The sequence below is a fragment of the Variovorax sp. E3 genome (assembly GCF_016082275.1).
Lineage (GTDB): Bacteria > Pseudomonadota > Gammaproteobacteria > Burkholderiales > Burkholderiaceae_C > Variovorax.
This window is the reverse complement of sequence record NZ_MOWM01000022.1, coordinates 1-56196: the sequence shown is the minus strand read 5'-3', so window position 1 is coordinate 56196 and position 56196 is coordinate 1. Positions and strand designations below refer to the sequence as shown.

The 56196-nt window shown below is 60.5% G+C and carries 56 protein-coding genes and 4 pseudogenes (1 of these 60 only partly in view); 18 read left to right on the top strand and 42 right to left on the bottom strand.

The window, feature by feature from the left end; all coding sequences use genetic code 11:
- On the bottom strand, window positions 1-19 hold the start of the coding sequence (locus BMG07_RS10955) for a tripartite tricarboxylate transporter substrate binding protein (protein ID WP_198084593.1). Its footprint begins 971 nt before the window's first position; the window shows 19 of its 990 coding nt (coding positions 1-19); it begins with the start codon at window positions 17-19; its stop codon lies off the left edge, out of view.
- 23 nt (window positions 20-42) lie between these two features.
- On the bottom strand, window positions 43-1041 hold the full coding sequence (locus tag BMG07_RS10950) for a tripartite tricarboxylate transporter substrate binding protein (protein WP_198084592.1): 999 nt from the start codon (window positions 1039-1041) through the stop codon (window positions 43-45).
- A 130-nt stretch (window positions 1042-1171) separates the two neighbouring features.
- On the opposite strand from BMG07_RS10950, the gene BMG07_RS10945 reads away from it, so the two are divergent.
- Window positions 1172-2071, top strand: a complete 900-nt coding sequence (locus BMG07_RS10945; RefSeq protein WP_198084591.1) for a LysR family transcriptional regulator — start codon at window positions 1172-1174, stop codon at window positions 2069-2071.
- 187 nt (window positions 2072-2258) lie between these two features.
- Here the strand turns inward: BMG07_RS10945 and BMG07_RS10940 are convergent, their stop codons facing one another.
- The 4 genes from BMG07_RS10940 to BMG07_RS10925 form a co-directional block, all read right to left on the bottom strand.
- Window positions 2259-3221 (bottom strand): tripartite tricarboxylate transporter substrate binding protein, encoded by a 963-nt coding sequence (locus tag BMG07_RS10940; protein WP_198084590.1) that lies wholly within the window; start codon window positions 3219-3221, stop codon window positions 2259-2261.
- Between the two features lie 50 nt (window positions 3222-3271).
- Window positions 3272-4264 (bottom strand): tripartite tricarboxylate transporter substrate binding protein, encoded by a 993-nt coding sequence (locus tag BMG07_RS10935; RefSeq protein ID WP_198084589.1) that lies wholly within the window; start codon window positions 4262-4264, stop codon window positions 3272-3274.
- 113 nt (window positions 4265-4377) lie between these two features.
- On the bottom strand, window positions 4378-4623 hold the full coding sequence (locus BMG07_RS10930) for a hypothetical protein (protein WP_198084588.1): 246 nt from the start codon (window positions 4621-4623) through the stop codon (window positions 4378-4380).
- A gap of 369 nt (window positions 4624-4992) precedes the next feature.
- On the bottom strand, window positions 4993-5847 hold the full coding sequence (locus BMG07_RS10925; protein ID WP_307866931.1) for an alcohol dehydrogenase catalytic domain-containing protein: 855 nt from the start codon (window positions 5845-5847) through the stop codon (window positions 4993-4995).
- Between the two features lie 417 nt (window positions 5848-6264).
- On the opposite strand from BMG07_RS10925, the gene BMG07_RS10920 reads away from it, so the two are divergent.
- Window positions 6265-7029 (top strand): SDR family NAD(P)-dependent oxidoreductase, encoded by a 765-nt coding sequence (locus BMG07_RS10920; protein ID WP_198084586.1) that lies wholly within the window; start codon window positions 6265-6267, stop codon window positions 7027-7029.
- 322 nt (window positions 7030-7351) lie between these two features.
- A complete protein-coding gene (locus tag BMG07_RS44790) occupies window positions 7352-7852 on the top strand; it encodes a nuclear transport factor 2 family protein (RefSeq protein WP_374221257.1) in 501 nt (166 codons plus the stop codon).
- 103 nt (window positions 7853-7955) lie between these two features.
- Here the strand turns inward: BMG07_RS44790 and BMG07_RS10910 are convergent, their stop codons facing one another.
- Window positions 7956-8642, bottom strand: coding sequence for an SDR family NAD(P)-dependent oxidoreductase (locus BMG07_RS10910; RefSeq protein ID WP_198084584.1), 687 nt, complete (start codon window positions 8640-8642; stop codon window positions 7956-7958).
- 772 nt (window positions 8643-9414) lie between these two features.
- Here BMG07_RS10910 and BMG07_RS10905 point away from each other — a divergent pair.
- Together BMG07_RS10905 and BMG07_RS44785 are read left to right on the top strand one after the other, a co-directional pair.
- Entirely contained in the window at window positions 9415-10296 is an 882-nt protein-coding gene (locus tag BMG07_RS10905; protein ID WP_198084583.1) for an IclR family transcriptional regulator, read from the top strand.
- 176 nt (window positions 10297-10472) lie between these two features.
- The gene (locus BMG07_RS44785; RefSeq protein ID WP_198084582.1) at window positions 10473-11279 is read left to right on the top strand and encodes a helix-turn-helix domain-containing protein; all 807 of its coding nucleotides are present in this window, start codon (window positions 10473-10475) and stop codon (window positions 11277-11279) included.
- 128 nt (window positions 11280-11407) lie between these two features.
- On the opposite strand, the gene BMG07_RS10895 is transcribed toward BMG07_RS44785, so the two are convergent.
- The 9 genes and pseudogenes from BMG07_RS10895 to BMG07_RS41905 form a co-directional block, all read right to left on the bottom strand.
- Window positions 11408-12337: a PaaI family thioesterase gene (locus BMG07_RS10895; RefSeq protein ID WP_198084581.1), complete on the bottom strand. Its 930-nt coding sequence runs from the start codon at window positions 12335-12337 to the stop codon at window positions 11408-11410.
- Between the two features lie 118 nt (window positions 12338-12455).
- Window positions 12456-12902 (bottom strand): SDR family NAD(P)-dependent oxidoreductase, encoded by a 447-nt coding sequence (locus BMG07_RS10890; RefSeq protein WP_269758848.1) that lies wholly within the window; start codon window positions 12900-12902, stop codon window positions 12456-12458.
- A gap of 187 nt (window positions 12903-13089) precedes the next feature.
- Window positions 13090-13929 (bottom strand): oxidoreductase, encoded by an 840-nt coding sequence (locus BMG07_RS10885; RefSeq protein WP_198084580.1) that lies wholly within the window; start codon window positions 13927-13929, stop codon window positions 13090-13092.
- Window positions 13930-14081: 152 nt separating this feature from the next.
- Entirely contained in the window at window positions 14082-14696 is a 615-nt protein-coding gene (locus tag BMG07_RS10880; protein ID WP_198084579.1) for an START domain-containing protein, read from the bottom strand.
- A gap of 147 nt (window positions 14697-14843) precedes the next feature.
- Window positions 14844-15560 (bottom strand): patatin-like phospholipase family protein, encoded by a 717-nt coding sequence (locus BMG07_RS10875; RefSeq protein WP_269758843.1) that lies wholly within the window; start codon window positions 15558-15560, stop codon window positions 14844-14846.
- 243 nt (window positions 15561-15803) lie between these two features.
- Window positions 15804-16475, bottom strand: a complete 672-nt coding sequence (locus BMG07_RS10870) for an NAD(P)H-binding protein (RefSeq protein WP_198084577.1) — start codon at window positions 16473-16475, stop codon at window positions 15804-15806.
- An 11-nt stretch (window positions 16476-16486) separates the two neighbouring features.
- Entirely contained in the window at window positions 16487-17497 is a 1011-nt protein-coding gene (locus BMG07_RS10865; protein WP_198084576.1) for an AraC family transcriptional regulator, read from the bottom strand.
- Window positions 17498-17652: 155 nt separating this feature from the next.
- Window positions 17653-18296 (bottom strand): annotated as a pseudogene (locus tag BMG07_RS10860) (DUF3363 domain-containing protein); the annotation flags it as partial.
- Window positions 18296-18858, bottom strand: a pseudogene (locus tag BMG07_RS41905) (IS3 family transposase); the annotation flags it as partial. The pseudogenes BMG07_RS10860 and BMG07_RS41905, both read right to left, overlap by 1 nt.
- A gap of 322 nt (window positions 18859-19180) precedes the next feature.
- On the opposite strand from BMG07_RS41905, the gene BMG07_RS10845 reads away from it, so the two are divergent.
- The 6 genes from BMG07_RS10845 to BMG07_RS10820 all read left to right on the top strand — a co-directional run bounded on the left by BMG07_RS10845 (window position 19181) and on the right by BMG07_RS10820 (window position 27454).
- The gene (locus tag BMG07_RS10845; protein WP_198084573.1) at window positions 19181-20191 is read left to right on the top strand and encodes a tripartite tricarboxylate transporter substrate binding protein; all 1011 of its coding nucleotides are present in this window, start codon (window positions 19181-19183) and stop codon (window positions 20189-20191) included.
- A 38-nt stretch (window positions 20192-20229) separates the two neighbouring features.
- Entirely contained in the window at window positions 20230-21717 is a 1488-nt protein-coding gene (locus tag BMG07_RS10840) for an aldehyde dehydrogenase (protein ID WP_198084572.1), read from the top strand.
- A 54-nt stretch (window positions 21718-21771) separates the two neighbouring features.
- Window positions 21772-23370 (top strand): GMC family oxidoreductase, encoded by a 1599-nt coding sequence (locus tag BMG07_RS10835; RefSeq protein ID WP_198084571.1) that lies wholly within the window; start codon window positions 21772-21774, stop codon window positions 23368-23370.
- Between the two features lie 492 nt (window positions 23371-23862).
- Entirely contained in the window at window positions 23863-24831 is a 969-nt protein-coding gene (locus tag BMG07_RS10830) for a tripartite tricarboxylate transporter substrate binding protein (RefSeq protein WP_198084570.1), read from the top strand.
- 66 nt (window positions 24832-24897) lie between these two features.
- A complete protein-coding gene (locus tag BMG07_RS10825; protein ID WP_269758842.1) occupies window positions 24898-25926 on the top strand; it encodes an alcohol dehydrogenase catalytic domain-containing protein in 1029 nt (342 codons plus the stop codon).
- Window positions 25927-25933: 7 nt separating this feature from the next.
- Window positions 25934-27454: an aldehyde dehydrogenase gene (locus tag BMG07_RS10820; protein WP_269758841.1), complete on the top strand. Its 1521-nt coding sequence runs from the start codon at window positions 25934-25936 to the stop codon at window positions 27452-27454.
- 241 nt (window positions 27455-27695) lie between these two features.
- Here BMG07_RS10820 and BMG07_RS10815 read toward each other — a convergent pair whose 3' ends face one another.
- Both BMG07_RS10815 and BMG07_RS10810 read right to left on the bottom strand, forming a co-directional pair.
- The gene (locus BMG07_RS10815; protein WP_198084568.1) at window positions 27696-28736 is read right to left on the bottom strand and encodes a LysR family transcriptional regulator; all 1041 of its coding nucleotides are present in this window, start codon (window positions 28734-28736) and stop codon (window positions 27696-27698) included.
- Between the two features lie 404 nt (window positions 28737-29140).
- Complete coding sequence (locus BMG07_RS10810) at window positions 29141-29713, bottom strand: VOC family protein (RefSeq protein ID WP_198084567.1); 573 nt, start codon at window positions 29711-29713, stop codon at window positions 29141-29143.
- Window positions 29714-29826: 113 nt separating this feature from the next.
- Here BMG07_RS10810 and BMG07_RS44780 point away from each other — a divergent pair, with 113 nt between their 5' ends.
- A complete protein-coding gene (locus BMG07_RS44780; protein WP_374221256.1) occupies window positions 29827-30180 on the top strand; it encodes an AMP-binding protein in 354 nt (117 codons plus the stop codon).
- A 540-nt stretch (window positions 30181-30720) separates the two neighbouring features.
- On the opposite strand, the gene BMG07_RS10800 is transcribed toward BMG07_RS44780, so the two are convergent.
- The 4 genes from BMG07_RS10800 to BMG07_RS10785 all read right to left on the bottom strand — a co-directional run bounded on the left by BMG07_RS10800 (window position 30721) and on the right by BMG07_RS10785 (window position 33953).
- The gene (locus BMG07_RS10800; RefSeq protein ID WP_198084565.1) at window positions 30721-30996 is read right to left on the bottom strand and encodes a hypothetical protein; all 276 of its coding nucleotides are present in this window, start codon (window positions 30994-30996) and stop codon (window positions 30721-30723) included.
- Window positions 30997-31147: 151 nt separating this feature from the next.
- Entirely contained in the window at window positions 31148-31696 is a 549-nt protein-coding gene (locus BMG07_RS10795; protein WP_198084564.1) for a kinase inhibitor, read from the bottom strand.
- Window positions 31697-31849: 153 nt separating this feature from the next.
- Entirely contained in the window at window positions 31850-32857 is a 1008-nt protein-coding gene (locus BMG07_RS10790) for an alpha/beta hydrolase (RefSeq protein WP_198084601.1), read from the bottom strand.
- A gap of 46 nt (window positions 32858-32903) precedes the next feature.
- Window positions 32904-33953 carry an NAD(P)-dependent alcohol dehydrogenase gene (locus tag BMG07_RS10785; protein ID WP_198084563.1) on the bottom strand — a complete coding sequence of 350 codons (1050 nt, stop codon included), beginning with the start codon at window positions 33951-33953 and terminating at the stop codon, window positions 32904-32906.
- 174 nt (window positions 33954-34127) lie between these two features.
- Here BMG07_RS10785 and BMG07_RS10780 point away from each other — a divergent pair, with 174 nt between their 5' ends.
- Entirely contained in the window at window positions 34128-35066 is a 939-nt protein-coding gene (locus tag BMG07_RS10780) for an AraC family transcriptional regulator (protein ID WP_269758840.1), read from the top strand.
- 33 nt (window positions 35067-35099) lie between these two features.
- On the opposite strand, the gene BMG07_RS10775 is transcribed toward BMG07_RS10780, so the two are convergent.
- From BMG07_RS10775 to BMG07_RS10710, 14 genes and pseudogenes are all read right to left on the bottom strand, one after another.
- Window positions 35100-35837: an IclR family transcriptional regulator gene (locus BMG07_RS10775; protein ID WP_269758839.1), complete on the bottom strand. Its 738-nt coding sequence runs from the start codon at window positions 35835-35837 to the stop codon at window positions 35100-35102.
- Window positions 35838-35936: 99 nt separating this feature from the next.
- Window positions 35937-37181 (bottom strand): MFS transporter, encoded by a 1245-nt coding sequence (locus tag BMG07_RS10770; RefSeq protein ID WP_198084560.1) that lies wholly within the window; start codon window positions 37179-37181, stop codon window positions 35937-35939.
- 40 nt (window positions 37182-37221) lie between these two features.
- The gene (locus BMG07_RS10765; protein ID WP_198084559.1) at window positions 37222-37644 is read right to left on the bottom strand and encodes a nuclear transport factor 2 family protein; all 423 of its coding nucleotides are present in this window, start codon (window positions 37642-37644) and stop codon (window positions 37222-37224) included.
- Between the two features lie 362 nt (window positions 37645-38006).
- Window positions 38007-38591 carry a YciI family protein gene (locus BMG07_RS10760; RefSeq protein WP_198084558.1) on the bottom strand — a complete coding sequence of 195 codons (585 nt, stop codon included), beginning with the start codon at window positions 38589-38591 and terminating at the stop codon, window positions 38007-38009.
- A 67-nt stretch (window positions 38592-38658) separates the two neighbouring features.
- Window positions 38659-39672: a zinc-binding alcohol dehydrogenase family protein gene (locus BMG07_RS10755; protein WP_198084600.1), complete on the bottom strand. Its 1014-nt coding sequence runs from the start codon at window positions 39670-39672 to the stop codon at window positions 38659-38661.
- 91 nt (window positions 39673-39763) lie between these two features.
- The gene (locus BMG07_RS10750) at window positions 39764-40450 is read right to left on the bottom strand and encodes an SDR family NAD(P)-dependent oxidoreductase (protein ID WP_198084557.1); all 687 of its coding nucleotides are present in this window, start codon (window positions 40448-40450) and stop codon (window positions 39764-39766) included.
- A 562-nt stretch (window positions 40451-41012) separates the two neighbouring features.
- Window positions 41013-42997 (bottom strand): annotated as a pseudogene (locus tag BMG07_RS10745) (relaxase/mobilization nuclease domain-containing protein).
- Between the two features lie 478 nt (window positions 42998-43475).
- Entirely contained in the window at window positions 43476-43985 is a 510-nt protein-coding gene (locus BMG07_RS10740) for a S26 family signal peptidase (RefSeq protein WP_269758838.1), read from the bottom strand.
- Between the two features lie 8 nt (window positions 43986-43993).
- Window positions 43994-44455 carry a DUF2840 domain-containing protein gene (locus BMG07_RS10735; protein ID WP_374221259.1) on the bottom strand — a complete coding sequence of 154 codons (462 nt, stop codon included), beginning with the start codon at window positions 44453-44455 and terminating at the stop codon, window positions 43994-43996.
- 65 nt (window positions 44456-44520) lie between these two features.
- Window positions 44521-44784, bottom strand: coding sequence for a chromosome partitioning protein ParB (locus BMG07_RS10730; protein WP_198084554.1), 264 nt, complete (start codon window positions 44782-44784; stop codon window positions 44521-44523).
- Complete coding sequence (parA, locus tag BMG07_RS10725) at window positions 44781-45416, bottom strand: ParA family partition ATPase (RefSeq protein WP_198084553.1); 636 nt, start codon at window positions 45414-45416, stop codon at window positions 44781-44783. Before parA ends, BMG07_RS10730 begins: the two co-directional genes overlap by 4 nt.
- Window positions 45417-45655: 239 nt before the next feature.
- The gene (locus BMG07_RS10720) at window positions 45656-46540 is read right to left on the bottom strand and encodes a replication initiator protein A (protein ID WP_198084552.1); all 885 of its coding nucleotides are present in this window, start codon (window positions 46538-46540) and stop codon (window positions 45656-45658) included.
- A gap of 31 nt (window positions 46541-46571) precedes the next feature.
- Window positions 46572-46880, bottom strand: a complete 309-nt coding sequence (locus BMG07_RS10715; RefSeq protein ID WP_198084551.1) for an AlpA family transcriptional regulator — start codon at window positions 46878-46880, stop codon at window positions 46572-46574.
- Window positions 46881-46972: 92 nt separating this feature from the next.
- Window positions 46973-47791, bottom strand: a complete 819-nt coding sequence (locus BMG07_RS10710; protein ID WP_198084550.1) for a DNA -binding domain-containing protein — start codon at window positions 47789-47791, stop codon at window positions 46973-46975.
- A 158-nt stretch (window positions 47792-47949) separates the two neighbouring features.
- Between BMG07_RS10710 and BMG07_RS10705 the strand changes: the two genes are divergently transcribed.
- Window positions 47950-48252 carry a hypothetical protein gene (locus BMG07_RS10705; protein WP_198084549.1) on the top strand — a complete coding sequence of 101 codons (303 nt, stop codon included), beginning with the start codon at window positions 47950-47952 and terminating at the stop codon, window positions 48250-48252.
- A gap of 477 nt (window positions 48253-48729) precedes the next feature.
- Entirely contained in the window at window positions 48730-49017 is a 288-nt protein-coding gene (locus BMG07_RS10700) for an H-NS family nucleoid-associated regulatory protein (RefSeq protein WP_374221255.1), read from the top strand.
- 11 nt (window positions 49018-49028) lie between these two features.
- Here BMG07_RS10700 and BMG07_RS10695 read toward each other — a convergent pair whose 3' ends face one another.
- Window positions 49029-49370 carry a DUF2958 domain-containing protein gene (locus BMG07_RS10695; protein ID WP_198084547.1) on the bottom strand — a complete coding sequence of 114 codons (342 nt, stop codon included), beginning with the start codon at window positions 49368-49370 and terminating at the stop codon, window positions 49029-49031.
- Window positions 49371-49540: 170 nt separating this feature from the next.
- On the opposite strand from BMG07_RS10695, the gene BMG07_RS10690 reads away from it, so the two are divergent.
- The gene (locus tag BMG07_RS10690; RefSeq protein WP_198084546.1) at window positions 49541-49849 is read left to right on the top strand and encodes a helix-turn-helix domain-containing protein; all 309 of its coding nucleotides are present in this window, start codon (window positions 49541-49543) and stop codon (window positions 49847-49849) included.
- A gap of 11 nt (window positions 49850-49860) precedes the next feature.
- Here the strand turns inward: BMG07_RS10690 and BMG07_RS10685 are convergent, their stop codons facing one another.
- Together BMG07_RS10685 and BMG07_RS10680 are read right to left on the bottom strand one after the other, a co-directional pair.
- Window positions 49861-50202: a DUF2958 domain-containing protein gene (locus BMG07_RS10685; RefSeq protein WP_198084545.1), complete on the bottom strand. Its 342-nt coding sequence runs from the start codon at window positions 50200-50202 to the stop codon at window positions 49861-49863.
- Window positions 50203-50829: 627 nt separating this feature from the next.
- Complete coding sequence (locus BMG07_RS10680; RefSeq protein ID WP_198084544.1) at window positions 50830-51138, bottom strand: DUF736 domain-containing protein; 309 nt, start codon at window positions 51136-51138, stop codon at window positions 50830-50832.
- 186 nt (window positions 51139-51324) lie between these two features.
- On the opposite strand from BMG07_RS10680, the gene BMG07_RS10675 reads away from it, so the two are divergent.
- The gene (locus BMG07_RS10675; protein WP_198084543.1) at window positions 51325-51504 is read left to right on the top strand and encodes a hypothetical protein; all 180 of its coding nucleotides are present in this window, start codon (window positions 51325-51327) and stop codon (window positions 51502-51504) included.
- Window positions 51505-51631: 127 nt separating this feature from the next.
- Here BMG07_RS10675 and BMG07_RS41900 read toward each other — a convergent pair whose 3' ends face one another.
- From BMG07_RS41900 to BMG07_RS10660, 3 genes are all read right to left on the bottom strand, one after another.
- Entirely contained in the window at window positions 51632-51916 is a 285-nt protein-coding gene (locus tag BMG07_RS41900; protein ID WP_269758837.1) for a hotdog domain-containing protein, read from the bottom strand.
- A 482-nt stretch (window positions 51917-52398) separates the two neighbouring features.
- Window positions 52399-54417: a ParB N-terminal domain-containing protein gene (locus tag BMG07_RS10665; RefSeq protein WP_269758836.1), complete on the bottom strand. Its 2019-nt coding sequence runs from the start codon at window positions 54415-54417 to the stop codon at window positions 52399-52401.
- Between the two features lie 424 nt (window positions 54418-54841).
- Window positions 54842-55372, bottom strand: coding sequence for a JAB domain-containing protein (locus BMG07_RS10660; RefSeq protein ID WP_198084542.1), 531 nt, complete (start codon window positions 55370-55372; stop codon window positions 54842-54844).
- Window positions 55373-55745: 373 nt separating this feature from the next.
- On the opposite strand from BMG07_RS10660, the pseudogene panD reads away from it, so the two are divergent.
- Window positions 55746-56146, top strand: a pseudogene (panD, locus tag BMG07_RS10655) (aspartate 1-decarboxylase).
- The last annotated feature ends 50 nt before the right edge of the window (window positions 56147-56196 follow it).

The window sequence follows — 56196 nt, the reverse complement described above, 5'->3', positions numbered from 1 at the left end:
AGCGGTTGAAGTAGTTCATGATGTTCGCGAGCGGTCGGGCGGCTACTGTTTGGGACCGAGGTTGGCGGCGCGCACCGCCTTGCCCCACTTCTCGAGTTCCGCCCGCTGAAACGCGTCGAGTTCCTGGCCAGCCAGCGGCATTGGCTCTAACGAAGAGGTGGAAAGAACCTCGGTGACGTACTTTGTTTTCGCGGCGTCGTTCAAGAGGTCGCGCATCCTCTCCGCGATGGCCGGCGGCGTATTCGCTGGAAAGTAGGTGGCAAACCAGACTGAGGCTTCGTAAGAGGGCAGGCCTTCCTCTTGCATCGTGGGCACGTCTGGGAACGCAGGAATGCGTTTACCGCTCACACTTGCCAGCGGGCGCACGCCGGAGCCATAGAACGGCTTCATCCCGCCAACATCGGCGATCGTGAAGTGGATCTCGCCGGCGACCAGATTCGTCATCAGGTCGCTGAAGCTCTTGTACGGCACCGCCAGCAGTCGGATTCCGGCTGCCTGTCCTAGCATCTCACCTGCTAGCCGCGTCGTGGCCGACGCACTGCCGAACGTGTACTTGCCCGGGTTAGCGCGCGCCGCGGCAAAAAATTCCCGCGCCGACTTGAATGGAAACGCTGGCCCAACACTCATTACCAATGGCCCCTGAGCCACACCCACCAGCGGCACGAAGTCCTTGATCGGATCGTAGGGCAGCTTGGGCAGCATGTGGGGATTGACCGCGTGTGTTGAGAGTGTCGTCAACAACATCGTGTACCCATCAGGCGCCGCCTGCTTGACCGCCCGCGTGCCGAGGACGGCCTCAGCGCCTGGCATGTTCTCAACCACCACGTTGAGGCCGGCGACCTCGGCCATACCCCGCGCCAAAGCGCGGCCGATGGCATCGGTTGAACTCCCCGCGTTGAAAGGCACTACCAAACGGATCGGTTTGGACTTTTCGGGATAGCTTTGCGCTGTGGCACTGCCCAAGCCTATAACGAGCCATAGCAATAGCAGTTGAATCAGTCGAAAGTGTGGCCAGCCGGTATCAACTCTAGAAATGCGCATCCTGTGTCTCCTAGTAGGTTTTTGATTCAGCGCAGCACGGGTACGCGGTGTGCTAGGCCATGCTGAATTTCACATTGATCCGATCGCGGGTTGAAGCAATCTGGCCCTATAGGGGATATAAGTAGCGCCTATGACCAACTTCCCTAAAGGGCATGGCCTCGCCGATCTGACAATGCTCGCCACTCTCAAGGCGCTCTTGGACACTGGCAATGTGTCCAGGGCTGCTGACGCCTTAGGCGTGACCCAACCGAGCGTGAGTCAGATGCTCCGCCGGCTGCGTCAATATTTCGGGGACGAGCTCTTTGTTCGAAGCGGGAATACGATGCGTCCGACGCCGCGAGCCATCGCGCTCGGGCCTGTCGTTGATCGCGTGATGCGCGACGTCAACCTGATCTCGCAGCCAGGTGCGGACTTCGACCCGAAGGCGGCGAACAGGGAGTTCATCGTCTGCATGACGGACATTGGCGAGTACCTGATCGCTCCGGACCTGGCATCCGCGTTCGCCTCCGAGGCGCCTGGCTGCAGCATCCGCACTAAAAGAATCCCTCAGGCACGGCTGCGCGAGGCGCTCGAGCTCGGCGAAGCCGACCTCGCAGTCGGCACGCTGGCCGGAGCAGATCGTTCACTACGCCAGCAGCGACTCGGGGAATACACCGTGATCTGCATGGTGTCAGCCCGTAGCCGATGGGCTGCGTCTCCGCTCTCAGCGAAGGAGTACGCCGACGCGAGACATGTCGTGGTGCAACGAGTCAGTGACTCCGTGGATCCCATCACGGAACGTCTGCGTGCGAATGGCATTCATCGAGGGGTTGCGCTCTTCGTTGACAACCACTTCGCCGCCGCGCGGGTCGTGGCCGAAACGGATTTAATCTGCACCGTTCCGAATGTGTTCATGGGCGAAAAGCTCTCGTACATGTTTCCTATCAAGCTCGTCCCATTTCCGATTCAGATCGGGAGCTTCGTCTCCCGGCTGCTCTGGCACAACAGATATCAGACCGATCCGAGCCACCTATGCTCCGCCGAATGGTAGAGCGCAGTGTCCGCAAGACGATCGTCTGGCAACGGGGCTCATGAAGATGCAGTTTTAAGAGCCCTCCGCCGGAGGTCGGACCATTGCCTTCGAACATTCCGCTGCGCTGGCTGGATACACTCGCCGGGTATCGGCTCACGCTTGCGCGGCGCGCCAGTCAAAGCGACTCCTCTGCACGAGCACAGCGCTACTCAGGCTTGATACCGGCCAATTTCACGAGTTTCCCCCACTTCGGCAACTCGCTGACAATGAACGCTCCGAACTCCGAGGGGCCGGCGAAGTCAATATCAAACCCCCTCGAACGTGCCTGCTCTTGGAAGTCGGGCGACGCCACTGCGGCTTGGCATGCTTGCGCAAGGCGACTCACGACGGCCGCAGGCGTGCGGGCCGGGGCAACCAGCGCGGACCAGCCCTGCAGGGTGAGGCCAGGGTAGCCGAGCTCCTCGAATGTCGGAACGTTGGGAAGCGAAGCCGATCTATGCGAACTCATAACGGCGAGCGGAATCAACTTCCCGCTTTGTATCTGAGCTATCAGAGGACCGGGTGTATCAAAGATCACCTGTGAATGCCCTGCTACGGTGTCGGTGACCGCCTGCGCGGTCCCCTTGTATGGCACGTGCAGAAATGAAGCACTCACTTTTGACTTGAACAACTCCTGCGCAAGATGCGAAGTAGTGCCGACGCCTGCTGAGGCAAACGATACGCTGCCATCTTTCGCTTTCAGCAGAAGTTCCGCGACCGACTTCACTCCCAGCGAAGGAGTTACGGCAAGGACATTGGTTGCTCCGCCAAAGCGACAGATGGGAGCGAAATCCTTCAACGGGTCGTATGGCAGGCTCCTGTTCACGTGCGGGTTGACCGAGAACGACGAGGCTGCCGCTACCAGCATGGTGTAGCCATCGGGCGGAGCCTTCGCCGCCGAGACGGTGCCAACGATCCCCGCTGCACCTGGAAGGTTCTCCACGATCATGGGGGTGCCAAGTGTCGCTCCCATCTTGACCGCCATCAGGCGAATCAATGTGTCCGTCAGGCTTCCTGCTGACAGCGGAACAACGATTCGAATCGGCTTCGAAGGATATTCTTGTGCGAAGGTAGCCGATGTAGTAATTAACATGGCGAGGACGACTGCGGCTTTTGGTGGAAATTTCATCCATGTCTCCGTTGAGGCTATATATATGAGGAATAATTAATCGACAGGGGCTATTTCTTCTCTCGAGCCTTTGACTCGCGAACTACCCTTCCCCACGACTCGACGTCCTTTTTAGTCAGTGCTGTAAGTTCGTCGCCGGCTATGTCGAACGGCTCAATATAGAACCGGTTCAATGCCGAGCTGAAGTCGGGAGACTGGACTGCCTTTCGCACAATATCTCGCATCGCCGCAACCCGTTCCGGGGGAGTTTTCGAATTGAAGTAAGTGGCGAACCAAGCAGGCAACTCGTAGTGGATGCCGGTTTCGAGCAGTGTCGGAATCTGCGGAAAGCTACGTAACCTGGATGGCGCCCCTACCGCAAGCGGCCGTATGCGGCCGCTGTCCCATTGTGCTTTCACGCTTCCTGGATCTGTAATCAGCAGATCAACTTCACCGGCAGCGACTCCCACAACAGCGGATGTGATGGTCTTGTACGGAATGTTGACTAACCGAATCCCTGCGACCGACTCGAATAGCTGGCCTGCCAACAATGACGTGGTGGTAGCGCTCGCATAGGTGTACTTACCCGGACTATCTTTGGCGGCCGCGATGAACTCGAGCACCGATTTGAAGGGCGTGCTGGGGCCTACATTGAATACCGCCGGGTAGTTCTTAGCAACGGCAGAAATTGCAACGAAGTCCCGCTCTATCTCCAGAGGCTGCTTAGGCAGAATCAGTGGATTCAAGACCGGCGTCGAACTGCTTACAAGCAAGATGGTGTAACCATCGGAGGGTGCCTGATGCACAGCCTGCATGCCAATGACTGAGTCAGCGCCAGGCTTGTTATCCACGACAACATTCAGTCCCGAGACTTCAGTGATGGCTCTGCCCAAGGCGCGCCCCACGGCATCAACCGCCGAGCCTGCGCCAAAGGGAACAACGATCTTCAATGGGATGGCTTTGTCCGGATAAGGCGCGGCTACCGCGGCATGCGGGAGAGTTGCGGTTCCGATCGCAAGGATTGCAATCAGCTTCATTCGCTGGGGCCATTTTGACTTGCTCATTTGTGTCTCCTTCTTTTCAATCTTGCGTTTCGCAGAAACCGACATGAGGCGTCTGTGCGCGCGTCTGCTCACGCCGCCTTGGTCACGAGACTACAACCCGGGAACCCGACGAACTAGGCACACGTCTTGTGCCGCCACAGACGGATCGATCGCTCTGCGGTATCGCCTTCCGGCACCAACTCCTTGTCTGGATTCGTCCGTTTGTCCTCTACGTCCGCGAAGTGCTCGGCCCAAAAAAGTTGGATCACTTGATTCAATGGTCCGACATCGCCCATGTGCATAACAATAGGACTTTCAAAAGTGACGCGACTGAATCTCAAGCGCCCGATCTTGGAATAGCTGGGGAAGCCGGGTTTCATTTCGATCGCTTGTTTGAGCATAAATATCAGGCAAGCGGGCATATCCCCTCAGATGCATGACTTACTGCTGCGCATCCATATCAGTGAGTAGCAGGGCAGCGCGGCCTTATATGTCGCAGCTGCCCCGGAAGAACGACTTGATACGCCAGGCGGATGAGTTTTCCCGCTCCGCCCTGGCGCTTGGTGGAAATACACAAGTCGACGATCGGTTCTGCGCTCATATGGAGCGAAGCATACCAATCTATAAATCCCACTACAAGGGATTTTGTTAGTAATTTCCGAAGCCTAGGGTTTTACCCATGTTTTAGCCAGGCAGCTGTGGCTCGGCAAGATTGGCGACCTTTCCGTCCTCCATGAAGCGAAGAGTCGCTACGAGAACATGAGGACGACGCGTCCACGCAACCCCCCACCCTCCACAAGCTTGTGCGCCTCGACGGCGTTCGCAGCCGAGATTCGCGCTGCCACACGCGGTGTGATCTGGCCGGCAACAAGGTGCGCATAAAGCCGTTGGAGCATGGTCGCCTCATTCATCAGCTGCGTCACCATGACGTTTGCGCATCGCAGTCGCGGATCGTCAATGGAATGACTGCGACGCGCGCTTACAGCAACGCCACCATCGCGTACCAGAGCAGCGGCGAATGTCCCCAACAACGCGGCGTCGAGAAGACCGTCGACCCCTTGAGGGTACATTCGTCGCACTGCGGCCACCATCTCCTCTCCACGCGGCACGACTACGTTGACGCCGAGTTCGCGCAGCAGGGGCTCGTCCTTCGGATTCCCATCCGCAACTACCGTGAGCCCGCTTGCCCGCGCCAGTTCAATCACGTAGCCACCCAGCCCACCGACCCCACCGGTGACCAACAACGTGCCCCCAACTGGCAAGGCAAGTAGTTCAAGCGCTTGCAATGCGCTGAGGCCATTCATCGGAAGAGTCGCAACGGCCGCAAAGTCTAGGTGGGGTTCAATAGGAAGCACCGAGTCAGCGGCCACGCAGATCCAATCAGCGTGGGCGCCCCCCTGCGGCCTGCGAGGGTTCACGATGCCCATGACCTGACGAAGCAACATGTCTTCCGATATGCCTGGTCCCACGGCGTCAATCTGTCCGGAAAACTCCATGCCGGCAATGAACGGTGGCTCGAGTTGCGTCATCATCGATGCATGCTCGCCGCTTCGCATTTGAACATCGGTGGGGTTTACGGTGGCCGCCGCCACGCGAATACGCACCTCGCCGTCTGCTGGTTGGGGCCTCCGCCTCTTGATGACTTGGAGGACTTCTGGACCGCCGAACCGGGCGAAGCACACCGCCCGCATCGAAGCGCGAAGCGTCGATCTCCCGCTGAACCCTCTTTGATCCGAACTTGATTCAGTCATGGTGATTCTCATGAAGATAGGAGGTGGCTGAAGTAATGGCCTCTCGTTCCGGCTACGGTGCCAGAGTGATCAATCCCGGTGTTTGCAGATCATCATACGAGAGTGTAAGATTATCCCATCTTAAGAGATTTGTTTTTAAGATGCTGATATTGGTCGCCCGCTTAGGGATGATGATCCGACGTGACAACCAGCAGGCACGAGCGGGACGGAAGCTAAGAACCAAAGGTCCGCAGAGCAAGCAAACCAGTCGGTCTGAAATGATGGATACAAATGAGTAATTGGAAACTGAAATCTGCGGTAGTTCCCGTGACGGGAGCGGCGTCCGGCATCGGTCTTGCCTTATGCAAACTGCTGCGGGCGGAAGGCGCGACGCCAGCAATGATCGATGTCAATCGAGACAGGCTCCTCTTTGCGGCGAGCGAGGTATATGGCAGCGCTGAAGAGGCGGCCCGCCATGCATACGCCGTTGACGTCTGCAACTCTCACGCGATCGACGCGTGCTTTGAGGAGATTCTGCATACCCATGGTCCGACAACGCATGCCGTCGCTGGTGCTGGCATCGTCGGCCCATCCAACGTGCTGACGGACACAGATGAGCAGTGGCATCGCGTTATCGATGTCAACCTCAATGGGGCCATGTATTTTTGCCGCGCCGCGGCCCGGCAGATGGTTGCGGCCAAACGTGGCGGAGCTATTGTGACCATCGCCTCAATCGCTGGCTTAAAAGCCAAGGAGAACAGAGCTAGCTATGCGACATCTAAAGCAGCATTAATCAACCTCACGCGGGCGCTTGCGTTGGACCTCGGAGGCTTTGGCATCCGCGTCAATGCGCTAGCCCCTGGAGTCATTGACACGCCGATACAGAATAGCAACCGGACCACCCTTGATGTCGTCGCAGAAACTATCCCATTGAAGCGAATAGGCGTCAGCGATGAGATCGCTAACGGTGTGCTATTTTTGCTGTCGACCTACGCGAGTTATGTCACCGGCGAAACGCTTGTTATCGACGGCGGCCTAACTGCGAAGTACCGCTGACCGTGCAGGACCCCACTCACTCGAGAGCCGCATGGGGCTGTGCGCCAGGTCGACTTGTGTTTTGAAGAGCGTGCACTTCGGCGACTCAGTCGAGGACCTTGGCGGCCTGAGGATCACAAGTCCGCAAGAATCAATGCCAGTTGCGGGTTATAGCTATCTCGGCGATCTTTCGATCCAGATCAGCAGTCGCTAACAAGCTTTCGGGATTTTATTGTAGCGACAGATCGCCGGTGCATTAGCTTCTGCAATCCTGGTCGTCAATGCTTCATGATTATTTTCTTTAAAATTAATAGAAACATTCTCATAATGAGGGATTTATTATATGAGTAACTCCGTAATTTACCTCCGAGACAGGGCCGATATCCACGACGTGCTGATGCGCTACTTCAACGCGGCTGACTCAGGCCGAAAGGATTTGGTGCGGAACTGCTTCACTGAAGACGTCACAGCTCAGTACGAAGGCAGACCCCAGGCTCACGGAGTGGACGCGCTAATGGCTCAGATCGCACTCTTCGACAATCTGGTTTCCGGAGCGTGCAGGGTATCAACTCATTTCGCGGGCAACTTGGTGTTCAAGAGTCAGACCGAGGAGCTTGCCGAGACCGAGCACAATGTTTTCGCGTTCTTGGTGAATTCCGATGGCACAACAGTATTGGCGCGGAGTTTGCGCTACTTGGACAGGCTGAAGCGTGTGAATGGAGAATGGAGAATATTTGCACGTCTACACACGCTCGATTGGAGCTGCGAGATGCCCTGCACCTTTGCTCGGGCCTTTGCCTTGAAGGCTAGGGACTTCCCAGCGGATTGGCCGACCGGAAGGTGATCCAAGCCACGCGCACCCGCCTGTTTGCACGCACCTACCACCGTCGCGACAAGGCACCAAGCATCTGTTAGAAAACGTCCTCAGCCTAGGAACAATCGTCAACTTACTCGGCTCGACCTGCGGTCGCGCCGCCATCCACCATGTAGACCCCCCCGGTACAGAAGCTCGCTTCATCGGTGGCCAGGAACAAGATCATGTGCGCCACCTCGGCCGATGTGCCTTGGCGCCCAAGAGGAATGAGGCGCGCCTTCGTCTCTGTAGTGTTTGCTTCCGAGAATGCGCCTTGATTCAGGTCTCGCGCCATAGGAGTGTCAATCGACGCAGGCGCAACGCTGTTCACCCGAATGCGTTGCCCCGCGCCGTCCATGGCGGCAGCACGAACCAATCCGATCACGGCATGCTTGGAAGCAACGTAGGCCGACATGTTGGGCGTGGCCCGCGCACCAGACGTTGAAGACATGACGACAATACTGCCGCCCGTGCTAGCCATCGCCTTCATCGCGTATTTCAGGCCCAGCCAAGTGCCTCGCACGTTGACCGCCATCACATGGTCAAAAGTCTCCACAGGATAGTCAACAAGGCGCTCAACTCGACCGGCGACCGCCGCGTTGAGCACTGCGACATCAAGCCTGCCAAATCGGTGAACAGCCAAATCGACCATTTCGCGGCACGCGCGGTCATCGGTGACATCGGCACAATGGAACGAAGCTTGACTACCCAGTTCTTGGGCAAGCGCTTTCAGCGGCACTTGAAGTAGATCTACCAGAATGACCTGCGCACCCTCCGCCACAAAACTCGTGCAGTCTCAGCTCCAATGCCGCGCGCCGCACCCGTTATCAGAACGACTTTATCTTCGAGCCTTCTCATACTCATTACTTGAACATTGCACTCAACTCTTCAACCTGAGTCCTACGCTGTCCCGCTCAGTTCAGCGCGTCGCCCTCCCCCGATCACCGATGCATCGTCGCCAGGAAGATCCGGATCTGTGCTCGGAGAGTAGAGCCCTCCCCCCGCAACGTGCTTGTGGCACATGCACGCGCTACACAGACACTGTTTTGCAGTCGTCAGAAGCCATGAACTCCGCACGCGTCGGAAGACTCGCACGGGCCGGCTGCCATCCCACGTGTCCGCGAGCGTCTTAATACCGCCGAAATACTTCGCTCGGTCGGGCGCATCGGGGCAATCTCCAGGAAGGCTCCAAAATGAGCGGGGCCTTCGTAGTCCAGAAATGAAGGGCCTCATCGAGATCAGGCACCACGAAGGCAAGTTGCATTCGCTCACCCAAAAATGAATGAAGAGAAGTCGACGTGGAGACAGGAAACATTGTTGGACCTTTCGATCAAGCGGTGCAGAAACGCAATGCGCTACCCACTCCATGCAAGCAAACACAAGAAAAAATATTCCAAATAGTAGGACAAAATAACATCGAACGCAAGCCTGAGCTTGCCCCGCTTTTTCTCGCACTCTTAGCCAATTTCTCGGGCGCAGTCGCTCAGAATGATTGGATGGATATACTGAAGCACCCGACCCCTTAGGCGCATTTAATAGGCGAGAAGATTGAGATGGCAAAGGAAATGAGCACTGCTGAGGTACCGTCAAAACCAAGGACTAAGCGGGCTCCCAGGAAGGAATCCGAACTCTCCCTCACAGCCGGCGAGGCGCCATCGAACAGCTTGGTTCGCTTGCTTGAAGTACTCACCCTGTTCACGCCCGCGGCGCCGGTATGGTCCAGCGAGGAGCTCATCAGATCGCAAGGTCTTTCCCGGTCCACCGGTTATCGCTACATCAAAGCGCTTGGCGATGCTGGACTTATCGCCGCTGTGTCGAATGGACACTACATCCTGGGGCCGCTCATCATTCAGCTGGACCATCAGATCAGGCAGTGTGACCCGCTGTACATCGCCTCTGGGGAAATTCTGGAATCGTTAGTCCAAGCAACCGGATGCTCTGCGCAAGTCTGCGCGCTCTATAGCAGCACGGTGCTTTGTGTACGGGAGGAGTTAACGGAGGATAGCCCTCCGAATATTCTTTCGCGCGGGCAGCAGCGTCCGTTGTTTCTTGGCGCAGCCTCGAAGATCATCCTTGCACATTTGCGCCCTCATCAGCTGAGAAGCATATACAAAAAATCCGCCAAGACCATTGCGACGTCCGGACTGGGCGCGGACTGGACGGCTTTCCGAGAGACACTTGGTCGCATCCGTTTGGAGGGTTACACGTATACGGTTGGTGAGATCAACCCTGGCGTGTTCGGTTTATCCGCCCCCATCTTCAATCGGTCGGGCCACATCCTCGGCAGCCTTGGCATCACGGGATCTCCGTCCCGCATCAAGCGCAGCGAAATACAAAGTTTCTCCAACATAGTCGTCGAGGCGGCGGCAGCGGTAACCGAACGAGTCGGCAACACGAACGTTGGCACCGACCGACCGCCACGGGCCGTTGGTTGAAGCAAGTCCGTCAGTAGCGTCTATTTCGCCAGCCCAGATAAGAAGGCAACGCAGTCTTCATGGCTGGTCGCTGCCGCGCAATCGCACCGGCTTGGTGCTAAATTGAGTCGCTGTCAGGGACAAGCACTTGGCCCACATAGAGGCTAGCCCTGAGCCTTTCGCATTTAGGGGACGCCATGCATAAAAGCCGCCACATGAGCCGGGAGACCGGAAAGTTCGTTCGGGTTACGCCCGGTAGCCAGTCCTTGGAGCGTGGAATCCGGCTTCTCCGCGCCTTCCTCGAAGGGGCACCAAGCCTTTCCAACTCTGAGCTTGTGGCGAGGGTGCAATTGCCCAAGGCGACGGTGAGCAGATTGAGCCGGTCTCTTGTGGATGCGGGGATGCTTGAGTTCGATCCCAAGGAAGAAGCCTACCGCCTAGCCCCATCTTGCCTGAGTCTTGGACGGGCCTTTCAGTTCAGTCGTTCCGAACTCGGAACCGTTAACGGCTTGCTAGAAGCGTTTGCCCGAGAAAACCAAATCAATGTCGGACTATCCGCATATGACCACGTGCATATGGTTTATGTGACGACGTTTCGCAGGGGACGGAGCGTCCAGACTCGGACGGTGGCAGCAGGCCTTCGTCTGCCTATCGAGACCTGTTCGCCAGGTATCGCTTATCTCGCGCATCTTGGGGCGCGCGAGCGCGCGGCTGTTTACGCCATGCTGGCGGAGCAACGTGGGCGGGAGTGGCCAAAGATTCGGGCGACTCTGAATGTTGCGATTCGCTCTGCACGAAAATTGGGATACAGCCAAGCGAGTTCAGTTTTTGGCAATGCAGGCGTTGGCACTACAGTCCTAGGGCCTCAGGGTTCAACATATGGACTCAACGCCAGTTACTTGGCATCCGCGGGCCCTCCTCCTCACCTTACTATTCAGACGCTCGGTCAGAAACTTCTGTCGTTGGCTGCAGAGGTGGAAGCAGCCTGGGTCACATCGCCTTGACACGGCATTCCATTCACCGACATTTGAGCGACTCAATGGAAGCGGTCAGACCAGATTGATCATGCGATTGGTTAGATAGCTTTGTCGGTTTTTTTCCTCAACCCGACTCAGCACGGATGCAGAGAGACTCAAGAATGTATGTTCCGCACCAGGCTCGCCTGAGCACGAAATGTAATATTCCCTGCATCATCAACGGCTTCGCATCCCACTGAGGCGAGGCTACGTCCCACACGCAGCGTCTTTGCCTGCATCACCACCCCTTTGCCAGGACTTGCTGTGATGTATTGTGCCGAGAGGTCAACGAGCCGCCAGTCTTGCGAAAGTGCGGCTAAGCAGATTCGTCCGCCGAGACCAAGCAAGAGGCCGCCCTGAATGTCTCCCACTCGGTTGGCAGTGTGCAGGCCTCCCGCCACGCGAAGTGCAGCCCAGCCATCACCGTGAGTGGCCGAACAGCCCCAGAAACGCTCAATGAATGCATGGTCCTCCCGCGATTCGGCATCAGCCAAGCGTGCGCTATTCAAAACGAACAATTCTTCCGGCGTCAGTTCTTCGGGTGCAAGAGGCTGCGTACATTCGAGCGCACTGCACTTGGAAAGCGGATGGGAAGCCACTACACGCCGGCTATCGATAGCAGCAAAGCTCGCCTCCCCAATGCAGCAAAGCGAGCCGTTCGCTTCCACGGTTAAAGCTGTTGTCGCCATCCGCACAGCCGAATTGGCCGGGTTGAGCTTTAGTTCTGCGGCAGCCCGAAGTTTTCCATCTGCAGGGAGCACACCCAGGCTGAGACGAATGCTGACGGTAGCAACGCGAGCCGCATTTCCCATTCGCCCGCGCACTGCACCGGCCATAGCCACATCAGCAAGCACACCCAATGCTTCCAATGAAACCCTCCGCTGCGCGCCGATGCAATGGGGGCCAGCATACATAGATACTTCTGCGCGCTTTTCCGTCAATTGCTCGAATGCGAGGCCGAGGTAGTGGGCTGGAAATTGCCAGCCAGGTGTGCGATTTGCATTGAGCGCTTGCAGAACACGTTGGATATTGGGCGATGTGTTCATCTGAATCGGGATGAGGAGTTTGAAGGGCGATTGATTTTGCGACGCCGCCGCCTGAGCGCACCCACCTCTCATCAGCTGGATTCTGCCAGCAAGGGACACAATGCAGACTGTTCCCGTTTCAGTATTCGAAACACATGAACATCTCTAGCGGAGAGGTGGACACCAACCGCCACTTTCCCAATACCAGAGGATATGCAGGATGGGCCCGACCACGATGCCGACCACGCTTGAGACTCCAAGGATGTGCCCCGCGTTCTGCTGGGGCAGGATCCGCAGCACCGCCTGGATGACGCGCAGCGCACCGAAGAAGTTGGTCTCGGACTTCCGCCTTCACCTCTCCCAGCTTCGCTGCTTCGGTGGCGCCGACCAGTGCATAGCCTGCGTTGTTCAACACGACATCGAGGCGCCCGAAATGCCGGTGGGCAAGCGCCACTGCATCTAGGACCTGCTGTTCGCTGGTGACATCCAGCGTAAGCGGCAGAATGTGCTCACTGTAGTGCTCGACGAGACCATCTAGCGATGCCACGTCGCGTGTGGTAGCCGCGACCTTGTCGCCGCGCACCAGGGCGGCCTTGGCCCAGACACGTCCAAATCCGCGGGCAGCGCCTGCGATGAACCAGACTTTTGCAGGCGTTTCTCTTCCTCAGTCGCTAAAGATGTGATGACCGGAACCTGCGTGGGGGCAGGCGAGCCTCCGGTTTCCAACGGCAGCCGGTTCCCAATGCCCGAGAACTGCTCATCAAGAGACCGTCTTAAACGCCTTTACGCGGAATCCCCGTAGCCATACGAATGAAACTGTCGAAGGCCCGGTCAGAGAGTAGGCGGCGCAGAAAGATCATGGGTTTGGCACCGAAGCCGACGGCATAGCGCGTCTTTGGACGGCCGGCGCTGACTGCCTTGCCGATCGTATCCGCGATCAAATCAGGCGGTGACATGCGCTTGAGGTTGGCTTCGCTCACCATCGTCTTGAGCAAGGCATTGGCCTGTCCGGCATAAGCGCCCTTGCTAGAAGTCTCGCGCAGCTTGTCCGCAGCAATTCCGGCCCACTCTGTCTTGATGCCGCCTGGTTCAATGACCACCACGTCGATGCCGAAAGGCTGCACCTCCACGCGCAGGCAGTCGCTGATCCCCTCGAGCGCAAACTTGGTGCCGTGGTACCAGGCGCCCAGCGGCGTGTGGATCTTGCCGCCCATCGAGGTGATGTTGACGATGGTTCCCGAGCGCCGCTTGCGCATGTGCGGCAAGGCCAACTGAACAAGGCGCACGGCACCGAACACGTTGACGTCGAACTGTGCGCGGGCCTCATCGAGGGGTACGTCCTCTACGGCACCGTAGGAGCCATAACCGGCGTTGTTGATCAGGACGTCGATACGGCCCGACTTGTCGATGATTTCCTGGACGCCCGCCTGCATCGAAGCGTCATCCGTCACGTCCATAGCCAAGATTTTGATGCCAGCGTCCGCCAGGTCTCGCATCCGGTCTACGCGGCGCGCTGCGGCGTAAACCGTGTAGCCGAGGGCCTTCAACTTGAGGGCGGTGGCTTCGCCGATGCCGGACGATGCGCCTGTGACGAGAGCGACTTTCGTATTCATTTCTAAAATCCTTGGTTCGAAAATTTGATGCGCATGGCGCCTTGGGGTTTGGTTCGCCTTCTGTGCTACCCACTGTACGCAGCGGGCGGCGCCAGCTCCCTAGCGATTCGCGCCAGTCTCTAAGCAAACCACGCCAAACTTAGTTGCTAACGTCAGCGGGTATTTTGCAAATAGCTTCGCAAGGCCTTGAGCGCTCCATAGGGCGCATCTACCACCATCTGATTGGCCAACCAGCTGGGGATCGAGCCGCCCGGGGAGGCATGCATCTGATAGGTAACGTTCACACCACCAGCGTTGGGCACCAGCTTCCACTGCCCTTCGGCTTTTGGAATCCGCACCTTGCCTTCGCGCAGCGGTATGTAATCGGGGACGGCTTCCACCCGTGCGGTGACCGCGCTATCACTGTCCCGTGAATAGGTGAAGTGGTAGACGCCGTCGCGGTTCGATACGGGCCAAGGCGCCTTGTAGTCTAAGTAGTGGAACTGTTCGCTGTCGGTGGCCTTGAGCAGTTCCGAGACGGCGACGTCTGGCATCCACTTGCGGAATGCATCCGCGTCGCGCAGGACCCGCACGACGCTGTCGGGAGTCGCTTCGAGTTGGACCTCGCCCCTGAATTCCCTTAGGGGCGAGTCCGGGACGGCGCGCACGTAGACCTTGATGCCCTCGGAATCCTTGGCGAGCGACCAACCGTCCTGCGCGAAAGATGGCTGGGCCAGGAACAGGGCCGTCAGGGCGGCGGCAGAGAATCCGGCATGCTTGATGTTCATAGGGAACTTCGATGTGGTGGTGACACCACGACCATAGAGCCGAACTTCCCGCCGCCTACCTGCCAATCGCGCCACTTTGACAGCAATCCGTGTCAGCCCCTGATGGAAAGGACTCGTCGACGCGCCTGCCGATAGCCTACTGCGCGTTCAGGGGCCAACGCCATAGTGTCGCAAGGCAGCTGACAATGTTGGCAAGGCAGCGACCGCTGCCTCATAGCCCTGCTTCCTGGCGGCTTCCCGGCCAGCCGCGTCATCAAGTCCGGCCGATGCGATGGCCGGCGCGATGAGAACATCGGCTGATGCCGTTTCCGGGCCCGAAAGCAGGCAACTCTGCGTCTGGGACACCCTCAGCCACATCGACATGGCGGATTTCGATGGGTATCGCGGACCATTACAGTAGATGTCCACGGCGATGACCACGTCAGCGCCCAAAGCACGGGCTGCGCGCACAGGTACCAGTGAGGCGACGCCACCATCGACAAGTTCATGGCCGCCGGATTGCACGGGTAGAAATACGCCCGGAATAGCCGCCGACGCCCGCAGCGCCTCGCCGGCATCTCCTTGGGTGATTACGTAGGGTAAGGAGCGGTCGATGTCCGTGGCCACGGCGGCGAACTGCATTGGGAAGCGTTCGATCGGCTGATACCCGACCAATGTGTTGACCCAACGTGCCAACGCTTCGCCCTTGACGAAGCCCGGCCCATGCAGGGTCACATCGGCCAGCGAGGTCACACGCATGGAATTGGCTAGCTGCCAGAGCTGGTCTGGGGAGGTGCCGGAGGCATAGGCTGCCCCGATGATTGACCCGATGGAGGTTCCCACCACCAGGTCAGGACGAATGCCTGCTTCTTCCAGTGCTTGCAACACTCCTATGTGCGCATAACCACGCAAACCGCCTCCGCCGAGCGCGATGGCACCCGGGGTGACGTCGCCTGTCGTTCGGAAACTGGGGCCATTGGCTGTGTTGACAAGCCCCCCGCCACCAGCCATGCCCCTTTCAAGGCCTCGCCCCGTTCAGGCGTTCCCGCGCAAGCGGCAAGCAGCACGACCGTCAGCACCAGCGGGAGCAAGCGGCGCGGCACCCACTTCATCAACGAGTTGGCCGGCTCAATGCTCACTGCCGACCTTGGCAAGCACGTTCGATGCGAGTACTACCACGCCTTGCGCCGTCGGAACAGTCTTGACCAAAGACAGCGCCACAGCACGCGCGTGCACCGGCCGGTAGGCGCCGGGAAGAATAGGAGCGAGCACCTTTGCGATCGGGATCGAAATGATCTCCCCGATGCGCGGCGGTTGCCCCAAGCCGTCCCGGTAGTCCAGCAGCAGAGAAGGTTGGGCAATCACCAGCGCCGAGAGATCCATCGCCTTAAGCGCATCCTCCAGCTCGCCCTTGACACGGTTGTAGAACATGGAGGCTCTGGCGTTGGCTGCGGCCGCACTGACCAAACCAATGCGTCGTGCCCCTGCCTGAACAGCCGCCCGAGCCACCGCCAGGTTGGCCTCTAGGTCAACGGCGCGGAAGGCCTCTTTGCTGCCCGCTACTTTTATCGTGGTGCCCAAGGCCAAGTACACCTCGTCGACCTTAGGCAGTTCGGGTAAATGGCTGAAATCCACGATGCGGACATCAAGCTTTGAGTGACGCACATTCAGCGAACGGCGGCTCAGGGCATGTACTGCCGAGATTGTGTGATCGGCGAGCAACGCCTGGAGCATCAAGCCACCGACCAGGCCCGTCGCACCCGCGAGCAGCACCGTTCGTTGTTCAGCATGCGTGGCCATGGGTGATTTTCTCAGTTCAAATGCATGGCGTTGCGGGCACTGTCGGGCGTCTGCCCAGTCCAGTCCTGGAATGCGCGATAAAAGGAATTGGGATCCTCGAAGCCCAACAGGAAGGCGATCTCGCCACCGGACATCTTGGTGTTAGTCAAGTAGTGGCGTGCCAGGTTTTCTCGGGTGGCATTGACCATGGCGCGGAAGTTCTCTCCCTCATCGTCCAGGCGGCGCTGCAGCGTGCGCTTGCTCATGCCAAGGCGTTCCGCGGCCTTTTCGATGGTGGCCGCATTACTCGGCAGCAGCTCCAGCAGAACTGCACGCACGCGTTCGGCTGTCGTGGCGGTCGCATCCAGTTCGCTAAGCCTGCGGCGCAAGTCGGGCTCGAAAACGCGCCACATGCCTGCGTTGACTGTGAGGAACGGGCGCAACACATCCGCCGCCGAAAAGGTGATGCTCAGCGTAGTCCCCTGTTGCACCGGGGCGCCGAAGAAGTTCTCGTAGCGCTGCAAATAAGCGCTCGGAGGGAGTTCTGGAAGTGCTACGCGCAACGCCTTGACCGGCTCGCGAGTAGCGAGCCGAGCGAGACGCACGTAGAACGCGATTTCGGCCACTTGCAATGAAAACGGCACCTGCATCTGTACGGTCAGCCAGCGAGGCAGAACCGTCAATTCCCCACCATTGCCCACCTCGACTTCGAGACTCATGGGCACCAAAAGCTGCTTGTATTTCGCCAAGCGCTGCACCGCTTGCATCAGGTTCGTGCTGCATAGCGCTGCGAACAGAGGCGGATCGAAAGATTCCACCGAAAGGGTCTCAATGATGCGCAACGGAAACATGACATCGCCGGCGTCCGCTTCCAAGGACCGCCAAAAACGAAAATACTCCTCCGTAGTTAGCCTATGCCCCTCACGCGAAAACAGGTCTTCAGGAAGGCCAGCCCTACGCAGCACATGGTTGGGCTCGACACCGAAGTCCTTAAGCAAGACTTGCCACCTGATATCCAGCGAAAAGGTTTGATTGCGTGTCATTGGGATACTCCCGGCTGGGCTCTTCAACACTGAAAATAGAAGGTTCAGTATATGGACCGCAGCCCGCCGGCAACATGCAAACTGCGCCACACGCCACTCAATCGGCGCCACCAAAATTTCGTTGCATGTGCCCAACCTCGTTCTGTTGGTCGCCGCTACATTGAGAGTCCCAGCTTTCGTTCCACCTCCCACGTAATCCCGTCCCCACGTAGCGTTGCGGCGAAGTGTTGTGCAATCCGCTGCTCCACAACCGGTTTCCATGGCACTAGGCTGAATGCTTTGCCGCTATCGAGAATCGCGTAACGCCCGCTGGCGAGCATCACGCTGCGGCGATAGGTGCCGGCCACGCGCTGGCCATCGGCCTCCGACCGATGTTCCAGCCCGGTTTCGGTCGAGATCAGCTGCGCAGACTGTGCCAGTTCGCGCCCACGCAGCTTCGCCAGCAGGTTGCGCGCGAGCACGACACGCTGCCCGCGATGCTCGGCCAGTCCTTGTTCTGTCAAAAAGTCGGCGCGCTGGCGCAGCGTGTCCTTCACCTCAGCCCCAAAAGCCAAGGTCGGCCAGCCCCTTGCCGCCACCGATCAACTGCTGGTCGAGCCAAATGGCGCCGATCACGCGAGCCTGCCGCTCGATAGGCAGATGCGATTTCAGCTCCACCGCCACGCCCCCGCCCAGGCGCTGCACGTCGTACTGGCGGCCGGATCGGCCAAATCGGCGGGGACGCGCCGGAGACCTTCGGCCGCTCGCTCCACGTGCCGGCGGGGCGCAGCGCTTCAAGCCGGCGCACGTGCGTGGCTAGCCGTAGCAACGGCAGTTGCACTCGAAGATGTCGGCCATGACGCGACGCACGTCGACGTACTTGTCCGCGACATCGAGCCGCGCCCGATGGTAGAAGTAGGAGCTGCGGGGCAGGACCGCTTCATGCAGCAGCTCGGTCAGCCCGTAGGTCGATCTCAGGGCATCAACCAGCTGCGTCTTCTCCCGATTCGTCAGGGGCTGCCGGCTGATGCCCAGGTCTTTTTTAGGAGTTCGTTCGCCTTCTTCAACAGGTCTTGCTCGGGCCGCAGGCGCGGGCGCAGGATATCTTGTCGCAGAGCCGCCGCCTGTTGTTCTCACTCGGCCAGCTCAGGGCTTGGCGGAAGATCTTGCTTGCGCTTCATGGATGCAGGTGCGTTGTGGCCGAGCAGCTGAATCTTCCAGGTGTACAGCGATGGACGAGACACGCCCAGTTCCTCGGCCACCAACTGCGCGCTGCCTTCCCCCATGCACAGCTCGATGACCGCAGACTGCTTCATCGCGGGCGTCAGGGCTTGAGGCCGGCCGACAACACGCTTGCGGAGCTGCGGATGCAACTCCTGGACCCCCGATCGACCAGATCAAATTGTTCGACAACCTCGCCTCTAGCGCGTGCACGGTTCCGACCCATTTCGCAGGCAACCTCGTTTTCAAGCAACTTACTCGCGACAGGGCCGAAGACCGAGATCAACGTGTTCGCGTTTTTGGTCAATGCGCAAGGGCAGTCGGTTGCAGCGCGCAACAGCAAAGCCTGCGCTCATCACTCGCTGCCCAGTTATCAATCGAAGAACCGGCAGCTTCGCGATTGATCAATTGATTGCGAGGCCCCCCGGGTCATACGCTACCCGCAGTGAAGCGCCCGGATTCGGACCTGTTCATCGAACACCGATGCAGGAACGCTTCATGACCCAAAAAACAGGAGACAACATGTCATTTCGGACTGGATTGGTGGCAGCGCTTCTTCTCGCTTCTGCCATGGGCCCTGCGACCGCAGAGCAGGCTTCCTGGCCAACGCGGCCAGTGCGATTCATCGTCTCATTTGCCCCCGGTGGCAGCGCCGACGGCTTGGCAAGGCTCATCGGGCAGAAGTTGTCGGAGCGGTGGGGACAAGCCGTCAACGTAGACAACCGACCCGGCGGCAACACGATCATCTCGGCGGTCGAAGCCGCGCGCGCAGCACCCGACGGATACACCTTGTACCAATCCGTCAACTCCACGCTGACGATGAATCCGTTCGCCGCTTCGAAGCTTCCTTACGACCCAGTTCGAGATTTCACACCGATCAGCCAGTTGGCTTCGGTCCCCATGATCTGGGCCGCAACCAATCAGCTTCCAGCCAAGAACATGCAAGAGTTCGTTGCGTACGCCAAAGCACATCCGAACGAGGTGACTGTTGGCTATGCCTCCATCGTCGCTCAGGCCGCCGTCGAAACCTTCATGCGCGACTGGGGTATCCAGGCACGCCTCGTTCCCTACAAGAGCGGCGTCGACATCACCAAAGCCTTGCTGTCCAACGAGATCACATTGGGTTTCGACGGGCCAACGGTCTACCCACCCCACATCAAGTCGGGGAAGCTTCGCGGGCTGGCAACGACGAGTCCGAAACGTCTGGATTCGTTTGAAGGCAAGGTGCCCACGCTCGTTGAACAGGGGCTGAGCAAGACCGAGATACCCGTCTGGTATGCGGTGATGGCTCCAGCAGGACTGCCTGAGGCTTTGAGGGACAGGATCGCGGCCGACTTGAAAGAGGTGCTGGGCATGCCGGACGTGCGCAGCCGGATCTCCGACATCGGCATGGAGACGCGGTGGACGAGCCCGGAGGACTTGACCAAGCTCATTCGCAGCGAATCGGCCGTGATCGGTCCCGTCGTCAAGGAGCTCGGCATCAAGCTTCAATGACTTGAGCCCGTCACCACGACAAAGCACAGGAGTAGACGATGCACACGTACAACCACTGGATCAACGGAAAGTTCGCGGCACCCTCTGGCGGCCAATGGCTGGACACGGTGGATCCCTACAGCAACATCGCTTGGGCTCGGGTTGCGCGAGGCAACGCAGAGGACGCCCGGCTCGCCATCGCTGCTGCGCACGATGCCATGTACAAGGGTCCTTGGAGCACGATGACTGCCACGGAGAGAGGGAAGGTTCTTCGACGAATTGGCGATGTGCTGGCCGATCCTAAAAACGCGCAACGACTTGCCGAGATCGAGTCTCGAGACAACGGCAAGATCCTTGTGGAAATGCAAGGTCAGTTGCGCTACCTTCCAGAGCACTGGTATTACTACGCTGGCCTTGCCGACAAGATCCAAGGGACGGTGATCCCGGTGGACAAGGCGGACATGCTGGCCATGACGCTCCTGGAGCCTGTCGGCGTTGTGACGGCGCTCACCGCTTGGAACTCCCCTCTCGCATTCTTTGCACTCAAGTGCGCTCCAGCGCTCGCCGCGGGCTGCTCGGTGGTGTTGAAGCCATCGGAGTTTGCCTCTGCCAGTTCTCTTGAATTCGCAGCGATGACACGCGACGCAGGCGTGCCAGACGGCGTGATCAACGTCGTGACAGGGCTTGGGCAGGAGATCGGAACCGTCCTCGTTGAACACCCCAACATCGGCAAAGTGACCTTCACTGGCTCCGACACGACCGGCGCGAAAGTGTACGAGGCAGCGGCTCGCGGCATGAAGCGCGCGTCGATGGAACTGGGAGGCAAATCGCCGAACATCGTGTTCAGCGACGCTGACCTCGATCAAGCGTGCGTCGGCGCGGTGGCGGGCATCTTCGGCGCCGCGGGTCAAATGTGCACGGCCGGCTCCAGGCTGCTGGTTCAGAACAGCATTCGGGAAGAATTCACGGAGCGCCTTCTCACGATGGCGGGCAAGCTCAAGATGGGTGACCCGATGAAGCCGGACACAGAGATCGGTCCCATCGCAACTCGTCCGCAATACGAGAAGGTGCTTCACTACATCGACGTGGCCAAGGCGGACGGTGCGCGTTGCATTTTGGGAGGGGGCGCCGCATCGGGACCCGACCTGGGCAAGGGGCTGTTCGTTGAACCGACCATCTTCACGGATGTCACCAACGGGATGCGGATCGCCCAAGAAGAAGTTTTCGGACCCGTCTTATCCATCATCGGTTTCGAAGACGAAGAGGATGCCATCCGGATTGGCAACGACGTCATCTACGGACTGGCTGCGGGCGTTTGGACGGGAAACATCGGGCGCGCGGTGCGCATGTCCAAGGCGCTGCGCGCAGGCATGGTTTGGGTCAATACCTACAGAGCCTACAGCTTCATGGTGCCCATCGGGGGCATGAAGCACTCTGGTCTGGGCAGGGAGAGCGGCATCGAAGCCATTCACGGGTACTTGGAAACGAAGAGCGTGATGATCTCCACCGCTGAGGCTTCGCCCGCGAACGCCTTCCTCCAACGGTGACCGACCACAAAGAAGAAGCGAAAGGGAAGGCCACCTTCCTGCCGCAGCAAGCCCATGGATTCATTTGACTACGTCGTCATCGGTGCAGGGTCGGCAGGCTGTCCCGTTGTGAATCGCCTGAGCGAGAACGGCAAGTTCAGCGTCCTGGTTCTCGAGGCGGGCCCACGAGACACCAATCCCTGGATTCACGTGCCACTCGGCTTCGGCAAGACGTTCGCGAACAAGCACGTCAACTGGTGCTTCTTCACCGAGCCTTCGTCTGGCCTGGACGGACGCTCGGTGTACTCGCCCTGTGGCAAGGTTTTGGGCGGATCGAGCTCCATCAATGGTCTGGTCTACACCCGTGGCCAGCGCGAAGATTTCGACGGCTGGGAACGTGCCGGCAACCAGGGGTGGGGCTACGACGACGTGCTCCCGTTCTTTCGAAAGTCCGAAAACCAGCAGCATGGCCAGGACGACTTTCACGGCGCCGCTGGCCCACTGCAAGTCTTCGATGTCAACGATTGTCATCCCTTGAGCGCCGCGTTCGTCGACAGCGCGACCGAGGCAGGCATCCCGCGCAACACCGACTTCAACGGGTCGCGTCAAGAAGGCGTGGGCTCCTTCCAGGTGACGGCACGCACGGGGCGACGCGTCAGCAGTGCGGTCGCGTTTCTCAGAACAGCGGAGCGACGCAACAACGTATGCGTGAAGACAGGGGCCGAGGTTGAACGGCTCGCGATCGACAACGGCACGGTGACGGGACTGACGTACCTGCAGGGCGGTCAAAGGCACAAGGCCATCGCCAGGAAGTCGGTTGTTCTTTCGGCAGGCGCCCTGAATTCGCCGGCGATCCTACAGCGTTCAGGCATCGGTCGACGCGAGTGGCTGCAGGCGGCTGGCATCGAGGTGCAGCACGAGCTAAGGGGAGTCGGCTCCAACTTGCAGGACCACATCCAGGCCCGCTTGGCGATCCGCAGTCGTCGTCTCAGCACCCTCAACAGCCAGGTGGGAAATCCGCTGCAGCTCGTGCTGATGGGGCTGCGCTACGCGTTCTTCCGTCGAGGGCCTCTGGCGTCGGCGGGAGGACAGACAGGCGGCTTCGTGCGCACACGAGAGGAACTGGATCGGCCTGACATCATGTACTTTGTCATGCCGTTTTCCAGTGCCGATCTGCGGAAAGGACTCGACCGTTTCCCGGGTTTCACGATCGCTAGCTGCTTGCTCCGCCCCGAAAGCCGTGGAACCGTTCGCGTTCGGTCCAATGACCCGAAGGACTCTCCTTTGATCGATCCGAATTACCTGGCTGCCGAGAGCGATCGACGCACCATGCTCGATGGGCTGCGACTGGCGCGCCGCATCGCAGACATGGGTCCATTGCAGCAGGAGATCGCGTGCGAAGAGCGACCGGGCCGGTCCGTCGAAAGTGACGACGATCTGCTTCGCTACATCCGCGCCACCGCCAGTTCGGTGTACCACCCCGTGGGCACATGCAAGATGGGGATAGATCTCGATGCGGTCGTGGACGCTCGCCTGCGTCTCCGAGGACTCGGCGGACTGACCGTCGCAGATGCATCGGTGATGCCCACCATCGTCTCCGGCCCCACGAACGCTGCATCGATCATGATCGGCGAGCGAGCGGCATCGTTCCTGCTGGAAGATGGCCAGTCCTGAGCACGTCAGGCGCTGATTGGAGCCTGGCACGTCGGCCAGGCGCTCGTACCCGGCGCCTTGAAGCCGCCGCATGCGCAGCTTTCGTGCGCGTCAGCGCAGCGCGTCCCCCAAGCCTTTCGTGGGCATCTTTTCAGGGCCAAAGCTTGAACTCTCATCGACCCTTCTCGAAGGATACCAAGCCCTGAATAAACACGCGCCAACGCCAAAAGAACAGTTGTAATTTGTCCAACATTGCGGGATATTATTATCAATCGCTGGTGCCATCTCTTACTTTGACAGCGACTAGAAGCAACCCTGTCGGCGTGTTGAGGCGCCAATCACTCTCATCGGACTGTGAGCCGAAGCAGTCTTATGGGATAGATGACGTTCTCTGTTGCCAGACAGTGAATCAGCGAGGCGTGCGTACCCCCCCTTCGGATCGGGGAAGTCGCGCGGACCCTGTGCCGATCGACGTCAATCGATCGGGATGGCAGACAACGAAACGGAGACAACATGAAAGTCAAAAGCATTTGCGCGGTGTCGCTCGGACTGTTGATGAGCGCCTCGCTTCACGCGGACACATTTCCAACCAAGCCGGTGCGCATCATCCTTCCATTCCCTGCCGGCACCGGTCCTGACACCGTCATGCGCCACGTTGGAGAAAAGCTGGCCAAGCAGTGGGGCCACCAGGTGATCGTGGACAACCGCCCCGGCGGCAATGGCTGGATCGCCATGGAGGCGGCAAAGCGATCGACACCCGACGGGTACACGTTCGTTCAAGTCGATACGCCACTCGTCAGCCTCATGCCCCATCTCTACAAGAAGCTGCCTTATGACCCAGGTTATGACTTTGAGCCGGTGGCAACGCTGTTTCGCAACTATTACTTCGTGACGGTTTCCTCCGAGTCCAAATGGAAGAACGTCGCCGATCTGGCGGACGCCGCAAGGAGCAAACCTGGACAGGTCACGTACGGCTCGTCTGGGTATGGAGGAAACCTGCATCTGGGTGGTGCCATGTTGGAAGCGGCCACCAAAGCGCGGATGAACCACATCCCCTACAAAGAGACACCCCAGATTTACATTGACGTCAGCAAAGGCGACGTCGACTGGTCCATGGGAACCGCGTCGACGACGGCGCCTTTGCTGAGTTCCGGAAAGATCAAGTACCTGGCGGTCACGTCGCCTTCGCGGCTTCCCGCATTTCCCGACGTTCCGACGGTCGCAGAGGCTCGTGGCCCTTCCGGTTTTGAATTGAGATCGTGGGTCGCGCTCCTCGCACCTCGCGGCGTGCCCAAAGCGATCGCCGAGCAAGTGAGCTCTGACATCGCGAAGGTGCTACAGGATCCCGACGTCCGTGCGCGCATGCTCGCCGTTGGCTTTGAGCCTTTCACCACGACGCCATCGGAGTTGCAAAAGGTCATCCAATCAGATTCGAGCATGTACAAAGATCTCGTGACTCGACTCAACATTTCGCTTGAATAACCTCCCCATCAAAAAGGACTGTCCATGCAAGGAGTAGTTTTTCGCGGCCACCGACACCTTGAGCTGATGACGTTCCCCGATCCCACTCCGGATCCGGACGGCGTGGTGATTGAGATCAAGGCGTCTGGCTTCTGTGGCAGCGATCTGCACCATTACCGCGGCGAGCGCGGAGCGTCTTTGTCGAGCAAAAGCGCGCAGTTCCTGCACGACCGCGGATTGACCGCAGATCAGCCAATCATCGCCGGGCACGAACCGTGCGGCGTCGTTGCCGAGGTGGGATCCAACGTCGATCAAAAGGTGATCAAGCCCGGCGATCGCGTGATGGTCTACCACTACGACGGTTGCCGGTACTGCCATCAATGCCGAACCGGATGGGTGCAGATGTGCGATAGGGGCTCCACCATCTACGGACAAACTGCTCACGGCGGTCATGCGCAATTCATGAAGGCCCCTGCCAAGTCGCTGTTGCACCTGCCCAGCGACATCAGTTTCTCAGCTGGCGCCGCCGTGTCATGCGGCACTGGAACGGCATTCGCCGCCATCGAGCGCCTGGACCTCAGCGCACGAGACACTCTTGCGGTGTTTGGTCTCGGACCGGTCGGTCTGTCCATCCTGCAACTCGCAAGGGCCATGGGCATTGCAACGGCGGCCATCGACGTCTCACCGGACCGAGTGGCGCGAGCGGTTGAATTCGGAGCTACGGTGGCCTACAACTCGAGCGAGGTGGACCCGGTGGAGGCGATTCTCGAATGGACCCGCGGCAAGGGTGTCACGGCGGCCATCGACAGCGCCGGAGCTGCGCCAGCCCGATTGGCAGCCATCCGATCGACGGCCACCTGGGGACGGATTGGCTTTGTCGGCATCGGCCCGAGCCTTCCTTTGGACGTCACAAACGACCTGATTCTTCGGCAGCGGACGGTGATCGGTCATCTCACGTTCTCGGATGTCTCGATGGACCGCTGCGTGAAATTCGTGGCCCAGAACGGCATCGACCTGGACAAGCAATTCACGGACCGCTGGAAGCTTGAAGACGCAGCGCTGGCGTACCAGGAGTTCGACAAGCAGTTAGCGGGCAAGGCCTGTTTTGAGTTTTGACTGAATCATGGATCACGACGAAAAAACCATGTCATTGAACGAGCGGTCGACCTTGCTCCCCAACTTTCTGGAAGACCCCAACAAGAAGCATCTGATCGACGGACAGTGGGTCGCGTCGATGTCCGAAGAGCGCATCGACACGTTCAACCCGGCCACTGGCGCCGTTCTGGCAACGCTTTCGCGTGGCCGAACGCAGGACATTGATCGCGCGGTTCAAGTCGCTCGACGTGCGTTTGAGGGACCATGGCGTTTGTTCACCCCGGCCGCACGCCAACAGGTCATCATGCGCTTTGCGGAGTTGTTCGAGAAGCACTTCGACGAGTTGACGCTTTTGGAGTCCTTGGACATGGGCGCACCTCTGCACAAGAGGTTGCGGGCCGGCAAAAGCGGCATCATTCAGACCATCCTTTACTTCGCGGCGCAGGCACGCAACATTGGAGGCGCACTCCCCCACAACTCCCTCGCCGGGAACGTGACAACGATGATCATCCAGGCGCCAGTCGGTGTGGTTGGCGCCATCATCCCGTGGAACGGCCCACTGTTCTCTCAAATGCATGTGTTGGGTCCAGTGCTCGCAACGGGCTGCACGGCGGTGATCAAACCTGCAGAGGACGCTTCGCTGGCGATCCTTCGGACGGCAGAGCTTTTGTTGGAAGCGGGTTTGCCGCCCGGTGTGGTCAACGTCGTCACGGGGCTCGGCGTGGAAGCGGGCGCGGCCCTCGCCGCCCACCCCGACGTGAACCGTCTGGCGTTCACGGGGTCAACGCAGGTAGGGCGGGAAATCATCAAGGCCTCTGCCGGCAACATGAAGCGGCTGCAGCTCGAGCTCGGAGGGAAGTCGCCGGACATCGTTTTTGCAGATGCCGATCTCGAGAAAGCGGTCCCAGGTGTGGCCATGGGCGTCTACTCCAACAGCGGCCAGATCTGCTTCGCTGGCACGCGCATTTTTGTTCAGCGCGGCATCCAGGAAGAGTTCTTGGATCAACTTGCCAGCTACAGCAAGACGTTGAAGGTGGGCAACCCCTTGGAAGAAGACACGGTTCTGGGACCTCTGATCTCGCAGCGGCAGTTGGACAGGGTCTTGGGCTACGTTCGCACCGGACAAGACGAGGGAGCCTCTCTCGTTGCTGGCGGTTCGCGCATGGGGGGCGACCTGGCCGAGGGCTACTACCTGGAGCCCACCCTGTTCGGCCAGGTCACGAACGCCATGACGGTAGCGCGAGAGGAAATCTTCGGCCCCGTCGCGTCCGTCATCCCGTTCGGTACCGTCGAAGAGGCACTTCGGCTGGCCAACGACACCCCTTACGGGCTCGCCAGCGGCGTCTGGTCGTCCAACGTCAACACTGTCATGCGGATGGTGCACGGCATCCAGGCCGGCACGGTTTGGGTCAATTGCTATGGGCTGATCGATCCGGCCGTTGGGTTTGGGGGCTACAAAGAGAGTGGATACGGCTGGAAAGGCGGCGAGTCTCAGATTGACGGCTACCTCTATCAGAAAGCGGCTTACATCAACGGCTCGAATGTTTGATTTGTGCGCGATGACGGCCGATGAGCTCGCCTCACCACGCGCGAGGGCTTGGCGCCCCTGGTCGGCACATGGCTATCCAGACGTCGGTCGGGCGAGCCCTGCACCGCAAGTCGAACTCACGACACCCAAGCAATCGTGTGGGTGATAGAGGCTAGTCAAGACCACCAACCTGGCAATTTACCAAGCGCATAGCCCCCGAGCAGCAGATCGTACCAACGCCAGCGCAATCGACACCTGAGAGTTACTCCTGCAGCGGCGTGACGATGGGAAGACCCTGCGTCTCCTCGGCGGGCGGCGCCGCTGTGAGTTGATGGACGAGCTTCAATGCGAGCGCAGAGAGCTCCTTGCCTTCGCGCCACCCGACACGGTAGCTGAGCTTGGCCCACTCGCCTGAGATCGGCACGGCCACCAACCGCTCGCGTTCCTCAAGCGACAAAGTCCCGCACGATGGCTGCAAAGCAATGCCTAGGCCCGCGCCCACCAAGCTGCGTGCGGCTTCAATGGTGTCAACGCTGCGCTTGACACGCAGGTCTCGCCCAACGCCCTTCGCAGCTTCTCGAAGGTTTTCCATCAGGCACGAATCCGGACGAGTGCCGATCAAATCCTGCTCCAGCAGCATTTCGAGTGACACGCTGCCCTTCGAAGCCAGCGGGTGAACTTTTGGCATCACGGCCACGAGGTCATCTTTGCGACATTCACGACTCTGAATACCAGCGAGTTGGATATCGGACCCTCGAACGTCGAAGACGGCCAGCTCCGCCTCGCCTGCCAACAGCACCCTCAGGGTTCCCTTGTACGATTCTTCGCGAAGATCCACGTTGGCTTGCGGAAACCGACGCACCAGCTCGCCGAGCTGGTCCGCGAGAAAGTAGACGATCTGCAAGCGCGTCGACACGATTTTGAGGATGCTGAGAACGACGGGGTTCTGGGCTGCAAGCTCCGTTTGCATCGCATCGAGCGCCTTCAACACCGATGTTGCATGGCGAGCAACGATGTGGCCGGCAGCGCTGAGAACGACGCCTTTGGCGTTGCGCTCGAGGAGCTTGGTCCCTGCCAAATCTTCCAGCTCTTGAATGCGGCGAGTCGCGGCAGAGGGAACCACGTGCTCGCGCGCCGCAGCGCGGCCAATTTGGCCTTCTTCTGCGACGCTCAAAAAAAGCCTGAGGGTAAAGAGGTCCATCCTTCGCACGAGCGTGTGCACACCCACGCACGAACTCGCACCAGCGCTTGAGCGATCCATTCTTTTCTGACCGGCGCCCGAAGCATCGTCCAGTTTGGACATGACTTGAACCTTCAGTGGGCTTGGACAGCGGCTGCGCAGCCATCGACCAGTTCAACACCCACGGTACAAAACCGGTCCGGTCCGCTAGCAAGACGCAGCAGCTGCGGTGCCATGTTCATCGGCTCGGCATTGCTCCGCTCGAATTCGAACTCTGGTCACCAGAAGTCGGGCACGCACCACCGCGTCCATGCCAGGTCGATGGGGCGCGCGAACTGTTGATCAAGACCCTTTGCCAAATTCCGCCTGCTCGTCCTGGCGCTAGGACCCCACCGCTGATCGCTTCGGCGTTGATCGACGTAAAGCAGCACACCGCGAATCTTCAAGCACATGCCGCTTCGCTTCGTTCATTGAGAGGCAGACCGAAAATCATCGACTAGCTGAGACTGCCTTGCAGTCGGCAGAAGTCAAGTAATCGGCGCGGGAGCGAAACTTTCGCACGGGCGACTCCCATCCCACGCGTCGGCGAGCGCCTTGATGCCCGCGAAGTACGCGGAACGCGCCGGAGTCATCGGTGCGATCTCCAACATCACACCCAGGTGATCGGGCCCGCTGAAGTAAACGACCTTCCCGCCGCCATCGAGCGCACGGGCCGAACAAACCTCGTCGAAGCCGCTCTGCTGCAAAGCCTTGCAGGCGCCCTCCGTGTCCTCCGGCCAAAAAGCCACGTGATGCAGGCCTTGGCGTCCGCTGTCCAAGAATTCCTTGTAAGGAGAGGCTCCATCGTTGGTCTGAGCGATGACTTCGATCTGCGTCTCACCGACGTACGAAAAAGCCAGTGAAATGTCGATCTTGCTCTGCTGACCTCGGTGGATGAAATGCCTGTCGCTCATCGCGTTTTCGATGACCACAAACGGGCCAACTTTGAGCACGTCGGTCCAGAAGCGCAACGACTCGTCCAAATCCGGCACCACGAAGGCCATCTGCATGCGCTTGCCCAAATACGCAGGCAAGATTCCCAAATTCGTCGACTCCAGCACAGCGTCTCCTTGGCGTCAAAGAACGGCATGACAAACGCATGCCGCGCCCCATCAATTAATGCCTAATTGTAGGATATTTTTACGCCAAAGCTTTGCTTTTCGGCGGATTTCCTGTGCCAGAGAATGCAGAATCGAATCTCAGGAAACTGAATTCGTCGACTGACCTGTCTTTTGGGAACCCGCAAGCGCCCAATCGGTGTATCTGTCCCACGTCGCCGCTCTACCACAGCACGCCCAACCGTTTCTTGTCGGCCGCCATTCACTATGGCGCGACCAGCATCATCCTGGAGCGCTTTGACCCTGAACTCGCCCTTCAGGCCATCGAAGACCATCGGGCCAGCGTGAGCCAGTGGGGCCCGACGATGTTCCATCGCCTGCTCAGGCTGCCTGACGATGTGCGAACTCGGTACGACACCAGTTCGATGCGTTCGGCGGTCCATGCGCGGCGCCTTGCCCTGTCATTTTGAAGGAGCAGATTTTGCAATGGTGGGACCCTATGGTCAGCGAGTACACATCGGTCGGCGCGTAGAACGTTCCTGGCGCTGCTCACCGCGCTGGGCGATGCCAACACCGACAAGCTCAACCATGCCTCGCTGGTCGATGGTGCGCTGCTGGCCGAGACGCCGCTGCAGCGCTATCCGCACTGCCGGCTCGACCTGCTCGCGGACCAGCTCGGGCGCTGCAGCACGCCGATCAAGCTGATCGTCACAGACGCCGTCCTCCGCATGGACGGCGACCTAGCCGACCTGCTCTGGCCTCGGGCCCGCCGTTCGTGAACCGCTTCCCATTGTTGTTGACCCAGCACCGGCGTCTCCGTGTTCTCGTTGAATACGGGCACCGTAGCGCCCGCGCAGCACAGGGCCCTCGGGCCCTGTGCTGCGCAACTCTCATCCGTCTCCAAGACCGGTTGAACGTCCACTTCCATCGTTCGCTCCTTCGCGTTGATGGGTGGGGGAAATTCGACGACCACAACGGGATTATTGGAAGACCACTGACAGCTGGTGCAGTCAGCGCGCAGCTACATCTATACGACCGCGGCACCGCCGGCGATCGCGCATGCGCTGTTTGCCAGCTTGCGCCTCGTCGCTGGCGACGAAGGCGATGCGCGACGTAGACGACTGCGGCAGCTGATCGGCCTGCTGCGCGATGGGCGAGAAGAACACCTGGATCAGCATGGCCCGCACCGACGATGTGCACAGCCGCTCCGCGGCGCGGGTGAAGTGGAGTTCTTCGGCCACGGCAAAAAACAACGCAGATGGCGCAGTTCCATCGACCATCTCCATTTTGTTGATCGCTACCTAATGCTCAGAGCAGATCTAATTCAAGTCGTCTTGATATCGTTGAACAGGTACCACCAGCGTTACAGGAGCCGATAACTTTTAGGTGAGGCTGCTACTACGTGGCGATGAAAACTCATAAACGTCGCAGCAGGATCTATCGCGTTGAAGTAGGAACCAGCTCCGCAGTCGCGGCGCTGTTCATTTTGAGCATGTAGCCAACCACGGCGCCGCTCGACTCGCCATCAATCGGCAGTCGTTCAACCTTGAGAGCCCAAACTTTGAAGTGATAGTGATGGGTTTTGTCCCCGACCGGCGGGCACGGGCCACCATAACCTGGGTTGCCAAAATCCGTTCTTCCCTGTACAGCTCCCGAAGGCAGCCTCGATCCATTCCTGTTGCCCGTGTCCGCTGACAGACTGTGAACGTCCTTGGGGATATTCACGATCGTCCAATGCCACCAGCCACTGCCTGTCGGAGCATCGGGGTCGTACACGGTGACAGCGAAGCTTTTGGTCGACTCCGGCTCTCCAGACCATGAAAGCGCTGGTGAGATGTCCGCCCCAAAGCAGCCGGAACCATTCTGTACATGGGCATTCTTCACCTGCTCGCCATGTTTGATATCGCTGCTTGTGAGCTTGAACTCCTGCGCTTGCGAGGCCAAGGAAACCAATGAAAGAACAACGCCAAGGATAAATTTGTTCATGTAGTAATGACTCGATAAGGAGTGAATTTCGCGGGGAGTAACATTTAAAGACGTCCGCCGCGCTCGAAAACGCTAAATCGGTGCTAGCTATGCGAGGCACCGCAGACGGTACCTCGCGAAAGCTGGTGACGTTACTGACCGTTGCGACTCTGCTTACTTCAGATTCTTCTGGAAGAAGTCAGTCAGCTTGGCGAACGGAATAAGGTCAGTGCGGTCGTAGAGGTCAACATGCCCGGCGTTCGGAATGACGACCAGTTCCTTGGGTTGACCGGCCAGCTTGTAAGCCTCTTCGCTGAACTCTCGGGAGTGGGCTTCGGAGCCCGTGATGAACAGCATCGGGCGGGGTGAGATCGTCTCGATGTCGTTGAACGGGTAGAAGTTCATTTGCTTCACTTCCGCGGTGATCGGGCGATTGGTCGTGAGATACAGCGAAGAACCCTTCGGGACGTATGCGCCGCGCTTGGTGCGGTAGAAGTCGAAGAACTCGCGCTCGATCGCGCCAGCGTCCGGGCGCAGCGTTTCGAGCATGCCGTCGGAATACTTCTTCTTACCGCCCAGGAACTCCACGTAGCGCTGTTCCGCGGCTGCGGCGATGAACTGCTTGCGCTGCTCAAGCGATTGAGAGTGATTGAGGCCGTTGCGGGTTACGCTACCCATGTCGTACATGCTGACCGTGGCGATCGCCTTCAAGCGAGGGTCGATCTTGGCTGCGCTGATGGCATAGCCGCCGCTGCCGCAGATGCCCAGAATACCGATCCGGTTCCTGTCGATGAATGACCGCGTGCCCATAAAATCCGTCGAGGCCATGAAAACCTCGGTGTAGATGTCGGACGAAACCGCATTACGCGTACCCGAACTTTCGCCCCAGAACGACAGATCAGGTGCCAATGTCACAAATCCCTGTTCAGCAAGCTTCTGCGCATACAGATTCGCGCTCTGCTCCTTCACTGCGCCATTGGGATGGCCTACGACAATGGCTGGATATTTCTTGCTGCGATCCAGCCCCTTCGGCACAAACAGATTCGCCACGATATCCATCTGGTATTGATTTTTAAATGTGACTTTCTCCACAGTCACCTTGTCACTCTTGTAGAAGTTGTCTGCTCCATGGGACATGTCTTGCCCCATAGCGATAAATGAGCTGGCCAGTAGGGCCAGCATAAGAAAGATCTTCTTCACGTATGTCCTCAGAAATTAGCCCGAAAAGTCAGGCGGAAAGTGTGGCGTTGTCGATTACGAAGCGGTACTTGACGTCTCCTTTCAACATCCGTTCGTAGGCATTGTTGATTTCATCGACGCGGACTATCTCGATGTCGGCGACGATGCCGTGCTTTGCGCAGAAATCCAGCATCTCCTGCGTTTCCAGAATGCCGCCGATCATTGAGCCGGTGATGGAACGACGCTTCATGATCAGGTTGAACACATTGGGCGACGGATGAGGCGTCGCTGGAGCGCCTACCAGGGCCATCGTGCCGTCGCGCTTGAGCAGTACCAGCAGTGCATCGAGATCGTGCGGCGCCGCCACCGTATTCAGGATCAAATCGAAACTTTTGGCATGCAAGGCCATTTCCTCGGCGTTGCGGGAAACCACGACCTCGTTGGCACCCAGTGCTTTGGCTTCTACGCGTTTGGATTCGGACGTGGTCAGTGCCACGACATACGCGCCCATCGCGTGAGCCAGCTTGATGCCCATGTGTCCCAGACCACCGATGCCAACGACGCCGATCTTCTTGCCAGGCCCCGCCTTCCAGTGACGCAGCGGCGAATACGTGGTGATACCTGCGCACAACAGCGGGGCCACCGCCGCCAGTTGTTCCTCGGGATGACGGATACGCAGCACGTAGTGCTCGTGGACGACGATTTGCTGCGAATAACCACCCAGGGTATGACCGGGCGCGTCCGGGGTCGGAAAGTTGTAGGTGCCGATCAGTCCGTCGCAGTAATTTTCCAAACCGGCGTCACAGTCATTGCAATGCCTGCAGCTATCGACGATGCAGCCGACACCAACGAGATCGCCGATGCTGAAATCGGATACATGCGCGCCGACAGCCGTCACGCGCCCGACGATTTCGTGACCTGGCACGCATGGGAACTGGGTGCCCGCCCATTCAGCGCGTACTTGATGCAGATCTGAATGGCAGACACCGCAAAAGGCAATGTCGATTTGCACGTCATGCGCGCCGGGCGAGCGACGGCTTATTTGCATCGGCCCCAAGGGTTTGTCACCTGCCTGGGCGCCATAGGCTTGAATCAACATGGTATTCCTACTTGCTTGCGATAGAGAGCATCTTCGCCTTGCTCTTCATACAAGCGATAGAGCAATCCGCTTATTTTCTTGCCTATTAATATGGATTGGTACGTATTTTGTGTAGCAGAAAGGACGCCCATTCGGTAGACTGGCCCACATATGGCAACGAAACACGAATCACATATGACAGCCCAGCACGAATCCATCGTGGCAACCTTGGCAACGACAATTCGCGCTTACGCCACCATTGCAACGGGCGATGTGGCGACACCAATCAATGGCCTCACCTTCTTCCGGCGCGACTTGCCCTCACCACCGTCTATTTGCATGGTCGAACCCAGCATCGTATTGGTGGCCCAGGGGGAAAAGCGGATGTGGGTGGGCGGCGAGCCTTATCACTACAACACCTCTCGCTTCCTGATCACTTCATTGGACGTCCCCGCCAATTCCGAGGTCATGGACGCCAGTCCGGATCGACCGTGCCTTGGGTTGACCTTGAAAATTGACTTGCGGGCCGTGGCCGATTTGATCGCTCAAGGTGATCTGCCGCCCCGTCGCGATCGGGCCAATGGCACGGGGCTCGGTATCGGCGAAGCGACGCCGAGCCTCTTGGCACCGTTTAGTCGCCTTTTAGCGTTGTTGGAAGAGCCCGAGGCGATTCCCACGCTCGCGCCGCTCATCCAACGCGAAATCTACTACCGACTACTGACAAGTGATCAGGCTTCTCTCTTGCGTCAAGTTGTGTCTATTGACGGCCAAAGTCATCGCATCGCGAAAGCCATTGACTGGCTGAAGTTGCACTATGCCGAACCGTTCAGCGTTGAAGAGCTCGCGACCCGCGTGCAGATGAGTACGCCTACCTTTCATCATCACTTTCGCCACCTGACCGCGATGAGTCCATTGCAGTACCAGAAATGGCTGCGATTGAACGAGGCGAAACGATTGATGCTGAATGAGCACATGGATGGTGCAAGTGCCGCGTTCAAGGTGGGCTACGAAAGCCCCTCTCAGTTCAGCCGCGAGTACAGCCGCTTGTTCGGGGCACCGCCGAAACGCAATATTGCAGCGTTACGTTCAATGGACTCGCCTAGCCCAACCAAGCGCAATAGCAGGGCCTGCTAGCTTTGGTTTCGGCAGGCCTGACGTAGTCAGGACTTAGAACCAGCCTTGGCCCATCGGGCGCACCTTGTCCAGTTCCTCACGGATTTGCTGGGCAATCTCGATCAGACGCAACTCCGGCAGGCGGTTCGTAGGCCCTGCGATGGCAATGGCGGCGCATGGAGTAACTGCTACCGCGGCACAAGAGATTCCGGCGTTCTCGCTGTCCAAGTCGAGCGCGAAGCCCCTGCGCCGGGCGTCGTCGATCTCCTTGGCGTGGTGCTTCCACCCGGCAGGGTCGTGGCCACGGATGGAATGACCAAGGTCGGTGTCAGCCGCTAGCAGCGCATGGCCAAGCGCCTGCCCGAGCAGTGCGGTTCGCTCTCCGGGCTTGACGGCCAGATGCAGCGGCTTGTCCGACTGTACGGCATCCACGCATAGGTAGTTGCTACCGCTGACCAAGCCTAAAAACGCAGACTCACCCGATGCAGCGCTTACCGCCTGCAGCACGGGCCGGATGCGGGCGCGCAACGCGTGCTCGGCCTCTGCATCCGGCCGCAGAAGTCCGTTGAGTTTTCCGGTCAGTCGATAGGCCGCGCCCTTCCTGTCCTGCGTGATGTACCCGAGTTCTTCGAGGGACGCGAGAAGATTGTGGGCGGTGCTGCGATTCAGACCGCTGCCATCTGCCAGTTCGCTCAATCGCACGCCCTCTGAATGCTTCGCGATGCGCTCCAACAGATCGAAGGCCCGCTGTACGGACTGAATTATGCGGCCGGGCGACGTCGTCAATTCCATAATGCTGAATTATGCTGGCGTACATTGCCGGAAGCAACAGCGATAAGGGACGCAACATGAGCACCGGACAGCCGCCGACGCCAGAAACGGGAATGCTCTCTAAACGACTTCGCTGGCAGCCACGAACGTGTTGCGCAGAATCGGCCGGCGACGTTCTAGTACGGCAATTGTCACCACCGGCACGAACGTGAGCACGCTGAAGACGACACCTACCAACGCAGGTGCAAGCACCCCAAGTTGCGTTTCGATAAGCATCCCAGCAAACCAGGTGCCCAAGGCAGTGCCGACATTGAAGAAGGACACCACCATTGACGATGCCAGGGTAGGAGAATTGCCGCCGTAGCCGACGGCCAAGCTGGTAAGCACCGGGTTGGCCGCCAGACCAACCAAGCCTAGCAATGTGAACATGAGCAGTGCTGCGGCGGGGATTGATGAGAATGCGAGCAGTCCCGCTGAGGCAAGCGCCGAGATGCCGGCGGTGAACATCGGCATCGTATGCGGATAGCGGTCGCCGATCCGGCCGCCGAAGATAGACCCGATCAACGAAGCCACACCGAACAGAGCCAGTGCGATTGGAATGAATTGGCTTGTCAGGCCCGTGTGCTCGGTCAGCAAGGGAGCGATGAAGCTGTAGACAGAGAGCGCGCCAGCGTTGACGGTGATACAACCCAGCAGCGAGAGCCACAGCCGAATCGAGCGCAGTCCTGCGAACTCGTCGCGGATTCGCGGGATCGTCTGCCCCGGCGCCTCTGCGGGAACAAGTTTGACGATGGCGATGGCAAGGAGCGCGGCAATGATCGCGAGTGCCCAAAACGGGCCCCGCCACCCAGCGATCTGTCCGGCGATCGAGCCGAGAGGCACGCCCAAGACGTTAGCGAGCATGCCGCCACCGATCACAATGCCTAACGCCCGCCCACTAGCAGTAGACCCCGCAGCCTTGGATGCAACAACAGCGGCGATGGTCCAGAACGAACTCGTAGCAACAGCGCTGATCACGCGGCTGATAAGCAGCACAGCGAAGTCTGTCGTGAGCGCTGCAATCAAATGCCCGATCGCGAATATGACGAGGGAAAGCATCAGTGTGATCCGCTTTGGCATCCGCAAAGTGAGCAACGCCACCGCTGGGGCGCCGAAGATCATTCCGACGGCAAACAGCGTAATCGCCATGCCTACCTGAGCGACCGATACGTTGTAGTCGGCAGCGATCTCGGGCAACAAGCCGGCAACGATGAACTCGGCCGTCCCCATGAGAAACGTGCCTACTGTCAGAACATAGACGACCAGCGGCAGGTGCGCCGTTGTAGATGAGCCTGACGCGGACGGAGAGATAGATGCTTCAGCCATGTGTGTTCTTATTTCCTATCGAGCTCAAGATTTATTGGCTTCACCGGCCGTCTATGTGGACATGCCGCTCCACGAAATGCCATTGCCCGTTGCGGACAGAAAAGCGATCCTCGTAGCGTCCTCGCGCAGCCAACCGAACCGCCGAGCCTTCCGCCAGATGCGACACAATGAAATACGACATGCCGTCTGCCGTCTGCCCGCCGTCGGCCACGTCAATGAGGATGTTGCCAATAAAGTGCTGCGGACCGAGATAGGCCTTGTGCGCTGGAGCGTTCTGGCGTAACCACGCGAGTTTTTCCGCAGCCCCGTGGCAAGCTACGGTCGGGGAAATATGCCAGGCCGCATCCTCGAAGAACGCGGCCACTGCTTCCAAGTCACCTGCATCGAGCCGGTAGCAATAGGTATGGATCAGACGCGCGATCTGATTTTCGGCTTCGCGGCGGTCTTCACGAGAAATCATCATGGCGGTCCCTCACTTCGATCATTGAATTCGGCGCAGTGACGCGTTCGCCGCGACGCTCTTATGTCACGGCCATGCGGACTTCAGGCTGCATATGCTCCCGAAATTTACGAGCGAAGTGACAGATCAATTCGCTTGAATTTCTTGCCTGACTGCAAGGGTAATTGGAAGACATTAATTTTGGCTGCAGATTGCATTCAATCAGCGCGACAAAACGATCTCCAGGTAACTTCTGATGTTCTGATACATGTCATGCCGCAGATCAGGCGGCATGATGTTCCAGCGAAACGCGCGGCTTGGAGAATAGCAACCTGCGCCTGTGACGACCTAGGCACGCACAGCTATAGGCAGACAAAGCCAAGCAGCTATTTTCCTTGGTAGGCTTTGATACTGGTGACCTGCCATTGACGTACGCTCGCGCTTAGCACACCACTTTTCACGCCTGGATCCTGGTTCACCCATTGTTTCGCCGCTTCGATATTCGCAGCTTCGAACACAACCATGCCCAGCACCTTGTCCTCGGTGAGAGTGCCGAGCAATCCGCCGGCCAGGAACTTGCGCCCAAGAGTTTGGCCGTACGCGATGTGTTCCTTGATCTTGGACTGCTCAGCGACGCTCTTGCTACCTTCATAGGCCGAACCGCGTTCGTAAATGACCGCGAAAACGCCAGCCTTCGCAGCGGATGCGCCCTGTGCAACGGCGAAGGGCGCAACCGTGCCGAAAGCCGCAAGCGCTGCGAGAGCCAGGGTCAGAATTGCGCGTCGGCCGGTAAATCTGCCTGCGTGCATCGCCTTGGCAATGTGAATATTCATGCCAGTATCTCCATCGATGAGGTGAACGCGGCCATATAAAGGATCTATTCCGTCGCAGATATGATCCCAGCACTGAGGGGCGAAGCGATAGATCAATTCGCTCGATTTATTGCCCGATTGGAAGGTTGAGAGCAGCAATCGTGTACTTCAATTTGCGCGGCGTCGGACGCCACGCCAGTGCGTCGAAGGTCTGATCACACAACGATCAGAAGCCTTCAAGTACGACTTTGCCCCGTGCTCTGCCGCTCTCCAGCAGTTGGTGCGCCCGCTTAAGGTTGGTTGCATTGATCGGACTAAAGGTCTCGTTTAGGGTTGTCCGAATCTTGCCGGCCTCGATCAACTCAGCCACTTGCCGGAGGATGGTGCCTTGCACACCCATGTCCGTCGTCTGCATTAGGGAACGCATAAAGACCGCCTCAAGATGAATCGAAATGCACTTCCATTTGAATGGGTTGGCATCGAACACTTTGGGATTGTCGATGTAGCCGTAGCGTCCTTGGGGCGACATCAGTTTCACTATGTCGTCGCGATACTCAATGGAACCGGCTGTCGCAAAGACAAAGCCAGGCGCGCCAATGCCCAGGGCTTCGATCTGCGGGGCCAGCGGCTGGCTGTGATCAACAACATGATGGGCACCGAGGCTGGCGCACCATTCCTTGGTTTCCTGGCGTGATGCGGTGGCGATCACCGTGAGATCGGTACAGGCGCGAAGCAGTTGGATCGCCATCGATCCCACTCCGCCGGCGCCACCGATGATGACCACGGCCGGAGCCGCTCCAGGAACGGGACGGGTCACGTCCAGACGCTCGAAAAGCATTTCCCAGGCCGTAAGCGAGGTCAGCGGCAAGGCGGCCGCCTCGGCATTGGACAAGGAGGCAGGAGCCTTCGCCGCGATGCGTGCATCAACAAGGTTGTACTCGGCGTTCGACCCCTGCCGCTGTATGGCGCCGCAGTAGTACACCCTGTCTCCGATCTCGAAACCTTGGACGAGCGAGCCCTTGTCTACGACGATGCCAACGGCATCCCATCCCAGGACACGAACTTCGCCGTCAGTCGGTGCGGCGTTGCGACGGATCTCGTAGTCGATCGGGTTGACGGCCGTAGCCGCGATTTCGACGAGCAGATCGTGGTTCGTGGGAACGGGTTTCGGTAGCGTAATGTCGATGAGGGCGTCTTGGCGGTCGATCGGACCAGCCTGTTTGTAGCCTACGGCTTTCATGATTCTCCCTTGATTGTCTGGTGACAAGAATTGATGCGCAGCCTGATCGGACTGATTGAACTGCGCCACCGATCGCAGCGAGGTTCAGGCTTCACCAAGGCAGGCTCTTGCCGTCTTGATAAAACCCGCTAGTACCGGCATCAGCCGACAGGTTGACCACGTACTTGATGCTGGCCGCCCCTTCGGCCACTGGGCGGCCGCCTTCGCCACCCAGATCGGTAGCAGTCCACCCGGGGGAGGCGGCGTGGACAGCAATGCCTTGATCGGCGAGTTCTGCGGCGAGGTTCCGGGTCAAGGCGTTCAGCGCCGCCTTCGACGTGCTGTAGCCGGGGACACCAGCCGTCATGTTTTCCAGCGAGCCCTTTTCGCTCGACACGTTGACGATGCGGGCGCCTTGCGCTTTACGCAGCAGCGGCAGCATCGCCTGCGTGACACGCCAGGCGCTAAAAAAGTTGATATCCAGAGCCTGCTGGACTACCGCAAGGTCGGCTGTGGAAGCCTGCTGCGTGTAGTCGAAGACCCCGCCCACGTTGTTGACCAGTACGTCGAGACGACCGAATTCGGCTTCGATTTTCTTCGCCGCCGCGTCGGCGCTTAACTGGTTCGAGACATCGATTTGAACCGCGCGAGCATTGCCGCCGATCTCCATGGCTGCCTTGGTTGCGGCGCCAATGTCGCGGGCGCCGAGCAGCACGGTGTCGCCATCTGCCGCGAGTTGGTTGGCGAGTTCGCGGCCAATACCGCGATTGGCGCCTGTGATGAGAATGATGCGAGCCATATCTGTTCCCTTGTCAAAGTGGATGGAGGTAAGAAGCCAGTGCTGCTGCGGGCACTGACATAGCGCCGTTCGCTGACTGCTGGCTGGAATCCTAACCGAATATTCAACAATGACAAACAGTATGGTATTTATTTCTAAAATAGTTCAACAATGTGGAACTCAAGCGAAGCCAGCTCCCTCATTCAAGCCGTGCCGGCCCTCCACCTGATTTAGAAGGGCTGTGTCCAAAACCTGAACGCGGCGTTGGACGGACCCGACGCCTTTGGCCTCGGTCACCCGGGTTGGGACTTGACAATCAAGTCCCAACGTCCGCGCAACAGCGTCAAGTCCAAGTCAACTTGACAGTGCCGAAACGACTTGAAGCGACAAAGCTGCCCTTCGACTGGATTGCCTGGAAGGTTGGGTAGCGCCTTCCGAAAAGTCTTCTTGAAAATTGTCGACCTGCCGCCGGATGAATACAGGCAATGATTCGCAGCAATCCTTCAAAGGCAGAATTGAGGTGTGGATGAACTGTTAGCCCGCTGTCGTTGTCGTAATGAGTTAGCGCTGCAATGCCGATTCACTAGCTGATGGAGATTCCGCGCTGTCGCCGGACTTCCCACGACACGCCACTGCTGCGCACCGTCGCGGCAATCTGATGCCCCAGCTGCTGTTCGATCACCGGCCGCCACGGCACCAGACTAAATCCCATGCCATCGTCGAGCATCGCATAGCACCCGCTGGCGAGCATGACCGAGCGTCGGTAGATGCCGGCCACGCGCTGCCCGTCTGTGACGAGCCGATGCACCAAGCCGGTTTCAGCGGCAATGTTCTTGGCGGCCTGCGCCAGATCCCGGTCGCGCAATGTACCCAGAAAGTTGCGGGCAAGGATCACGCGCTGCCCGCGCCGTTCGGCCAATCCTTGTTCGGCCAGAAAGTCGGCCCGCTGCCGCATGGCCTGCTTGGCGTCGCCACCAAAGCCCACGTCGCCGAGCCCACGGCCGCCCCCGATCAGTTGCTGGTCGAGCCAGGTGGCTCCGATCACGCGGGCCTGCCGTTCGATGGGCAGGTGCGATTTCAGTTCCACCGCCACGCCACCCAGCCGCTGCGCGTCGTACTGGCGGCCACGCTCAACCAGGTCGTCCGGCACCTTCCATAGTCCATCGGCAACACGCTTCACGATACCGGCTCGGCGCAGGACTTCCAGCCGGCGAACGTGAGCGGCGACAACCTCCTGCGGATCGCGCCCGGCCTTGGCCCGGCCCTGCTCAATCGCCAGGTGATAGTCGCTGCGGTACATGCCGTCGCTCCCCATCGCGGCGATGTTCTTGTCGGCTGCCCGTACCTCGGCGAAACCGCGCACTTCCACCACCGCGCCGGTCGGATAGTTCGCCAGCTCGTCGCGGGCGTTCAGTGCAACATAGTAGGCCTTGCCGTCCATGCCGTCGATGACCAAATAGCCGCGATCGTGCAGTTCGTCGGCCAGCCCCTTCGCAGCCACGCGGCCGATGACGGTGCGGCCACTTCCATTGGCATCACGGCCCGGCTCGAACACAGCCAGCTCGCGCGATTGGCCGCCCATGGCCCGCTGCATAGTACGGATGATGTCGCCACGCTCGCCCAGAGCGCGCAAGGTTTTTTCCGCGGCCGCATGGACGGCCCAGGTGCCGGGCTGTATCTCGCCGGCCAGGTCCAAGCGCTGCAAGTGCTGCAGACGGCCGATCAGCAGCAGTCGCTGGCGCTGCAGCTTCGGCTCGTTGAAGTGCTCGATCCGCACCTGGCCATCCTCGCCCAGCGCACGCTTCAAGGTGCGATCCAGGCCCGTCCACCGCTCCTGCTCCACCTCGCGCTGCAGGGTCTGCCGGATCTCCAACTCGGTACGCGGCCCCAGCCATTCGGTCGCCAGTTCGGCAGCGCGGTGCCTAAAGCCGTCGGCAATGTAGCCACCCGCGATGATGAGGTCCTTGCCCGTCTCGTCGCGCCCGCGCAAGATGAGGTGGGTGTGCGGGTTGTCGGTGTTCCAGTGATCCACCGCCACCCACTCCAGCGGCGTGCCTAGATCGGCCTCCATGCGGCTCATCAGATGTCGTGTGTAGGTGCGCAGGTCTTCCAGCTCCGCGCCATCCTCGGGCGAGACGATGAAGCGGAAGTGGTGCCGGTCATCTGCGCAGCGTTCCTTGAACTCATCCAGATCGGCCTCGTCGGTCTGTGGCCCGTAGGCCCGGCCGGGCTCGCCATCGCGGCCGACGTCGTCGCGCTCGACGTACCGCAGATGCTTGGCGAGGGACCGCGGGCTGGCCTGGCGCTGGTTGACAAGCAAGGTTTTGATGGTCACCCGCCGGGCCATGGGCGTCAGCCTCGCACCGGCGAAGCGTGCCGCCGCGTGGCCGCGGCCCAGACGCGCTCCGGGCCGCTGGCCACCCTGCCGGTCCACTGCAGGACGGCGCATCGAGGACTTGCCGCCGCTGGTCTTGCCGAGTTCCTTCAGCACCCTGGCGACGAAGCCCTGCTCCCGGTTCTCGAGGCGCCGGGACGAACCCGGAAATCATCCGCGCGGCGATCGCTCACGGCCGCGTCCTCAGAAAGCTGCGGCGTCTTCCAGCGTACGAGGCACGTGGATGCGCCCGTGGCGACGCGGGATCCGCGGCCTGCACGGCACAACGGACAAGCAGAGGTGTGCCGCACCAATCCCATGTGCAGACTGGCTTTGCAGACGGCCGAGTGCTGTCTCCTTTTGTCTTGCCCTCCGTCTCCGCCTTCCGCATCCGCTCCCGGCTCCGACCTAGCGCCAGCCGCGCACCATGTGCGCAACGCTGCCTCAGGGGCAGCGTCAGTGCAGCAGGTGCTGCACACTGGCGCCGGGGTCTGTGCATGTCGGAAGGCCGTCTGGACGCGGGGTCTACTGCAGGTGGGCCACACGTCCAGCGCAAGATTGATCGCGACATCCACGCACGAGCGGTGCAGGTTTTTCGCACGAACGGAGGCATAGTGGAGTGATGTGCCGTGCGGTTCCGCGCCCGACCGGACTGCAAGAAGAAGCGAGGCGTCATGGCGTACTCCATGCCCACAACGGCCGCGCAACACCGAGCACCGCGAATGCTGTGATGGGACCGAAATACCGGCTGTCAAACGACGCCGGGTTCGTGTCGCTGAGCAGGAACAGTTCGTTCCCGGCGAGGGGCCGGCACTGCTGCCAGACAGTCAGCGGCCGGTGCATGCCGTCATGCGTCCGAGCGGTTGCCATGGCTGCGCCATCGATACGTACGACCTGCTCCCACACGCATATCGACTGCGGAGCCACAGCCCCGATACGCTTGAGGATCGGCACACCGGCCGGCAGGTAGCCGCGCTGTGCGGCCAGCGCGGCCGCGTCGGCGGGGATCCGCGCCAGCACAATGCTGCCAACGTGCAGCGAGTCGGGGCACCTGATGCCGCTGACGCGATACCAGCCGCGCGGCACGCTGTCGCTCGGGTTGTAGACGATGGCTACCGGCATCGTCACCACGGCCGGCGCGCACAGCGCCGCCAAGCCGAAGCCCGAGCATGCGAGCAACATGCGGCGCCTCATTGCAACGCTCCGCGTGCGAATTGCGCGGTATGTCGCTCGGCGGTGTAGTCGGGCAATGGCTGGCGCGCGGCCAGCCGGTTGGCGATGGTGTGCCAGTAGGTCACCGCCACCGCACATGGATCGATCTCCGACGCCTCGATGGCGTCGATCACTGCGAGCACCGCTTTGACTTGCCGCTCGCCATCGGCGCGCAGCAGGATGCGTGCGCCAGGAAGGACGCCAGCGACGCGCTGCGCACTCTCGAATGGCATTGGCGCCTGCAACACCATAAGCTGCCAGAGCGCAGTGCCGTAGTCGTTGCCGATCCATTTCACGCGGCAGCAGACTGCACCTGGTTCGAACACGGCAACGCGCCGCCAGCGATCGAGAATGATCTCGCGGACCGGCTTGCCGAAGCGCAACCACACGTTCACCCGCTGCTCGACGAAGGCGAGCGACACCTTCATGAGTACGGGCATGTGCGCGGGACGAGATGACTGGGCGTGTTGAGGCGCATGCTGCGCGGCCTGGACATTCGGCAGCGTCACGGCGTGCCCCCATCAAACTCCCGTTCCAGCAACTCGCGCAGCATGTCGGCTGCGGTGATACCGCGCTTGAACGCAGTCACCTTGATGCGACCACGCAGCGCGGGTGTCACGTCGATGGTGAGACGCGCGGTGTAGACCGATGCCTTCGCTGGCACAGCGGACGCGTCGGCTCGCCGTACCCAGGCTGATGCCGGATCGGTCGCAGGCTTGCAGCCGATCGGCGCACGCCGTAGCGGCGGCGCGGTCGGTGACGCTGTCATTGCAGCAACTCCCGCACCGCCTGCGCGAGCGCCGCGATCTCGCGCGCCGCCGCGCATTGGGGTGCCGCTTCGCACGCGAGCCGGCCCGCAGCCACGCTGTCGGCGAACACGATGCGTTGCGAGATTTCAGTGGGCAACGCTGCGAACGGCTGGTCCGCGAGCGCGTTGCGCGCCTCACGTCCGATCACCGTCCCAACAACACGCCGGTTGACAACGAAGGCCGCGCGCAACTGCGGTCGGAACACTCTCGCTTCGATGACAAGCTGCACCATCTCATGACTGGCCCACACGTCGTAGGCGCTCGGCTGCACCGGGATCAGCACCAGGTCCGCGGCCAGCAGCGCGGAGCGCGCGAGCGCCGCGACCCGAGGCGGTCCATCGATCACGACGTAGTCAGCCTGCAGCGCGATCTGAGGCGCTTCCTGGTGCAGCGAGTCCCTCGCCAGCCCGAAGACGCCATAGAGCCGCCCCTGGCCGTTCTGAAGGCGGCGTTGCGCCCAGTCCAAAGCTGACCCCTGCGGATCGGCATCGAGCAGCGTGACGCGGCTTCCTGTCATCGCGAGCTCGCCGGCGAGGTGCGTGGCAAGCGTCGTCTTGCCGGCACCGCCCTTTTGGTTCAGCAGCGCGATCACCTTGCCCGGGCTGTCCTGCCTTTGTGATCGACGGTTTTCGGGTGCCTCGGTTGAAGCGCTGCCCGTTTCTTGGGCAGCGCCGTTTTCTCTTTTATCCATAAGTTATGAATTCAGTTAGAGAGTTAAGGAACCTCGAAACCGTTGCTGGGCGTGGCCTGCCGGCCGATCCGTGCGTGTGATTACCCGAGGTCTTTGCGGGTGATTACCCGAATGGCGTGCGGGCGATTCCCTGAGCCCACTCACAGGTTTTCCACAGACTGTTCAACATCTACTGTGGATAAGTCTGAATCCGCCATGCCTCGGGGCCAGCTCCGGAACCGCAGCCAATCGGCACCTCCCACACGGTCGATCGCGAGCCAGTAGCCGGGCAAGGACTGGCGCCGAACCAGGCGCCGCAGGTGCAGCGCGAAGTCGCTGTACCGCTGCAGGCTGGCGGATTTCAGGTGCAGGTGCCGCAGGTCGAATTTCCAGCCGCCCTGCTGCTTGCCGCCGTGCTTCCGCACGAGGCGGTACAACCAGCGCTCGATGCCGCCTGAAAGCCGGAAATACGCCGGATCCAGCGTGAGCACGAGAGCGTTGTCCATGACGCCCGAGAAGAACCAGTCGGCCAAGATCAGCTCGATGCCGTCGGAGCGACCGTCCGACCGCACGTGTTCCTTCCACTCGTTGATCCACGAGAAGCGATGCAGGCGTTTGCCGCCATGGAGGCGATCTGGCTGGCGGATCGACGTGACCACCGTGGTGGACTGCAGCCGGTCGAGCGCGGCCTTGAGCATCAGGTAATCGGTCTGGCCGGTGCTGCGCTTTGCGAAACGCAGGATCTCGTAGGGCGTCGCCACCATGAGCCGCGAAGGCATGATGCCGTCGTCGCGCGCCTGCACGATCTGGCTGGCGGCCCAGATCAGCACGTCAGCATCCCAGATGGTGGCGATGCCGTGCTCCGGCACACCTTCGACCGTGAGCGAGATGCCACCGGCCTCGAAGCGGATCGGCACCGTGCGGCGCGACTTCGCCAGGGAGAAGAATGGGTAGGCCATCAGGTCCTGCGCATCGCGCGGGGCCATGTCGCCAGGGAGTGCGCGAAACAGCACGAGCTGTTCGCGTTCGATACGCGGCTTGGGCATGGTGAGCCTTCTCCTGTTTCTGAGGGAGGGATCAGCGCACAGAGTCGCGCTGCACGTAGCCCGGGTCCGAGGTCATGCCGAAGGTGTTGCGGTCCGCCCAGGCCCGCAGGTCGACGGCCGCGTACACCACGCGGGCGCCGAATTTGCGAAAGCGCGGGCCACCGCCGAGCACGCGCTGCTTCTCGAGCGTGCGCGGCGACAGCCTCAGGAAAGTCGCGGCTTCTTCGGTGGTCAGGAATTCAGGATTTGCGGTCGCCGCCGCATCAAGTTGGCCGTGCGCTGGCGGGTGTGGCGAAGCGACGGTTGTCGCGCGGGAGGAAAAAGAACTGCCCAGTGCCATGAAGAACTCCATCGTTGTAGATCGGCCGCGAGCCATTCGCGGTCGGATGGAGACAGTCTGGGGAATGCGCGTGGTGACCGGCAGGGAGATATTCAGTGAAGGGATTCGTCTCCGGGATACTCTGCCGCGCTACGGCGAACTCCGGCCAGGGTCCGGTATTCGCCGTGCATGTATGCCTCGGCCCGCCGCAGCAGGTGCCGCACCTGCGCGCGCAGTTCGCCATCCGCGTGCCAGCGCGCCGCAGCTGCCTCCAGACCGACCAAGGCCTTGGCGATGTCTCGGTGCGAAGCGCCAGCCTGCGCAGCGTCGAGCGCCTGCAAGGCGCGGTGATGCAGCAGCGCTGAGCGGCTTGCAGTCCGCGGAGACACCGCGTCCGGCGTGCGGCCCACCAGCACTTTCTCCTGCGCATTGAAGTCATCGAGTTGGCAGCGCAGATTTGGCGCCAGCGGCGCGGCGCAGACGTAGTCCGCACCGTCGCCGAGGCGAGAGTCCAGCAACACACGGACGCGCCGCGCGCGCAGTTCGGTAGTGAGCGTGAAATCGGTGTCGCCGAGCGTCAGCTTCTTGCGACCGGGCACGCGCCAGAGATCAAAACGGCGATCTGCCGCATCGCCTTGGTTCGTGCCTCGCGTCTGGCCCACGCGCACATGCAGCAGGCTCTCGGCATCGGCCTGCCACTGCGGGCACGCCTCGCGCGCATCCAGGCTTGGATCTTCCGCGACACGCAGCCCCCATCGCGCGGGCCATTCGGAGCGCAGTCGCATCGATGCGCTGTACTCGGCTCGATAGCGTGGATGGCGGCGCAGGTATTCCCATGCCAACGCTGGGCCGTCGAGGTCCAATGCGTAGAAATAGGCGGCCGGCACGCACCAGGGTGCGCGCGGCAGATCGTCAATGTCGCGCTTCGTCATGGACAGGCTCCTTCTGACGAAGGAACCTGCCACAGCTGCAGGTCAATCGGGTCGCCTTTACGGCGAGGTACCCTCGCGCATAGAGCGGGGCGACCGGGTCGAGCGTCTTCGGAAATCTGCGGCAAGATGACACGAAACTCGACACCCGGATCAATCGAATGATCTTCAGCGACGACAGTCGCGGCTTCGCGTTCTCCTGCGAAGACGCAAAGATGTCCATCTGCGCCAGCACATGGAATACGCGCCTCTCTCAAATTGCACGCGTCATCGGCCCCATCTTGATAATGACCGGATCGCTTCCGGACCCGGAATACATCTCTCAGACTTTGGGCAAGCGCCCGCGAGACATATTCATCATTGCAAATGTCGACGCACAAAGGGAGGCAAGGCAGCTTAAGCTGCGCTTCCCTGATGTACGCATAGCACTGCATCGCAACAACAATGCCAAGTCGTGCTGGTAGCGCCGGATACGGTCTGGGTTTCCAGCGCTGACTTTGGCAAGACGACACAGATCGAGTCGGCTGTCGGTCTGCATTCAAGCGTCGTGTTCAAAAGGACCCGGGAATCCTTTTTCAACAGGGTATGGGCCGAGGCAACCGAAATCGCTTGAAGGAGGCTCCCAGCAGTATGTCGTACACCGGCCAAGGCCAGGGTAGCTGTCGGCCATGTACGAACATCAGGCGAACTCCGTTTTGATCGGAGCGCACGCGATGCCGCTATCAATCCACTTGTCGAGGAGCGCCGTGTGTACAACGTCGGATAGTTTTTGCGATGGCCATTCGCTTGTGCATCAACGGCAATGCACATTCTTCTCCCAGCGAGGTGAAATTCTGCTTTGGCTCACAATCGCAATTTCTTTCTTCTGAGGCGATTCAAAAATGGTAACGACGTATCTCCAGGTTCAGCAGCAGATTGCACAACTGCAGGCACAAGCCGATGTGCTGCGCAAGAAGGAAGCTGCCGGCGTGCTCGCGCGCATCAAGGAGGCCATCGCGGTCTACGGCTTCACCGCCGAGGACCTGGGCGTTGCCGGGCGCGACGCAAGCATCAAGGCAGCCAAACCCGCCGGCCGCGTCAAGGCCGTCAAGGCCAAGGCCCACTCCACGCCCTCCATCCCCAAATTCAAGGACGGCAACGGCAATGCCTGGAGTGGTCGGGGCCCGCGTCCGGCGTGGTTCAAGGCAGCGCTGGAAAGTGGCAAGACGCCTGCCGAACTCGCAGCCTGAGCGGCCTGGGTTCAGTCCGAGATCTGCCCATCGCGCAGAGCCTCGGCCGCGTAGGCTGACAAGGTCTGCCGCGGCCTGAAGTGGGGGTCGGCCGCGATGGGCTGCCCTTGGGGGCCGCGTACGGCCTCAAGGGCAGCCAGGCTCACATTGCCCAGGTCAGGAAAACCTGTGCCTGCGTCGCACAGGCCATAGGCTTTGTCGCCATCAGCGTCCAACTCGGTGAGCAGCCAGATACCCCCCGCATCCAGCGTGTAGAGCTTGACAACCGGCAACGGATCGAGAGCTTCGCCGCGAGCACGGGCCGCCCCATTCGCCAGCATCTGTGTGCGCTGTTGTTCGGTTAGGAAAGTCATGAGCTTCTTCCTCGCAGGGAGTTCTGGATGCTACTGCTGCCGCCTGAGACATGAAAGCCGGGTCGGCCACATATCAACGGCAAAATTTGATCCAAAGAGCAAACTGATGAATAACGAATGAGTTAAAGATAACGTGGTTTAAATTGTGCTGAAACTCGACGCTTCTGTCCATGCAGAAGCGAGTCATTCAGCGCGGTCGACCGGTGGGCGCAACAACCTTCGAGGTTGCGCCCGCCCGTGCCTTCGGTGCTGTGGTGCGCGCAACGCGAACCGAAAATGGCATCGCGCAGGAGACATTGGCACACCTGGCCGGCATCGAACGTTCGCACATGGGCAAGATCGAGCGTGGCGAGCACATGCCCACGCTGGCCCTCGTGTTCAAGATCGCCCGCGCGTTGGGCCGCAGCGCCGGCGAGTTGATGCTCGAGACAGAGGCCAGGCTGCCGAAGGAATGGCATCAACCTCCCGCAGAAGGCTGATGCCTGCGGCGCTACGCCACGATGCGTCCTGCAAGCCGCGCTTCACGCGCGTAGCCACTCAGCCGCTTGTCGGCAACGAAGTAAAGATCGCGCTCAATGGGCAGACCCCACCTCCCCCGCAAGCCCTCCAGCTCCGCCAAGCTCACATAGCCCAGCTCGGGAAAGCCTTGCCCGAGGTCGCAGAGCCCGAACGCGGTGTCTTCGGAATCGAGTTCGCTCAGCAACCACGTCGCGCCTGCGTTGGGCGTGAACAGCTTGACCACTGGCAGCGGGTCGAAGTTGGGGTTCTCGGTCGATTCCCGGCCATTGGTCAGCAGTTGCTCGCGTTGATCGTCGGTAAGAAGCTTCGTCATGGTCTTTCCTTGAAAGGATGCAGGGCGGGATTGCCCAAGACCGAAGCCGCACGACGCAGCGCAGCAGTCAGGGTTCGCAGACGGCCGCGGGCCGCAAGCGCACGACGTGCGCGCAGACCTTGACGGCGAGAACGCCGTGCAACGATGAAGGGAACAGCAAGCCAGCCCCCTCCCCGTCTTGCCTTGTGGCAAGCGAAGCGCGCAGGCCGGGAACGCAGTGAAGGCCGCAGGCGTCAGGGATGGACGCCTGAAGGGGCGAGACGCCATCGGCGGCTCGATGCGCAGCACGACAGCCCGGCCCGGCACCGCCGGGAGACGCACGAATGCCTTCGACACCTATCCGTATGCACGCCGACTCGCAAAACCTGTGATGCGTCTTTGCACAAAGCCACGAGTCCGCGAAACCGTCAACGCACATCTACTGCTACCCGTACATCCGTAGAACCGCAAAGTCGGAATGACGACTGTCCGCAGATGAGGGAATCAGGAAACACGGATTGGCGCCATTCCGTACTTACGGAACTCAGTGCAGACCCGCAGCAGTGAAACGGCCCGCGACGGAGGGCGGGCCGTTGATAGCGCTCAGAGGTGAAGCGCCCCGCCGGCTGGCGGGGCGCCGGGCGACGATCAGTCGCCCTTGCTGCGCGACCAGATCAGGTTGTGCGCGCCGTCATCGCCCTCGACCAGGCGGGCATAGATGGTCGCCGGGAACGACGGGTCGTCCAGCGTCACCGACAGGTAGGGCCGGTCCGCCTTGCTGACCTTCTTCCAGGCCGCGCCGATCTCGTAGCCGGTGCCCGCCACGATGCGGTAGTCCGGGGCGTTCTCGCTTTCCTTGTCACTGGGAGCGATCTTGACCTTGACGTTGAGCGTCAGGGTGCGAACCGTGCCGGCGAAACCGTTGTTCTGTGCGGTGAAGATGCCGATGTTGGCCATGATGAAGTCCTTTCGAAGTTGACCAGGTCCGCGCCCATCGCGGCCTTGGCGTGATCCGGACGGCGTGGGTCCGGGCGCGTCGCACCGAAGGCCGCAACGCGAGTGGAGGACCGGGAGGCCCGAGAAATTTGCTTCGCGAGGAAGACCGCAGGTCGGGGAAATTTGTCGGGCCGCACGGTTGCGGCGATGAAGCCCGAGGCGAAGCGCAACGCAGAGAAGCGCCGCCGTGCCCGCGCCAGGATTCACGACACATACAAGGCCGTGGGCGTGAACCTGATCCCGAAAGGATGCATGGCCCAGGCACTGGTCCCACAGCAAAGGCTTTCCGGCCTGGACCCGGACGCAGTCCAGGTCCAAGTCGGCTGACCAGGAAAGCGCCGCCGGAACGTCCCACAGCGTCGACGCGGCAGACGTGATCGGCATTGGTGGCATGGAGGAAAGTCAGGAATCCACGGCGGGGGACCGACCCTGGATGACCCACCGTCCCCGACCGTCAGACCCGCTGCCCGCCGCCGCGAGCCGCCTCAAGCGCATCGACCTTCGTGGCGATACCCGACTCGATGCTGGCCCGATGCGCCGCCACCAGCGTGACGGTCCCGTCGAGTACGCGTTCGTGGTCGTCATATGCCTGGACACGGAACGTCGCACTGCGTTCGCCCAACCCCTCGACCCATCCACACAGTCGCAGCCGTGTCGTCGGTGGAATGGGGCCGAGGTGCTCGATATGCACGGTGCGCCCTACGACCACCTCCATCATCGCGTCGATGTGCAACTGCATTTCGCGGACGCAGATGGACTCGCAACCGCGACCAGATACCCGGTCGCCAGACATTCGATCAACGTCTGCGCGTATTCGCGCCATGCGGCAGCCTCGCGAACAAAGACCGTGCCGTCTGGTCATGCGACACCGCATAAGTTTCTTCAAAACAGATTTCGCTGACGCCTTGCTGGTTCATGAGAATGTGAGAGGTGACATCGCTGTGTTCTCAAAATCAAAGACAGATGCGTACGCCTCTGGATCGGAACTCTTACGATGCTCACGCGATGGGCTGGCGCAGCCAACCTAACAGGGCATGCCGGGGCGTACCCCGGGCGCAGGGGTCGCCGATTGCCTGGGGCACTCAACGCCGCCACGGCGCGTCCATCGTCCTCCCCCTCGTCGCAAACGAAAACGCGCGCGGCATACTTGCCGCGAGCGTTTTTTTCTCGCACATCCAAGGCCCCGGCTCCAGCCGGGGCCTTATGCCTAGGCGACTGCCGCTAGTTCCTCGCGCTTTTCGGCTTCGGCACCGGCTTCATCCGCTTCCAGCACCGCTTCGATCCCCGACGATGTTGGCGTCTCAGAGGTCGGTTCTGCCTCAGCCTGAACATCACCGGCAGCCACCCGGTCCCGGCGGCGAGCCTTTCGGCCTCGCTCGCAATCTCAGCCTTCTTGAGCTTGGACAGCCGGGTCACGTGATCCGGTGCAAAGGCCAGCACCGCTTCCAATGCCTTCGCCTTGGAGACATGCGCAAAGTAGCCTTCGGCGGTCGGCGCCCACCAGTCGTGCATGTCGAGGCTCACGGCCTCGGCCAACCCGGCGGCGGGCACCTCGTCCTCGCGGGATGCCAGCACACTGACGGTGGAAGCCACGCACACCGCCAGCAGCGACAACAGTTCGCCTTGCGGCAGGGCCAGCAGCTCGGCAAAGAGAGCCTTGGGCTCTCTCGGCAAGCGCGCTGCCCACGCCTCGCGGACCTTGCCCATGCCCACCGCCGCAGGCGAGTCTCCCACGTCCGGGGCATGCTGCGTCAGTCCATCCTGCGGGGTGGCGATGATGTCGACGGGCGAACCACCCGAGCCGTAGCTGTCGAAGACCACGCGCAGCGCAAGCCGATGCACGACAGCCACCAAAGCCACCTGCGGATGTCGGGCGACCTCGGCCTGCATGGCAGCCGTGCGATGCGCGCTCAACCGCTTCGCCAGCTTCTCCGAGATACCGGACTTGGTCAACTCGTCAGCATCGCCATCATGGCCATTGCGCTCCACGCCTGCCGCACCGGCCTCCTGCCGCTCCTGCGCTCGTATCGCCTTGGCCTGCTCCTCGCGCAGCAGCCCACGGTGCACCACGACGCCACCTATGTGATCCACCGACACCACGGCACCGGCTACTTCCACCGTCCGGGGCGGGTAGACGATCAGGGTCTGCTCGATCGCTTCCAGTTCGTTGCCGAGCCGGTCCAACTCCTCCTGCAGTGCCCCCACGCCGTCCTCGCTCAGTTCCGCATCTTCATCATCGAGTCGGTCCTGCAGTTCGTTCTGTTTCCTTTCGAGCTTGGCGATGCGCTTGGCCTCGGTCCTGTTCGGGTCGCGGCGCGTGCGCCGCACCCGCTGGAACACATGCAACTCGGCAGCCGTGGCGCGCGGCGCGACCTCCACCCATCCCCAGCCCTCCAGCTGAACCTGCTCGACAGCATCGGCGAGCTTGTGGCGCGCGAGCGTGTCCAGCAATCCGGCATCGGTGAGATAGCTTCCCTGCTCTTCGTCCGAAAACAGGTCGCGGCGTACGCCGCCCCCTGCGGCCTCGTAGGCCTCAAGTCCGACGAAATGGGCCAGCGCATCGCGGCTGGCATCGATCTCTTCGTGGGTCAGATGGTCACGCAGCGCCTCGGGGCTGCGCTGCCATGCAGGGCTGTCGTAGAACGCGGCCTCCTGCGCCGCGTGGTCGTCGGTAATGGCGAGCGCCATCAACTGTTCGAGGGTCACAGCGCCGGTCTGATAGTCCGCCAGCAAGCGCGGCGAGACGTTGGCGAGCCGAAGCCGGCGCTTGACCGCCAGCGGCTTCACGCCGAAGTCCGCCGCGATGGCCTCCACCGAGCGGCCTTCGGCCACAAGGGCCTTCCATGCGAGCAGTTCATCAACCGGCCCCATGGCCTCCCTCTGCACGTTCTCGGTGAGGCTCGCCGTACGCGCCAGCGTGTCGGCCACCAGCATGCAAGGCACCGGCCAATCCATTGGGATGCGGCGCTTCTTGGCGAGCAACTTCAAGGCCGCGAGGCGCCGCCCACCGGCGACGACCTCGAAGTCCCCGTCATCACCGAAAGGGATTACGGTGAGGTTCTGCAGGAGGCCCAGACGCCGGATGCTTGCAGCCAATGCAGCAATCGACGTGCGCGCCTTGCGGCGCACGTTGCGCTTGGATGGCCGCGAACGCAGCCGCGAGAGCGGCACCAGCACCATGTTCTGCGCAGGTACGGCCGCTTCAAGGGTGGAAACTTCTCGCGTATCAACGGTATTCATGATCGAACTCCTGTCCCATGTCGGGACGTTGGAAAACAAAACTGGGAAAAACAAAAACCGAAACTGGAGTCAGGGTCTGGGTCTGTGCATAGGCGCTCTCCTTGGTGTTTGGGCTCCGCAGGGGCCGCGAAGCCCTTTCGCGGCCATAGAGGCCGGCTGGGGCCGGCGCGGGTGCGCCGTCAAGGGAGAACAGCGAAGGCGCTGGCGCGGCCCGCAGGCGAAGCCGAGGACACGGGCGCCGCAGCGGCTTGACGGGAGGAGCGCACGCAGAGGCCAGGCAAGCCGCAGACAGCGGCGCGCAGGTGGCGGGTACTGCCACCGGAGAGATGAAATCGAGGGAATCGGCCGGCACCGGCCGCCGGCCAGATGCACGCGCGCAGCGCGCATGCGAGAGGGAAATAAAAAAGGGGCCGAAGCCCCTTTGCTACATCAGCCCATGCTCTGCCATCGAGTAGATGACGCTGCCACCGACGATCAGGTGATCCAGCACCCGCACGTCCACGAGGGACAAGGCCGACTTGAGGGTCTGCGTGAGCGCTTCGTCGGCCAGCGACGGCTCTGCCGATCCCGAAGGATGGCCATGCACCAGCAGAAGCGCTGTACTGTTGCGCGCCAGTGCGTCCTTGACCACCTCACGCGGATACACCGAACTCTGTGCAACCGTGCCTCGGAACATCTCCACATAGTCCAGCACTCGGCACTGCGCATCCAGATGCACAACAGCGAACACCTCGCACTCCAGCGCTCCATGCCGCAGACGCAGGAAATCCCGCACCAGCGCAGGCGAAGACAGCGCGTCGCTGCCGCGCACCCGCCTTGCCAGCAACCGCTGTGCTGCGAGCAGCACCTCATCGGCCTCGGCCGGACGGTACTCGCCCGCGACATCGCGAACGAGAAGAGGAACAGAGGCAGAGAACTCGAAGGAAAGAAGAGAAGAAAAGAGATCGTGCGACATGGTCGGCTCCGTGAATCGGGCGGGATTGCCCGAAACCGAAAGCCGCACGGCGCAGCGCAGCAGTCAGGGTTCGAAGACGGCCGCCAGGACGCAAGCGCAAAGCCATTGCGCGCAGACCTTGATGGCGAGAACGGCGTGCAACGATGAAAGGGACAACAAGCCAGCCCATCCAACACCCTCCTCTGCCTATCAGCAAGCGCAGCGCGCACGCCCGAAGGGCTGGAGATCGCAAGGATGGAGACTGCGGGCGCGGACGCCATCGGCGACTCGACTATCCTTCGCTCGCCGCGCGTACGGCATCCGTCGTACCGATGCCACTCATCGATGCACGCCAGACGGATCCACCTTTTCGCAGAGAGAAAGAGTTCGCTCCATGTTCCGCACCCTACTCAAGTCCAAGATCCACCGCGTCGCCGTCACCGACTGCGAACTGCACTACGAAGCTCCTGCGCCATCGACGAAGACCTGCTCGATGCCGCCAACCTGGCCGAGAACGAGCAGGTGCACATCTGGAACATCAACAACGGCGAGCGTTTCGTCACCTATGCGATCCGTGGCGAGCGGGGCACCGGCATCATCTCGGTCAACGGCTCAGCCGCGCGTCGAGCGTCGGTGGGTGACTTGATCATCATCGCGGCCTTCGGCCTGGTACCTGAAGACCAGGTGGCAGGCTACAAGCCGAAGCTCGTGTTCGTGGACGGCGCCAACCGCATCAAGGAAGAGCGCGCCCACATTCCGGTGCAGGCAGCTTCCGGCGCGCTCTCAACGGCCTAGCGCGGGCGCATTGCGCAGGACTCATGCAGCGGGTCAAAGGCTAGGGAAGG

Excerpts from the sequence above, each read along its gene's own strand:
- BMG07_RS10950 (WP_198084592.1), bottom strand. The coding sequence starts at position 1,041 with ATGCGCATTTCTAGAGTTGATACCGGCTGGCCACACTTTCGACTGATT.
- BMG07_RS10945 (WP_198084591.1), top strand. The coding sequence starts at position 1,172 with ATGACCAACTTCCCTAAAGGGCATGGCCTCGCCGATCTGACAATGCTC.
- BMG07_RS10940 (WP_198084590.1), bottom strand. The coding sequence starts at position 3,221 with ATGAAATTTCCACCAAAAGCCGCAGTCGTCCTCGCCATGTTAATTACT.
- BMG07_RS10935 (WP_198084589.1), bottom strand. The coding sequence starts at position 4,264 with ATGAGCAAGTCAAAATGGCCCCAGCGAATGAAGCTGATTGCAATCCTT.
- BMG07_RS10930 (WP_198084588.1), bottom strand. The coding sequence starts at position 4,623 with ATGAAACCCGGCTTCCCCAGCTATTCCAAGATCGGGCGCTTGAGATTC.
- BMG07_RS10920 (WP_198084586.1), top strand. The coding sequence starts at position 6,265 with ATGAGTAATTGGAAACTGAAATCTGCGGTAGTTCCCGTGACGGGAGCG.
- BMG07_RS44790 (WP_374221257.1), top strand. The coding sequence starts at position 7,352 with ATGAGTAACTCCGTAATTTACCTCCGAGACAGGGCCGATATCCACGAC.
- BMG07_RS10905 (WP_198084583.1), top strand. The coding sequence starts at position 9,415 with ATGGCAAAGGAAATGAGCACTGCTGAGGTACCGTCAAAACCAAGGACT.
- BMG07_RS44785 (WP_198084582.1), top strand. The coding sequence starts at position 10,473 with ATGCATAAAAGCCGCCACATGAGCCGGGAGACCGGAAAGTTCGTTCGG.
- BMG07_RS10895 (WP_198084581.1), bottom strand. The coding sequence starts at position 12,337 with ATGAACACATCGCCCAATATCCAACGTGTTCTGCAAGCGCTCAATGCA.
- BMG07_RS10885 (WP_198084580.1), bottom strand. The coding sequence starts at position 13,929 with ATGAATACGAAAGTCGCTCTCGTCACAGGCGCATCGTCCGGCATCGGC.
- BMG07_RS10880 (WP_198084579.1), bottom strand. The coding sequence starts at position 14,696 with ATGAACATCAAGCATGCCGGATTCTCTGCCGCCGCCCTGACGGCCCTG.
- BMG07_RS10870 (WP_198084577.1), bottom strand. The coding sequence starts at position 16,475 with ATGGCCACGCATGCTGAACAACGAACGGTGCTGCTCGCGGGTGCGACG.
- BMG07_RS10865 (WP_198084576.1), bottom strand. The coding sequence starts at position 17,497 with ATGACACGCAATCAAACCTTTTCGCTGGATATCAGGTGGCAAGTCTTG.
- BMG07_RS10845 (WP_198084573.1), top strand. The coding sequence starts at position 19,181 with ATGCAGGAACGCTTCATGACCCAAAAAACAGGAGACAACATGTCATTT.
- BMG07_RS10840 (WP_198084572.1), top strand. The coding sequence starts at position 20,230 with ATGCACACGTACAACCACTGGATCAACGGAAAGTTCGCGGCACCCTCT.
- BMG07_RS10835 (WP_198084571.1), top strand. The coding sequence starts at position 21,772 with ATGGATTCATTTGACTACGTCGTCATCGGTGCAGGGTCGGCAGGCTGT.
- BMG07_RS10830 (WP_198084570.1), top strand. The coding sequence starts at position 23,863 with ATGAAAGTCAAAAGCATTTGCGCGGTGTCGCTCGGACTGTTGATGAGC.
- BMG07_RS10825 (WP_269758842.1), top strand. The coding sequence starts at position 24,898 with ATGACGTTCCCCGATCCCACTCCGGATCCGGACGGCGTGGTGATTGAG.
- BMG07_RS10820 (WP_269758841.1), top strand. The coding sequence starts at position 25,934 with ATGGATCACGACGAAAAAACCATGTCATTGAACGAGCGGTCGACCTTG.
- BMG07_RS10815 (WP_198084568.1), bottom strand. The coding sequence starts at position 28,736 with ATGTCCAAACTGGACGATGCTTCGGGCGCCGGTCAGAAAAGAATGGAT.
- BMG07_RS10800 (WP_198084565.1), bottom strand. The coding sequence starts at position 30,996 with ATGGAGATGGTCGATGGAACTGCGCCATCTGCGTTGTTTTTTGCCGTG.
- BMG07_RS10795 (WP_198084564.1), bottom strand. The coding sequence starts at position 31,696 with ATGAACAAATTTATCCTTGGCGTTGTTCTTTCATTGGTTTCCTTGGCC.
- BMG07_RS10790 (WP_198084601.1), bottom strand. The coding sequence starts at position 32,857 with ATGCTGGCCCTACTGGCCAGCTCATTTATCGCTATGGGGCAAGACATG.
- BMG07_RS10785 (WP_198084563.1), bottom strand. The coding sequence starts at position 33,953 with ATGTTGATTCAAGCCTATGGCGCCCAGGCAGGTGACAAACCCTTGGGG.
- BMG07_RS10780 (WP_269758840.1), top strand. The coding sequence starts at position 34,128 with ATGACAGCCCAGCACGAATCCATCGTGGCAACCTTGGCAACGACAATT.
- BMG07_RS10775 (WP_269758839.1), bottom strand. The coding sequence starts at position 35,837 with ATGGAATTGACGACGTCGCCCGGCCGCATAATTCAGTCCGTACAGCGG.
- BMG07_RS10770 (WP_198084560.1), bottom strand. The coding sequence starts at position 37,181 with ATGGCTGAAGCATCTATCTCTCCGTCCGCGTCAGGCTCATCTACAACG.
- BMG07_RS10765 (WP_198084559.1), bottom strand. The coding sequence starts at position 37,644 with ATGATGATTTCTCGTGAAGACCGCCGCGAAGCCGAAAATCAGATCGCG.
- BMG07_RS10755 (WP_198084600.1), bottom strand. The coding sequence starts at position 39,672 with ATGAAAGCCGTAGGCTACAAACAGGCTGGTCCGATCGACCGCCAAGAC.
- BMG07_RS10750 (WP_198084557.1), bottom strand. The coding sequence starts at position 40,450 with ATGGCTCGCATCATTCTCATCACAGGCGCCAATCGCGGTATTGGCCGC.
- BMG07_RS10740 (WP_269758838.1), bottom strand. The coding sequence starts at position 43,985 with ATGTTGCTCGCATGCTCGGGCTTCGGCTTGGCGGCGCTGTGCGCGCCG.
- BMG07_RS10735 (WP_374221259.1), bottom strand. The coding sequence starts at position 44,455 with ATGCCCGTACTCATGAAGGTGTCGCTCGCCTTCGTCGAGCAGCGGGTG.
- BMG07_RS10730 (WP_198084554.1), bottom strand. The coding sequence starts at position 44,784 with ATGACAGCGTCACCGACCGCGCCGCCGCTACGGCGTGCGCCGATCGGC.
- BMG07_RS10720 (WP_198084552.1), bottom strand. The coding sequence starts at position 46,540 with ATGCCCAAGCCGCGTATCGAACGCGAACAGCTCGTGCTGTTTCGCGCA.
- BMG07_RS10715 (WP_198084551.1), bottom strand. The coding sequence starts at position 46,880 with ATGGCACTGGGCAGTTCTTTTTCCTCCCGCGCGACAACCGTCGCTTCG.
- BMG07_RS10710 (WP_198084550.1), bottom strand. The coding sequence starts at position 47,791 with ATGACGAAGCGCGACATTGACGATCTGCCGCGCGCACCCTGGTGCGTG.
- BMG07_RS10705 (WP_198084549.1), top strand. The coding sequence starts at position 47,950 with ATGATCTTCAGCGACGACAGTCGCGGCTTCGCGTTCTCCTGCGAAGAC.
- BMG07_RS10695 (WP_198084547.1), bottom strand. The coding sequence starts at position 49,370 with ATGACTTTCCTAACCGAACAACAGCGCACACAGATGCTGGCGAATGGG.
- BMG07_RS10690 (WP_198084546.1), top strand. The coding sequence starts at position 49,541 with ATGCAGAAGCGAGTCATTCAGCGCGGTCGACCGGTGGGCGCAACAACC.
- BMG07_RS10685 (WP_198084545.1), bottom strand. The coding sequence starts at position 50,202 with ATGACGAAGCTTCTTACCGACGATCAACGCGAGCAACTGCTGACCAAT.
- BMG07_RS10680 (WP_198084544.1), bottom strand. The coding sequence starts at position 51,138 with ATGGCCAACATCGGCATCTTCACCGCACAGAACAACGGTTTCGCCGGC.
- BMG07_RS10675 (WP_198084543.1), top strand. The coding sequence starts at position 51,325 with ATGAAGCCCGAGGCGAAGCGCAACGCAGAGAAGCGCCGCCGTGCCCGC.
- BMG07_RS41900 (WP_269758837.1), bottom strand. The coding sequence starts at position 51,916 with ATGCAGTTGCACATCGACGCGATGATGGAGGTGGTCGTAGGGCGCACC.
- BMG07_RS10665 (WP_269758836.1), bottom strand. The coding sequence starts at position 54,417 with ATGAATACCGTTGATACGCGAGAAGTTTCCACCCTTGAAGCGGCCGTA.
- BMG07_RS10660 (WP_198084542.1), bottom strand. The coding sequence starts at position 55,372 with ATGTCGCACGATCTCTTTTCTTCTCTTCTTTCCTTCGAGTTCTCTGCC.